Genomic DNA, 57,671 nt, shown 5'->3' with positions numbered 1-57,671 from the left:
TGGGATTAAACTGACCCAACCACAAGAAATTGAGACCCTAGGCATCAATGCGCGTTATCTAATAGAAATAGGAGTACAGTGTTCCCTCAGACAATTACTAGAACATGGATTTTTTCATGCAGATCCTCACCCTGGTAACTTATTAGCCACCTTTGATGGTAAGCTAGCCTATTTAGACTTTGGGATGATGAGTGAGGTTAAACCACCCCAGCGTTATGGTTTAATTGAGGCCATCGTTCATGTTGTTAATCGGGACTTTGACTCTTTAGCAAAAGACTATGTTAAACTGGAGTTTCTCACTCCAGATACGGATTTAACACCTATAGTTCCTGCATTTGCCAGAGTTTTTGCTAATGCTCAGGGTGCAAGCGTAGCTGAACTAAATATTAAAAGTATCACGGATGATTTATCACAGTTAATGTATGAGTATCCTTTTAGAGTACCTCCTTATTATGCTTTGATTATTCGTTCCTTAGTTACTTTAGAAGGGATTGCCATTTATATTGATCCAAACTTCAAAGTTCTGAGTGAAGCTTATCCCTATGTTTCCAAAAGACTATTAACTGACCCATCGGAAGAATTGCGAGCATCCCTACAAGATCTACTATTTAAAGATGGCAAATTTCGCTGGAATCGTTTAGAGAACTTGTTAAAAAATGCCCGTAATAATCAGGACTATGACTTGAATTTAGTCATGAATCAAACTGTGGAATTTTTATCTTCCCAGCGTGGTGGATTTATTCGCGATAAATTGGTGGATGAGGTTGTCAATGGACTAGATGCAGTGGGTAAAAATGTTCTCCATAACTTCACCTCTTTACTTAGACAAAAATTCGGTTGGACAGCAGTTAATGAAGTAGCTGGTGCAACAGTTGAACAACAACAGACACTAGAACATATTCAGCGAATTGTAGGCATTTTACAACAAACCAGAGGTTTTGATCCTAGCAAACTTGCTCCCCAATTAATGGAGATTTTGGTGAATCCCAAAGTCCATCATTTAGGTCAGCAAATTGCTGGTCGCTTTACCCAAAAAGCTATGGCCAGATTAATTCGTCAGTTATTAATGGCGGAAAAAACACCTTAAAACTGACTTGGTTAGTTTTCTATTCCTGGCGATCGCTCTTAGGAAATGCGATCGCTCGTTCTAGGGTGGAAGTTAGTGATGTCTTCACTTTCAAGAAGCTTTTTAGCTTGTAGAAGTTGTTGCTGATGTTCTTCACTAACAATTGGATATTGCAAGTCTAGTTCTTTTAGTTTATCACAGATAATCTCCGACACCACTAGCCTTGTAAACCATTTACGATCTGCCGGGATGATATACCAAGGGGAGTGTTTAGTACTAGTGTGGTTAAATACATCCTCATAGGCAATCATATAATCATGCCAAAAAGCGCGTTCTCGAACATCACTTGCAGAAAACTTCCAATGTTTAGCTGGGGATTCAATTCTTTGGAGAAAGCGTTTTTTCTGTTCCTGTGGTGAGATATGGAGAAAGAACTTGAGAATAACAATACCATTATTAACCAGGTACTTTTCAAAATTGTTGATTTCCTCAAACCGCTGTTTCCAGAGTTGATTACCCTGGGGAAAATGATGAAGTTGTTGTCTAGCGAGGGTTTCTGGATGTACTCTTACTACCAATAATTCCTCATAATAAGAACGGTTAAATATACCAATCCTACCTCGTTCTGGCAAACACCTAGTAGATCGCCATAGGTAATCATGATCCAACTCTTCATCACTAGGTGCTTTAAAACTAAACACCTGACACCCTTGGGGATTTACACCAGACATAACGTGTTTAATGGTGCTATCCTTTCCAGCAGCATCCATAGCTTGAAAGATAATGAGGAGAGCATAGGTATTTTGGGCATAGAGAACATCTTGATATCTAGCCAGTTCTTTGATACCCGCTCTTAATTTTTTAACAGCATCAACTTTTTGATGAAATTCAGCCTTGTAGCTGGGGTCATAGTCCCCCAAGGAGATTTTCTTTCCTGGAGGGACAAGAAAGACATCATGATTCATTTAAAGACAGTTCTAGAGATGTTTTCTGTAATTCTACCAAACGTGCCAAAACTTCTTGACTGTGAACATTAGGATTAACTCCCAGAAAAATTTCTCTGAGAGTACCCTGTGGGTCAATAATAAAAGTATGACGCATGGAGAAAAAACCAATCCAGGATCCGTATGCTTTACTAACTGCACCATCAGTATCAGCTAACAGAGGGAATTTTAATCCCTGGGAGTCACAAAATTTAGCATGGGAGTCCACACTGTCCGCACTCACACCAACAATCCTAGTATTTTTTTCCAGATACTTGGGCAAATCCTGTTGAAAGCGTCGTGCTTCAATAGTACAACCAGAGGTAAAATCCTTAGGGTAGAAGTATAAAACCACCCAGTGACCTCTAAAATCAGCCAAAGAAATCTTCCCATCCCCCGTATTTGTGGGTAGAGTAAAAGTAGGTGCGAGCTGATTAACAGGGGGCAATTTACCACCCAGAGCTATAGCTGTAGGAGTAATATCTGGGGGAGTGAAATTCAACCAGGTCATGAGCGAGAAAAAAGCCAGAATTAAAATTCTTGTCAAATTCCGTCGGTAAATCAATGTAATCATTTCTATCTTCCTTTTTATCTTAGTTATCTGCATCTTCCGTGTTCTTCTCTATTGAATCACAACTTGCCGTTTTAATATAATCATTATCTCATTAAAGGTTTAGTCCTAAAACCCTATTCTTCTAATACAGATCTTTTTAACTCTCAATGTATTGATACAGCACTTTCCACTGTCATGAGGTACAATAACCGCACCCCGGGCCCCATCCCGCAAGCGATGAGGGGCTATGATGTACTTCATAACGAAAGAATCTGCTGTAAATTACTAGGCTTTTAAACATCTAGTCTAAGTTAATATTCTTGAGACTTATTACTATACTAATTGTAAATTCTTTCTTTAAATCCAGCCAATCTTACAAACTTGTGCTATTTTTTATATGGATAATAGTTCCATGTAGTAAAAAAAATCATGACATTTACAGTTCCAACTCAGTACGACTTCTTGGTCAGATTTTACCGATTAAGCAGTGTCAGCATTCTTAGCAATATGATGGTTCCCTTAGCTGGTTTGGTAGATATTGCTTTTTTAGGACACCTAACAGATATTCGACATTTAGCAGGGGTAATTTTAGCAACTATTTTGTTCGATTATCTTTATCGAATATTAAAGTTTATGCGTTCTAGCGCCAATGCTATTACTGCGCAAGCTGTAGGTAAAGATGACAACAAAGAGGTAATTTTAGCCGGTTTGCGTAGTGGTTTAATAGCTTTATTATTGGGTTTAGTTATTATTTTGCTACAATATCCTTTACAAAAAATTGGCTTTTTTATTTTAAGTGGTTCTTCAGATATCAAAGCTGCTGGAGCCGATTATTTTTCTGCGCGAATTTGGGCTGCACCTGCGGTGCTACTAAATTTTGTTTTATTCGGTTGGTTTTTGGGCAGAGAAATGAATTGGGTAGTCTTATTAATGTCAATTGTGGGTAATGGTTCCAATGTATTGTTAGATTATTTAATGATTTCTCGATGGGGTTGGGCAAGTATGGGAGCGGGTCTAGCAACGGCTCTAAGCCAGTATTTAGCTCTAATCGTGGGTTTAATATGGATGGTTTGCACTATCCCTTGGAAAATTGTGCCAGTGGCGATTAAGGAATTATTTAATTGGTTAGCATTGAAAGGAGTTGTGGCTTTAAAAGGTAATATTTTGGTTCGCTATATATTATTGATTTCCGCGTATTCTGTATTTACTAATTCAAGTGCGATCATGGGAACAAATGTCTTAGCACAAAACGGTTTATTGTTACAAATTGCTCTTTTAAGTCAATTCACAATTAACGGTGTGGGACTAACAGTACAAACTATGACAGCTAATTTTAAAGCTAAAGGTAACACTCAACAAATAATACCTTTATTGATAGTTGCTGGACTAACTAGTTTGGTCATAGCATTAAGCTTTGCGGGAACATCTATTTTATTTCCCAATCAGATATTTGGACTATTAACTAATCATACAGAAGTCAATCAAGATATTAACCAATATACTATTTGGTTACTTCCCATTTGCGTAGTTACAGGTATGACTTTTGTTTTAGAAGGTTATTTTATTGGTTTAAGAGAAGGAGGTACTTTGCGTAATGTGGTATTATTGTCCTTCATAGTCAGTTTCATACCACTAGTAATTGCTGCTTGGTATTTTCATAGTAATCATTTATTATGGTCTAGCTTGTTAGCTTATATGACTAGTAATATGCTTTTATTATCTGCATCCATACCCCAAACATTGAAAGATGAAAGTTCACAAAATGTCCTAGCTTGACGCTCCCCCGATAAATCCGGGGTCGCGGTTTAAGATAAAATTGACGATTTAACTCCAAGAAACTCTCTATCTTGCATCTATCAACATGTATTGTGACTACTTAGTACAAATTCTCACAGCCAAAGTCTACGACGTAGCCCAGGAAACACCCCTAGAATATGCTCCCAACTTATCAAACCGCATTCACAATAAACTGCTGCTCAAGCGGGAAGACATGCAGTCAGTTTTTTCCTTTAAACTGCGGGGTGCTTATAATAAAATGGCCAACTTACCCCAAGACCTACTTAAACAGGGTGTTATTGCTGCTTCCGCTGGTAATCATGCTCAAGGCGTAGCTCTATCTGCTAGTCGCTTAGGAGCAAGAGCAATGATTGTTATGCCGGTTACAACCCCTCTAGTTAAAGTAAATGCTGTTAAATCCCGTGGGGGAGAAGTAATTTTATATGGAAATACCTATGATGATGCTTATGCTTATGCTCGTAAATTAGAAGCGGAAAAGGGACTAACTTTTATCCATCCTTTTGACGATCCTCATGTCATAGCTGGTCAGGGAACTATTGGTATGGAAATACTACGTCAATACCAACAACCAATAGATGCAATTTTCGTAGCTATTGGTGGGGGTGGGTTAATTTCCGGGATAGGAGCTTATGTGAAACGTCTACGTCCCGAAATCAAAATTATCGGTGTGGAACCCGTAGATGCTGATGCTATGTATCAATCCTTAAAGGCTGGACATAGGGTGCGCTTATCCCAAGTGGGTTTATTTGCTGATGGGGTAGCAGTAAAAGAAGTGGGAGAAGAAACTTTTCGTCTGTGTCAGGAATATGTGGATGAAATTATGCTAGTAGATACGGATGCCACCTGTGCAGCCATTAAAGATGTTTTTGAAGATACTCGTTCAATTTTGGAACCTGCAGGTGCATTAGCTATTGCAGCAGCTAAGTACTATGCAGAAAGGGAACAGCTTCAAGGAAAAACCTTAGTGGCGGTAGCTTGTGGTGCGAACATGAATTTTGACCGTTTACGGTTCGTTGCAGAGAGAGCTGAATTTGGAGAGCGTCGGGAAGCAATTTTCGCAGTGAATATTCCTGAAAAACCAGGGAGTCTTAAACAATTTTGTGAATGTTTAGGTGATAGAAACCTAACAGAATTTAATTATCGCATTGCAGATGATCGAGAAGCTCATATTTTTGTGGGTGTGCAGATTGAAAATCGAGCTGATGCTGCTAAAATAGTAGAGAAATTTGAACTGCATGGTTTAAAAACCATAGATTTGACCGATGATGAACTGACCAAACTACATCTACGTCACATGGTGGGGGGACACTCTTCCCTAGCTCACCACGAACTATTGTATCGGTTTGAATTTCCTGAACGTCCAGGAGCGCTGATGAAATTTGTCGGTTCCATGTCCCCCGACTGGAATATCAGTTTGTTTCATTACCGCAATAATGGAGCGGATTATGGGCGCATTCTGGTGGGAATGCAAGTACCACCGGGTGAAACGCAAGAATGGCGGGATTTTCTGGATTCCTTAGGTTACCGCTATTGGGAGGAAACTCAAAACCCCGCCTATAAGTTGTTTTTGGCATGAGCAAGCACGTCTAGCTAGGAGTTGTTAGTAATTGCTGAACTGGCCCATTCTAGCGATAATTGCTGAAAATGCTCACCCCTAACTTCAAAGTTGGCATACTGATCAAAACTAGCACAAGCTGGTGATAATAAAACCGTGGTGGCTTGGTGCTGTTTAGCCAATTGTGCAGCTCTGGGAATGGCTTTTTCCATAGTCTCCACAATTTCAAAGTTACCATACCCTACAGTTTCTAACCTTTTACTAAAAGTTTCAGCAGCACTACCAATTAATAATACCGCTGCGGTTTTCTCTTGAATTCTCTTCAACCAACCTGTGTCGTCTCCTGCTTTTGCTTCACCACCAGCTATTAAAATTGTTGGACTTTTTACCGATGTTAAACCTACTTCAGCTGCATCGTAGTTTGTCGCTTTACTATCATTGATGAATTCAATTCCTTCCCAGGTACAAACATGTTGTAAGCGGTGGGGAACCCCGGGAAATTGTTGGACTCCATGGTTGATAGCAGCAATTTCTATTCCAGCTAATCTTGCTGCTCCCACTGACATGAGTAGGTTTTGCTGATTATGTTCTCCCACCATTTTTAGATCTGTGACTGCTACTATTGGTTGAGGTTCAGAATCAGCAGATAGTTTTTCCGTTACCCAGCCATTTTCTATATAAAACCCTTTTCCCCCTATTAAATGACCTAGTCCTTTGACACTTGTCCAGTAAGCATGGGGCCAATGTTGTAAACCAACTTTACTTAAATAAGCGTCGTCACCATTAATAATTTGTAAGCGGGAGTTTCTCAGCAGTTTAGCTTTAATATCATAGTAGTTTTCTAGAGTTTTGTGACGAGCTAAATGGTCTGGTGTAAAAGTCGTCCAAATTCCTATGTGAGGAAAAAGACTCCAGGAAGATTCTATTTGGTAACTACTGAGTTCCCCTATCACCCAGTCTGGTGGTTTTGCGCCTAAAGCTACTTCTAGAGCTACTTCCGCTACAGCATAACCAATGTTACCACAAGCAGGAGCATGAAGACCAGCTGCTTGAAAAATAGCCGCTGTTAAAGCTGTAGTGGTGGTTTTACCATTAGTACCGGTAATTCCCACCCAGGGAATATTTTGTAGTTGTCTCCATGCTAGTTCCATTTCTCCCATGGTTTCTATTCCCATTTCTCGTGCTTTAACCAGCAGAGGAATATCCCATGGAACTCCTGGACTAACTACGATTAATTTTGGTAACTGGTTCTCTTTTAATTCTGGGTTATTTCCTAATTTGACAGTGATTTGTTCCTGGGCAAGTTTTTGTTGTTGTTCCAGGAGAAATGGGGAGGTATTACTGTCCCAAATTTCTACCTCCCATCCTTCCTGTTTCAACAATCTCGCCGCAGCAATACCGGACTTTCCTAATCCCATTACAATGGCTTTTGGCATAGACTGTGCAGCATCCCTGGTTAAGCTCCCCCATCTTAGCGTTAATTGGCAAAAATTACACTGGTTTTTGTTAATTTTGGCTACAAGTTTTTGACGATGGCTCCAAAATCTGCTAAAATTCGACCGTGGTTACGTAGTAGACCTAGTAAATTCAACCGATTGCGTTTAATGTGTGGGTCTGGATCCATAACTAGCACACTATCTTCTCCGTCAAAGAATTGGCTGACCGTGGGGGCAATTTTTTCCAGGGCGGCTATTAGTAACTGATAGTTGCGCGTTTGTTGTGCAAGTTGGGTCTGGGGCACTAATGCTACTAGGGCTTGATAAAGGGCAGTCTCGGATGATTTTTGAAACAATGTGGGATTAATTAATTCATCCGGGATTAACTGTTGCAAGTCTAAATCCCCCTGTGCTGCTAACCTAGTGGAACGATTGATGGTTTCATAGATTCTCTCTAGGGTGCCATTATGGCGGATTTGTTGTAGATAGGTGGCGCGATCGCGAATGTCTAGTAGATCCTGTAGTGCGCGTTCTATATATTCCGGATCCTGTTCTCCTAACACGGCGTTAACTAGATCGTAATCTATGTGTTTTTCTTCTTGGAGTAGGGTGCGAATACGTTGGATGAAAAATTCTCGCAGGATGGATATTAAAGATTGAGCATCTTTATGGAAAGTGTGAGCAAAGGAAGTTGCTGTGTACTCTAATAAATACTCCAAATTTATTGGTAGGTTAGCAACCCAGGTAATATTCACAATGGCATTGGCGGCCCGACGTAAGGCAAAGGGATCGGAGGAACCAGAGGGAATTAAACCTAAACCAAAGATGCTAATTAGGGTATCTAGTCTATCAGCTAAGCCCACGATTTTCCCTGTGAGGGTGGTGGGCAAAATGTCATCAGCATTTCTGGGTAGATAATGCTCAAAAATGGCTTTAGCTACTTCCTCATCCTCTCTACTAGCTAGGGCATATTTTTCACCCATGATACCTTGTAATTCGGGAAATTCATATACCATTTGGGTGACTAAATCCGCTTTGCACAATAGAGCAGCTCTTTGCACTCTCTCGGTTTCAGTTTCTCCTAATCCCAATTGTTGACAAATCACCTGGGCTATATTCCCGATTCTTGTGACTTTGGCTCGCACAGAACCTAGATCTTCTTGAAATGTAACTGTTTCTAATTGGGGTAAAAACTCTTCTAGAGACTTGGCTAAATCCGCTTCATAGAAAAATCTCCCATCTGCTAACCGCGCTCGAATTACTCTCTCATTACCCAGTGCAATAATATCTGATTTTGCTGGATCGCCATTGGATATGGTGACAAAGTTTGGTAGTAGTTCTCTTCCATCCCGGTTTTTAAAAACTGGGAAGTAACGCTGGTGGGTAACCATGACAGTGGTGGATACTTCTGTTGGTAATTGGAGAAATTCATCTTCAAATCTACCCACCACCGCTGTGGGATATTCTACTAAATTGGTAGTTTCTGCCAACAACTCTGGATAGATTTCTGTACAACCACCCAACTCTTCTACAGCTCTATTTACCTGCTCTACAATTATTTTCTCCCGCTCCTCTGGACAAACTATCACATAACCATTGGCCAATGTTTCCACATATTCTGTCGCATGGGAAATACTCACCCTTCCCCGATGTAAAACCCTATGTACCCAGGAAATGCGATCGCTCTTAACTATTTTTTCCCCATTTCTTAATTCTAAGGGTAAAACATCCCCATCCAATAAAGCAACTAACCAGCGAATAGGACGAGAAAACCTCCCATCCCCACTCCCCCAGCGCATTAACCGCTTTCCTTCTAAGCTCCAAACCCATTGGGGAACTAGTTCGGTCAAAATTTCTGTTATGGGTCTCCCTGGGGTCTTTTTATTGACAAAGATAAAATCCCCCTTATCTGTAGAACGAACCTCTAAAGCAGATAATTCTACCCCTTGCTTTTTAGCGAACCCTTCTGCTGCTTTGGTTGGTTTACCATCTTTAAATGCTGCTTGGGCAGGTGGTCCCTTAATTTCTTCTTCCCGATCCAGTTGCTGGGATGGTAACCCGGTGATCAGCACTGCTAATCTACGAGGGGTACCAAAAACCGCTACTTTTTCTATGGGGAGACCATGAGCTTCCAGCATTTGGGGAATGCGCGATCGCCATTGTGTAATCGCGCTACTCAAAAAGCTTGCTGGTAGTTCTTCTGTGCCAACTTCTAATAAAAACGCAGTCATGGTTTTACTAATGTTTATCAATCAATTCCACCAGTTTACCTGGAGACGAGGGAAGTTGATGGACTGTGGTTGAGCAGGTTGTGGGTGTACAAGTACTGTTCTTTGACAATTGATGGGGGAAACCTATTTAATCTACTCTCTATTACGATGGGGATTGCTCTAGGAATCTGTGCTGCGTATGGAACCCACCAGGTGCTGTCTGTAATTGGTGAATGTATATCTCTTTTGCCATCGTTATCAGATATATGAATCTCCAAAATCCTCTCTGATGGAAGTTTTAGCCACTCTAGTTTTTCTGACAAGCTCTGATTACGCCAAATATTAACATGTGCTAAATCAACTACGATTTTCATCTCAGGTAGCTCCTCACAAAATCGGGTCAATTCCCAACTGTTATCCAACAGATAGTAATTCCAACTATTAGGAGGTGTGGGATACATGGTCTCTACCCCCAGGACAATTCCCCGCTTTTCACAGATTTGTTGTAAATTTTGAACATTTTCTTTAAACTGCCCATAGGCTTTTTCTCTCTCTTGACCTCTATGAAAATCTCCTCCATGAACAGAATACGCTGTTACTTTTAAATCTCCTAACCAGTCCATCATGCGCTCAAAATAGCTCCATTCCTGGGGTTCCGCTAGGTTGAAGCTTTTGTGAGTTTCTCCCCACACAAAGGCATGATGAGCCCTATAAGTCATGCCTTTTTGCTGAAATTCTGTAATCGCTTTGACTGCATCCCGATCACAGCGTGGACCAATTGCTAGTTCTACCTCCTTGATTCCTAATTCCCAGAACATGGTCAAAACTTGACGGGTTGATGTTCCACCATAGGCAGAAGTACTAAAATATAATTCCATCTGTTTATTTCCTAATAAATTCTTTTCATTGAATTGTATTCAAATACTGACACTGTAGGTTTTAACTCAAAAAGCTTGGCCACATAAAAAACTAATATGCCCATCTCTCCCCCTAGCTGGTCTATTTCTTGTTCTGAGTAATTCATACTTCTTAATAGATCCCTAATGGGAGATAAGATGTAGTAGGCAATCTGCTTCTCCGGAGAAAACTCTTTGCATCTGTTTTCATAAACACGCCTACGCTCTACCTCCATAGTACATATTCTATTTCCTAGTTTTAGGGAAATTTTATATCCATACAAGGTATATGTGCTTGTGTCATCATAGGCATAAGGATCCTCAAATTCTTGATAATCCCTAATAATTAAAGGCAGTTGTAATTTTGCCAGTAACCAATTGGTAGGATCTTTGTCAATAGCAGGTAGATCCTCTAATTCTTCCCACTCCCACCAACACTCGGCTATTCCTAGGATCTCTACAAACTGCTTAAATTCGTCCGTCGATAACAAAATACGAGGATCAACCTGCAAAGCATCAATTATCTTCTTCAGCTCTACATTCTGTGATTCTAATATTTCTCTTTCAGTATTTTGAATCTCTTTCATGGACTCATCTACGAAATGGTATAAAGCATCAAGTTGAGGAAGAAATCGATTAGCATGGGTTTCGACTAATACTTTGTATTTTAACAGTATTTTGTCTATACTAGTCATAGTTTTACTTGTATGGATATAGTTGAAAAATGGCAACCGTAAATCTATAACTTAACAGTTATCAGATATCTTGGGAGGCGCAAACCAGGATAAGTACTTTTCCGGAATTGATGAATTATATTCAAACACTGACACGGATGGTTTTAGTGTAAACAAACTGATTGAATAGACTACCAGTATGGCAATCTCCCGACCTAACTGTTGAATTTCTTCCTCTTTTTCGGTAATACTTTCCAAGATCCTTTCAAAATCACAGTCTCCGTATTCTTGTACGATTTCTGCCAGAGAACATTCTTCGATATACTGATCACGGTCGCGACTGTAATTTAATATTAAGGGACTTTTTTCTCCGTCTATCTCTAATGACACTACATGCTCATACCCGGTATAAAATTCTTCATCATCATAGGCATTCGTACACTCTATAACCTTGTAATCCATTAAACCTATGGGCAATTTAAAATTTGCCAACATCCAATTACTTGGATCCGTTCTAATTATGTCTATATAATCCACGTCCCAACTATACTCTATGTGATCAAGTTTGCCTAGAAAATTTTTAAATCCCTCTGTAAATAATATACATCTAGCATCAGTCCGTAAAGTATCAATTATCCTATTTAACCCGACACACTGGGCTTCTAGTAAATGATCTTCCCCATCATGAATCTCCTTCATTCGCTTATCTACAATCTGGCGTATATTTACGATTTGGTATCCAATCTGCTTAGCATGTTCTTCTAATAATGCTTGATGACTAGATAATAGTGAATCAATGTTCGTCATAATTTGCCTCCTACTTAATTGATCAACACAATGAACCGGGTAACCAATCCCACCCTACAGCTGGAAGGTTCCACTACCTTATTAGTATATTTGTTCTATAAAAAATTGGCAACCACCTAATGTTAAGAATTATTAACAGCGGAAACAGTCAATTCATGGTATTGTGTAGTCAGTTGTAAATGCTTAGTGAATATGCCTTGGTTTGTCAAAATAGAAGCAGGCCTAGTGGATAAAGCCACCTTTGATCAGTATGTGCCAGCCCATAGAGAATACGTAAAAGCACTAATAGACAAAGGACATAAAGCTAAAACTGGTTACTGGGCGAGAAAAGGTGGAGGGATGATGTTATTTGAGGCAGATTCTATGGAAGAAGCCCAGGCAATTGTTAGCGCAGATCCTTTGGTAATTAACGGTTGTGTTAATTACCAACTGCACGAGTGGAAAATTGTTTTAGAATAGTTGACCATTTTAGAAATTTCGTGTTATTATAAATTCAGACCTGGATCTATGCGATCTCAACGCCTAAACCTTGTCAGGACCGGAAGGTAGCAGCAATACGGGATGCTTGTGGTAGGCGTAGTCTCCGGGTTCCCCCATTTTTAGGAGTGCTTTACGGCAATGCCCGCTTTTGGAAAACTTGTAGAAAAAGCTTTTTACCTAGGTGTAGGTCTAGCGGCTTATGCTGGCGAAAGAGGTGGTGAAACCCTCAACCAAATGCGATCGCAAATTGAAAAATTAGCGGAGGAAATGGAAGCAAAGGGACAGATGACCACGGAGGAAGCTCGCCGTTTTGTGGAGGAGATGATCCAACAGGCTCAGCAGTCTCGGGGTACAGCACCAGACTCAGATAAAACCACCCCCGCAGAACCTCGTTTGATAGAAATAGTGGATGTGGAAGAGGTGGAAGAGAAAGACAAGTGATAATAAAGATGCAATTTGGTTTAGCTATTGCATGAAAACCTATGACATGGTGGCAAGAAGAATTACTTGATATTGTTTTAACCGTATCTGGTGAAGCAGAAAGACTATTCGAGGAAATCGATGAGATAGTGGATACTCTTTTCGATTTAACCGAGGAAATTGGCGAACAGGTTGGGAGTGCAGGTACGTGTTTAAGTGAGTTGTTAGAACCGGTGGTGGGGTTCTATTGGGATCTGGAAGATCCTAACCTCCCATATGAGGTGGAAGCTGATTCACTGAAAAATCCTGCATGTGTGGGTTGTAGTAATTATCATGGAGAAGTATATGGTGGGAACCTACTGGTTTGTGCCATGCATCCCTATGGTTGGGATGGGGAAAAGTGTCCCGACTGGGGGGGATAGAAATTTTTTTGTATCATAAAACATTATGATTTATATGTGCTTTTTAGTTAGTCCCAATAATTATGAGTCATTCCGTCAGTAACATTCTACCAAGTGAAGACCCCGTTAAAGAAGTAAAATATGGTGAGCGAGAAATCGAAGAGGGCAAACTAATTACCTTTCCCAATCCTCGCGTAGGTAGGGAATACACAATTGATATTACCTTACCTGAATTTACCTGTAAATGTCCTTTTTCCGGTTATCCCGACTTTGCCACGATTCATATTGCCTACATACCAGACCAAAGAGTAGTAGAGTTAAAAGCGTTAAAGTTATATATTAACAGCTACCGGGACAAGTACATTTCCCACGAGGAAGTGACCAATCAAATATTAGATGATCTGGTTATTGCCTGTGCACCCTTAGAAATGACTGTAAAAGCTGATTTTAATCCTCGTGGTAACGTACATATGGTGGTAGAAGTAAAGCATAAAAAGGGAGCAGCATCATAATCTTCATACCAATCTTCTGCTCCATTAGGTTCCCGGACGGAGACGGAGATGTTCTGGTATGTGATTGCGATCGCCCAACATTTCTAACATAGGACCATTAACATCAAACCTAACCATGCTAAGTGATGCTACCAAAATATTAATACGATATCTGTAGCATCCTAAATCAATTCCCAGTAGACTGCAAAGTATAATCCGAATCGTAGCCTTATGGGAGACCAGCAAAACATTACCCTGATGGTGTTTTTCTTTAATTTCCCTAATTACGGGAATAGATCGGTTAGCAATTTCTACAGCTGTTTCTCCTCCTTGAGGTGCATTCCATGCGGACTCCGTCAACCATTTAATATAGTTTTCAGTATAATTTTCCTGAACAAAGGACTTGCTTTTGGTTTCCCATTCTCCATAACTACCTTCTCGGATACCAGTTCTTAACTGCATATTTAGACCAGTTGCATCACAAAAAGGTTGAGCTGTAGCAATGGTTCGTTTCATAGGACTCACATAAACAGCTTCCCAAAATAAATTTTTATAAACATCAGCAAAACTATGAGCCATCTGGTTTCCTTCCGGTGTCAATTGTGCATCCGTTTCACCACAGAAATTGCCACTTTGACTAAAATTTGTTTCGCCATGCCGTAGCAGATATAAGTTGAGTGCCATAGTGTCCAATGGATGAAGATAAAGCGGTTTGTACAAAACCAGATTATCATTGGTTACGGTAGCGAACTGCTTCAGGTGAACCAGGATCATGAATATTACAGATCTCTCAAGTCCACCCATCTTATTAGATAGCTTGCTCAACCTTCGAGAAGCAGTAGAAAGAGATGGGAAAGCTATTTTTGACCAATGGCGATCGCACATCCAGCGTTCCCAATTTCTCCCTAGCGCCCTCAACCTAGCCCAGTATTTAGCCCTGCGGAGACACGACCTGCGTCCTTTGCAAGCTGCTCTTATGCCTTGGGGTTTATCTTCTTTGGGTCGTATAGAAGCAAGGGTGATGGCTAATCTAGATGCGGTTATTGCTACTCTAGCATTAATTTGCGAAGTTCCCATTCCTGCTCCTGTTACTCGTCCTGTTCTCACATCTTTTTTTGAGGGAGAGAATAGGTTAAGAGAACAGACAGAGTGCTTATTTGGTCCAGCGTTACCCCATCGTCGGGTGAGAATTATGGTCACCCTACCCACAGAAGCTGCTAGTGAATATGAAATGGTGCGGGAGATAATTGAGCGAGGTGCAACTTGTTTAAGAATAAACTGCGCCCATGACAATCCTATTATTTGGGAAAAGATGATTCAGAACATTCGTCAAGCTGAACAAGAACTTTCATCTCAATGTACAGTGATGATGGATTTAGGTGGTCCAAAAATTCGCACCGAAATAGTTTTAGCCCCTGCAGGTAAAAATCGCGTCTTCCGAGGAGATTTAATTGTTTTGTGTCGTAGTTTATCTAACCAAGCGATCGCAGATCCTATAGATAATATTCACATTAGTTGTACAGTACCAGAAATTCTGGACTTACTAACAGTGGGCACCTTAGTTTATATTGACGATGGTAAATTACGTACTCGGGTAGTTGATCAAGATTATCCTTTACCAGATGGTAGTTCTGGGTTTTTATTGGAGGTGACCCATGCTAAACCCAAGGGAGTGAAGCTATCTCCAGAAAAGGGACTAAATTTTCCCAACATAGTATTACCCCTAATTCCGCTCACACCAAAGGATCTAACTGATTTAGACTTCCTAGCTACCCATGCGGACATTATTGGTTATTCCTTTGTCCAACAAACAACAGATATCCAACTATTACAAAGCGAACTGGCGCAAAGATGCTTGCAGGGAGAACATCCAGCGATTATTGCCAAGATTGAAACCGCTGTAGCAGTTACTAACCTACCCGAACTAATTGTTCATGCAGCGGGGAAACACCCCTTTGGAGTAATGATTGCTAGGGGGGATCTAGCGGTAGAAATTGGCTATCAAAGATTAGCAGAGATACAAGAAGAAATTCTGTGGTTGTGTGAAGCTGCGCACGTTCCAGTGATTTGGGCAACTCAGGTATTAGAGAGTTTAGTCAAGGAAGGTGCCCCATCTCGTGGAGAAATGACAGATGCAGCTATGGCCGAAAGAGCTGAATGTGTTATGTTGAATAAGGGACCATTTATTACCCAAGCTGTCACCATCTTAGATGATGTGCTTACTAGGATGGAAGCCCATCAATTAAAGAAAACCCCCCAATTGCGGGCCCTGCGTTCCTGGGAGAACTTTTCTGCTTCAGGGGACGACACCATTTAATTGATAAGAAATAGGTTTTAAGTATCTATAGGTAAATTTCTCAAAACAAGTTTTTAAAAACTCATTTTGAGAAACTTATTTTCTGCTTTCGTTCCTGGGAGCTGTTAACAACTTGAGACTTGATGATTGGATATTGGTACACTCAGTTAGTAACATATTCGTCCATAAATGAGCGTAACCATCCCTTCATAGGCTCTTAATCCAATTATTTCTAACCATTAGATAATCACTGATCATGAAGGCTTGATCCCGTTTATCTGCTCTTAATTTAACTGTTAATTCTTGGTTATTTATCGTGCATCGGAAGTAAAAAAAAACCTGATTTTATCACTCTTCAGATATAGATTAGATATCTATTGGGCATAGCTAATTCAATATACTGATAACTGATTTAATAATTGACTTTTCTCAATCAATTTATAGCTAAAAAAATTTACAAAAATATACAGATAAAATCAGCCAAAAGAGTCTTACCTGGGATATATATTAACTAGTATATATTAGGGAGAAAAAATATGACTGAGAAAGATATATTACCAGGAATTGAACAATTTCGTAGTTTACAATCAACCCTAGGGGAGCGATGGAAACCCAGTGAGATATTTGACAATAGTGAGACTGATATTTTAATCATACCTTCCTTGAGTATTGATCAGCGAGAACTAGAAAAAGTTCAAGGTTGCGAGCATTATGAAGAAAGATTACTATTTTCTCTCATTCGTTTGCGCAACCCCCGAAATAGATTAATTTATGTCACATCAATGCCCATACATCCTAGCATTATTGACTATTATTTACAATTGCTACCGGGAATTCCTTTTTCCCATGCTCGCCATCGTCTATTAATGCTTTCTACCTACGATTCTTCTTTAAAACCGCTCAGTCAAAAAATCTTAGAACGCCCCCGATTAATAGAAAGAATACGCCAAGCATTACAGGTAGATAAAGCTTTTATAAGTTGTTATAACTCCACATTTTGGGAAGCAGAGTTATCTCTAAAACTGAATATACCTCTGTATGCTGCTGCGCCAGATTTACAGATTTGGGGAACAAAAAGTGGTAGTCGAGAAATTTTTGCCCAAACTGGTGTACCTCATCCAGATGGTAGTAAGTTGGTCTGGAATGCAAAAGAGCTGGCCAGGGAAGTGGCTAAGTTGTGGGAACGTCAACCACATTTAAAAAAAATAGTTGTCAAACTAAACCAGGGTATATCTGGAAAGGGAAATGCCATCTTAAATTTGTTTCCTTTAAGAGATTTTGCTCCCGGTAAAACCAACCATGTTGAAAGAGCAGAAGCCATTGAAAAAAGCTTTGTCAATCTACGTTTTCAAGCTCAACAAGAAAATTGGATAACCTTCTCTCAACTTATTTTAGAAATGGGAGCGATCGCCGAATCATTTATAGAAGGTGAAATCAAATATTCTCCCAGTGTGCAGGGAAGAATCACCCCCGATGGGACAGTAGAAATACTTTCCACCCATGATCAAATTCTAGGTGGTCCGGATGGACAAATTTATCTAGGGTGTCGGTTTCCAGCTAATGAGAATTATAGAGTAGAATTACAAGATATTGGTTTAGCTGTAGGCAAAAAACTGGCAGAAAAAGGAGCATTGGAAAGATTTGGCGTGGATTTTGTAGTAGTGGATCAAGGTAATGGTAAATGGGATATCCAAGCTATTGAAATTAATTTACGTAAAGGCGGTACTACTCACCCCTTTATGACTTTAAAGTTATTAACCAATGGGAGCTATGATTTATCCACCGGGTTATTTTACAGTCAGCAAGGAAAACCTAAATATTATGTTGCTACGGACAATTTACAAAAAGACTCCTACCGTGGGCTATTACCCAGTGACTTAATGGATATTATTGCCCATCACCGATTACATTTTGAGAGTGGAACAGAAACAGGAACTGTATTTCATCTGATGGGTTGTATTTCTCAGTTTGGCAAACTAGGTTTAACTAGCATTGGCAATTCCCCTGAACAAGCAGAAGAAATTCATAATCGGGTTATTCATGTGCTCGACCAAGAAACCAATAATGAAATTAATCATTACTCCCTATTCTCTAACTATGCTTTTCCCATAGCTGAGGATAGTTTTGGTTATTAATTCATTTGTTAAGTCGTTTATTAACAATGGGTCTATTCTGAAATATTTAATCTCCCAGTATTCTATACCGTATGTGGAGATACAGTTATATTGGGAGAAATCAATTATAAATACAAATAAATACAGAGTATTAAATACAGAGTATTAGTGACAATTGTGCTGATATTTCATGAAACCTCGAATTATTGTTTGTGGATTAGGTCGAACTGGTTATAAGATCTTTCGTCTACTGAGACAACAGGGCGCCCTAGTTGTTGGTATTCATCGTAGACCCATTGCAGGGGAAACTACAGGAGATGTGATTATTGGAGAGCTATGTGCAGCTTCTACCCTACAAGCAGCAGGAGTTGAACAGGCACATACTCTAGTAATTGCCACAGCTGATGATGGTATAAATTTATCAGTTATGATGCAAGCTCGGGTACTAAATCCTAATATTCGCATTATTAACCGATTTTATAATACTAATTTAGGAGAACGTTTAGATCATACCCTGATAGATCATCTGAGTATGAGTGTTGTAGGTCTAGCAGCACCCGTATTTACCTTTGCTGCTTTAGGAAATAAAGCTATAGGAGAAATTAAATTATTTGATCAAACCTGGCCAATTCATGAGGAATATATTGATGACAATCATCCATGGCAAGGAAAAAAAATTAGTGACCTATGGGAAGAAAAAACACGAATGCTGATTTATTATTTACCAACCACGGGAAAAATGAATTTGGTATCCGCAGTATTATCAGAACAACGTTTAAAAATGGGCGATCGCCTGATTATTGGTATTCAACCACGGGTCAGTTACACACGCAAATCATGGGCTAGGAAAATAATTAAAATCCTCACCAGTATTAGGCATTTTCAGAAGCATGCCCAATCAGTAATTGCCATGGCAATAGTATTATTTATAATCATTTTAATTGCCACACTTACTTATGTATATGCCAAATTAAATATTTCATTTGTGGATGCCTTATATTTTGCTGTAGGGATGATTACAGGTGCGGGTGGTAATGATAAAGTTGTGGAAGCAGCACCAAACAGCATTAAAGTATTCACAATTGTTATGATGTTAGCAGGAGCAGTGGTATTTGGTCTTTGGTATGCCATGTTAACAGATTTCGTCTTAGGAAGTCGTCTGAAACAATTTTGGGATGCAGCGAGAATTCCTCAAAGACACCATTATATTGTTTGTGGTTTAAGTGGGATTGGGATTAAAATTGTGCAGCAATTAAATGCCAGTGGTAATGAAGTAGTAGTAATTGAAACTGATACTCATAATAAATATGTAAGCACAGCTAGGGGAATGGGCATTCCGGTGATATTAGCGGATGCCAGTTTTCGGACAACCTTACAAACTAGTAATATAGATACAGCAAATGCAGTTTTAGCGGTAACTAATAACGATGCAATCAATTTAGAAATTGCCTTAAAAGCTAAAGGTTTAGCCCCAAAAATTCCCGTAGTGGTGAATTATGCTGACCCTGATTTTGCGGGAATGGCCAAACAAGTATTTGGTTTTGAAGCAGTATTAAGTCCTGCAGAATTAGCAGCGCCAGCATTTGCTGCTGCTGCATTGGGGGGAAGAATTATTGGCAATGGTATTATAGGTGATAACTTATGGGTAGCCTTTGCAACATTGATTAGTCCTAATCACCCCTTTTGTGGTCAGTGGGTAAAGGACGTAGCTAGATATGCGGATTTTGTGCCTTTATATGTAGAAACCAATAATCAAACCCTACATGGTTGGGATTTGTTAGAAACTAATTTAAGTCCGGGGGACATTTTATATTTAACAATTCCAGCCAATCGGTTATATCAGTTATGGCGTGAGGAACAGGAAATGGTGGGTTAGTGCTTGATAAAAATCCCCATTTCCTCAATACCTTAGCCAAAATCCTGAAACCCAATAGAATTCTGGCTAAGTTATGTATTTAAAAATTAACTAGACCATAATAAGTGAGAATCACATAAATTGTCCCAGCTAAAATCAACAGATTTCCTAATATTCCAAAGCCTGATGATAAGACTAGATAAATTGGATGGTAAGGAGGTTGTTGCCATTTCCATAGATAGCTTAGAGGCGCTTTATTTTGGAAATAACCCAAATTCTCTAGTTGTTGACGATAATACTGATCATAACGGGGAAATTGGCTAAAAGGTAATTCTCCCATACTATGTTGGGCAATTACTCTTCGCCGATGATAGGGAACTGTATAATCACCAAAATTACTTTCATATTCCTCACTATTGAGCAGTGCATCAATGAAACCTTGTCTTCCTTTTGTTCCCAAAATTATTGACCAAGCCATGGTTTCTTGTTTACTGTAGACGTTTCTTCCCAACACTCTCTGGATACACATTTCTACGAAGCGATAATTATTGTTCGTGTCGTAGTTCCGTAAACGAAAGGTCTCTGATAACAATAGTCCTCTAATAAAATCTCTGACGCTAATGCTATTGTGTTTTAATTGGGACTCCAGGGTTAACTGACGATTACTCCTCAAAATTTGCTGCTCATTAAAAATTTGCCGATAAGCAGCCCAAATTAATTCATTAACCTCTGGGATAGAAGGACTACCTTCCATGGTGTAAACTGGCGGATTTTCATCTCCAGGAATTTCAAAACTTTTTACTCTTTGGTTTTGACTGGATGGAGAATATTGTAGTAAAGGAATGGTCATGTTTATCCTGTGGAATCATTTTGGAGTTTGTAGAGCTGTTCAGGATTTACACAATTTCTATGGATTTGTAATCTATATAATATAATTTAATAATATCTCATTTAATCAGATTCTGTATCCAGAATAGCCAATATCTAAACCCAAAGCTACCGCTCCCCACAATGGAGCATCATCTCCTAAAACCGCTCGCACAATCTCGAAATTCACCTCTGGTAAAGCAGTTTGATGGGCTGTTTTTCTCACAATGGTCCAAAAACTATCCCCTGCTTTTGTAACCCCACCCCCCAAGATAAATCTCTGGGGATTGATCAAGTTAGCCACATTGCCAATACCTACTCCTAAAGCCCAAGCTGCTGTATATAAAACCGATTTTGCTAACTCATCTCCATTTGATGCTGCTAAACTGACTATTTGCCCAGTGATTAAATCCAAATTATTACCTACTAACTTTCGTAGTATATCTCCCTGGACATTCTCACCAGAACTGGTCGATTGTTGTGCCACTTTTTCTAATAATTCTCTGGCATTTTGGGCAATGTAAGGACCCGATGCAAAACGCTCTACACACCCTCTTTTACCACATAAACATACTGGACCCCTAGGGTCTACTACTACATGACCAATTTCCCCCGCCATCCCTCCTGTACCTTGCCAAAGTTGATTATTTAAAATCCATCCTCCGCCTACTCCTGTACTTATGGTAATATAAAACAAACTGTCGTATCCCTGCCCAGAACCAAACCGATGCTCCCCTATGGCAGCCACGTTCGCATCATTGTCTATACTAACTGGAGCTTTATATTCCTCTTCTAATAGCAGTTTCAACGGAATATTTTCCCAACCAGGTACATGATGAGATAGTCTGACTATTCCCGTTTGTGCATCCACTGGTCCACCAAAACTAACTCCTATGGCATCCGCTCTACGATTGTCTAGTACAGCACTGATGAGCGATCGCATGATTTCTAGGTCATTTAATGCGTCCCCATTTTTGGGTGATAACTGACTCTCACGGCGTAACCATTCTCTTGCGTCTGCTTCTACAGTACCTGCGGCCAACTTAGTTCCCCCGAAGTCCAGGGCCAATATTAATGTCATACGTTTTTAACTCCTATGCTCACATAATAATTCAGAATAATCGGAAATTTTCAATTCCATTGACCATGTACAAGTATTGAGAAAAATTATTAAAAATATGCTATATCTCACTCTTGTCTTTTGGCAATGATTCTGTTACCATTATCACTTAATTGCTATACTTCCCACAAAAAGCTAAAATTCGCCTTGCAGTGGATGAGTTATGGACTAAAAACTGCACACAACCCCTAAGTCTCTCCCATGCCAACAATTAGGAATTTTTCTCATTTAAGGATCGCTCATAGTTATGACTAAGAACATACTAATGCGTAAAGGCAAAATATTAAAATATATTAGGTACGACTAATTGCGTATATAGAGGTTATTAAGGGAATTTAAAGTATATTTAAAGTAAATCAAAATTTATTTTAAAAAGTAAAATCAGAGGGAGTATGTCACAATAGATTATTAATAAAATATTGTTAATTCTAGTGGTTAATTTACCAAGTTTATGGAAATCGCCATGATTTGCAAAAATAGTAGTTGTCAACACAATTTTTCCAATGACTAACTTAAAAAAATAATTGCTAAAGGTAACATGAAAAATTTTTTTTGCTCGGACTACTCACGACAAATAGGAGAAGAAATAATTGGTAGTGCAACCAACTACCAAACTTATATTTTAGTAGAATGTCCACCTCCTTGGATATCAGAAGCATTTGGCTCCAAATGGGTACCTAGTAACCTGCAATTGCTACACAGGGAGTTACAAAGTAAGAAACTACCAATTAGATTCTTATTGATTGCCAAGGAAGATTCCCATAAAAATCAAGAAACCACACTGCTGATCTATCATAAACCCCAGGGTTTAACAAAAAGTTATATTAAGCGAGAATTTAGGTTGCCGGATATTGAGTTAGTAGAGGGAGAAGTGAGAAAATGGTTGGCGGGTGAAAACAGTGATTACAAAATACAAAATAAATTTACTAGGGATATTCTTATTTGTACCCATGGCAGTCATGATCAATGTTGTGCTAGGTATGGCAACCCCTTTTATTTTCACGCCCAGAAGACAATTGTGGAGTTGCAATTAGAGGAAGTGAGAATTTGGAGATCTAGTCATATTGGTGGACATCGTTTCGCCCCCACAGCCATAGATTTACCAGAAGCTAGATACTATGGATTATTGGATCAACAGTCTTTACAAGCGATTTTATTTCGTGCTGGAGACATTAAAATCCTAGATAGGGTTTATCGTGGGTGGGGCCTTTTACCACCAGCGTTACAGGTTTTAGAGAGGGAAATAATTTATATTCAGGGATGGGATTGGTTTAATAACAAGGTGTCAGGAAGAGTGTTAGAACAGAGTATGGACAATAATACAATATTAGCAGAGCTAAGTTATGAAAATTCTGCTGGTTGTTTATATACTCTTCAAGCCAAACTTATCAAAGATACGGTCAAAACCCGAATCCTAAAAACTTCTTGTCATGCAACAGAAGAGTCATTAGTTGTTAAGTATGCTATTGACAACCTCTATGCTAAGTCCACAGAGGTTGTATCTGCGATTTAGAGCTTTTCAAAAATTTGTGAAAAAGTTAGTTCTCTAATTGTAACAGCGCTTGCACACGGGACTGGGTTGATGGATGACTAGAGAATAAATTAGCCAAAAACTGTCCAGAAATGGGATTAATAATCAATAATGGTTCAAAAGCTGGATTAGCATCTAAAGGTGTTTCTCTAGCAGCTGCTTCTAGTCTTTGTAAAGCTCGAGCTAAAGCTCTGGGATTTCCTGTTATTTTAGCAGCACCAGCATCAGCGGAAAATTCTCTGGTGCGAGAAATTGCCAACTGTATAATTGTTGCTGCTAGGGGTGCCAACATAACTGTCAATAACACTCCCAAGGGATTTCCTCCCCTGTTGTTGTCCCTTGAACCACCGCCAAACCAAAGACTATAACTCAACATTTGTGCCAGGAAGGAAATTGCACCAGCAACCGTAGCAGCTACAGCTTGAGTTAGAGTATCCCTATTAACTATGTGGGTAAGCTCATGGGCAATTACTCCTTCTAATTCCTCTTCTGGTAAAATATTTAAAATCCCTTCTGTTACTGCAACTGCTGCATGCTCTGGATCTCTACCAGTAGCAAAGGCATTAGCAGTATAAGTAGGTACAATATACAACTTAGGCATAGGCATATTGGCGCGGCTTGATAATTTTGCCACCATACGATGAAGAACGGGTAACTGGGCTTCACTCACTGGCTGAGCATTATATACCGCTAAGGCAATCTTATCTGACTGATACCAGGAAAATAGGTTGGTAATTGCTGCTAAACCGATCCCTAGGACTAGTCCACCACTACCACCTATAATCCAATAACTAATAGCAATTAATAATCCACTTAGAGCTGCTAATAGAGCAAGAGTCTTGAATTGATTTCCCATAGTTTGATCTCCCAGTTGTACAATAAAATTTATATGTGTAGTAACCTCACATAACCAATAGGATAAAACCAATAACTGGCTGTAATTTAATTTTATCCCATGGCAACATAATGTACAATGATGAAAACCTCTCCTCAAAGTACGGATTTCTCAATCTCAATGAGAATGCTATGTTACAAAATCTTACTATCCGTCAATTATTAGCCATTAGTTTAGGTGCGATCGCCGGTGCTTTAATTCGTTACTATCTAACCTTTTGGTTGACGCTGAAATTGGGGACAAATTTTCCCTATGGGACATTCTTTATTAATCTTAGTGGTTGTGCAGCAATGGGGTTTTTTACCGGTTGGATGGGACAAAAAACCATAGTTCCGCAGGAAGTAAGGTTAATGATCTCCACGGGCTTTTTAGGCGCATATACAACTTTTTCTACATATAGTTTAGAGTCCCTAGCCTTAGTTCAGGGGGGAGATTTTTTCAAGGCCATTTTTTATTGGTTAGGTAGTGCAGTTTTAGGGGTTACTAGCTTATACTTGGGTATAGCATTTGCTCGTTATTTACTGTAGTATGGAATCCGAGACCTGATGGAAATAAAATAAAGAGAAAATTTCCAGGATGAACTATGGGCGTCTTTGTACTAATTTTTAATGCTGGCACAGATAATGAAGGAATTCATTCCATTTTAGTGGGTAATCGTAATACAATTATGATGTTTGAATCACAAGACGATGCAACTCGCTTCGCTTTGATGTTAGAAGCCCAGGATTTCCCCATGGCTAAAGTTGAAGAGATGGATCAACAGGAGATCGAGGAATTTTGTCAACAGTATGGCTTTGACTGGCAATTTGTACCGCAAGATAGCACTGTTTTGATTACCCCTCCAGAAAAAAATGTAGAGAAAACAGATTGGGAACAGGGTAATTCCAGTGAAAAGACCAAGGAGGAACAACAGGAAATCTCTAGTTCTGAACTAGATAGTATTCGTCGGCGATTGGAAGGGTTATTATAGACAATTTACAATTATGGCGATCGCATCTTTTTTCTCAAGACTTTAAATAATGCGATCGCCTGACCTAGGCTAGAAAAAGGGTTTGACTAGGCTCCCACAGACTCTTTGGCAGCATATAACACTTCCGCCGAGATATCTTTAAATCCTCGTTCACGGGCAAATTTTTCCGTATTCCGTTTCACCTTACCTCGGACAAAACCGGGAATCTTATTTAATTCGGCCAACCCGTCTTTTGTCCAATTTAAATCAGATTCTGCAGAAATTCCCTTAGTAATTACCTCCTTAGTATCATGACCACCGAAAATTTCTAACAGGTGATCTTCCATTCCCAGGGTGAAGGAGTTATAAATTAAATCAGTCAGTTGATTTGTCCCTTCATAACCCATAAATGGTTTGTAACCTATAGGAAAGTTTTGTACGTGAATAGGAGCTGCAATAACTCCACAGGGAATATTTAAGCGTTTACCTACATGGCGTTCCATTTGAGTGCCAAAAATTGCTGCAGGTTCCACCCGGGCGATCGCATCTCCGATGGATCCGTGGTCATCTGTAATGAGAACCTCATCACAATATTCACTAACCTGTGCTTTAAACCAGTCAGCATCGTATTTACAATAAGTGCCCGACCAGACCACATGAATACCCATTTCCCTGGAAAGAATTTTGGTCATTGCTGCTGCGTGGGTACTATCACCGAAAACCACCGCCTTTTTACCGGTTAAATTCTGACAGTCAATAGAGCGAGAAAACCAAGCAGCTTGGGATACATACAGAGTTTGTTCGTTGATGAATTCTTCATAATCAACATTGGCACCTTGTTGATTAATTATTTGTTGAATTTGACGAATACATCTAGCAGTTTCCACCACACCCATAGGAGTAATATCCACATAGGGGGTGGCAAATTCTTCCTGTAAGTAATTAGCAGTTAATAGACCCAATTCCCGATAGGGAATCAAGTTAAACCAGGCCTTTGGCAGATTCTTCAACTCATGGACTGAAGCTCCTTCAGGAATAACTGCATTTACCTCAATACCCAAATCAGCCATTAATTTTTTCAACTCGGTGCAATCATGATTATTATGAAATCCCAAAGTAGAAATACCAATAATATTCACCGACGGTCTTTCAGTTTTACCACTTGGCAATTCCTCTTTTTTCCGAGCTTTTTCTATGTAATATTTAACAATTTGATGTAAAGTTCTGTCCGCTGCTTGTAGCTCATTTACACGATAATGATTAACATCTGCTAACAACACATCCCCTTTAGCATCCATTTGAGCACGGTCTACAAAGTTTTGTAGATCCTCCTGCAAAATACTAGAAGTGCAAGTAGGAGTCAAAACTATTAAATCCGGGTGTTCTTCCGCATCCTTACGAGTGATATTTTCTACTACTTTCTCCTGAGAACCGCGAGCCAAAACATTCCGGTCTACAATGCTAGCTGTAACCGGTGTAAAATCACGTTCTCTGGATAACATAGAACGCATAACATTAAAATAATCATCACCCAAGGGAGCATGCATAATCGCATGAACATTTTTAAAAGAACTAGCTACTCTTAGGGTGCCAATGTGGGCAGGTCCTGCATACATCCAGTAAGCTAATTTCATTCAGTCTTCTCCTGTAACAAGTTAAAGAACCTAAACCAACCTATAATCCAAGCTCAATCGGGTGGTAAGTAGGTACTAGGATCGTTTATTAAATTGGTTCTATCTTCTCAAACTCAAGCTCGAGAAACAAATAAGATTTATTACGATGGAACTGGGTATCCGCTGATAAATCAGCGGAGCATCAAAAAATGTAACTAGAATGTAAAATTATTGTTAAAGAATCAAACTTGTATTGGAATCGAAGACAGGAGATCTTGCCATGTTTGGATTTATCAAAAATTTAATTGCGGGCATTTTGAGCTTTATTAGTGGAATATTTGGCAAAAAGGACGAATATTACTTAGAGCTTAAAGAAGAAAATGAACCAACCACAGTAGTACAAGTAGCACCAGTAGTTAAGGTAGAATCGGTTGTAACACCCAAGGTAGAATCGATTCCAGCACCGGTGGAAAAACCAGTAGTAGCAAAGGAAACTACCTTTGCACCCCAATACCTGCTCACCCTAACTTCCCGAGCACGTCGTCGTCCTGGTGCCAACATGAGTGGTTTTATGGACATGGCCCGTGAAGCTAAGGTTCCCAGTTAGTAAGCTGGTAGTAAGCTTGGGGTCAACAGTTGAATCTTTGCTGCTATGACCCCACTGCTTCTAATCAGAACGCCTGCACTCAATTTTTCCCATCTACTCCATCTATAGGTCTAGCTAAAAAGCTATAATACACATTGGCAACCATGAAAACTATATTTCACTTAGCATTTCCCATTGGTGATATTTCTCAAACTAAAGGCTTTTATATTGATGGATTAGGCTGCATAGCTGGTCGAGAAAACCCCCATGCTTTAATCCTTAATCTTTATGGACATCAACTAGTAGCACATATCACTAAAGAACCCTTAACACCTCAAAAGGCCATTTATCCTAGGCATTTTGGTTTAGTGTTTATCCAAGAAGAAGATTGGCAAGAACTCCTAGAACGTGCCAAAACTAAAGAGTTGAATTTTAGAGAAGAACCAAAAAATCGCTTTGTCGGTTCTCCCCTAGAACACCGAACTTTTTTCTTGGAAGACCCATTCTATAACATCATGGAGTTTAAACACTACCGCTACCCGGAAGCAATCTTCGGTAGTTCTCAATATACAGGTATAGGTGACACTTAGGCGACACTTAATGCGGAGCATTTTTAGGTGGTGGTTAACGGTTTATCCTGAAATAGGTTAAAATAGGAGCAATAACAGCAAAAAAGGGAACTTGGCATGTTAGCAGAATACCAACGACACACTCAAGAACGGGGAGAATTAGGTATACCCCCATTACCACTAAATGTGGAGCAAACATCTCAACTATGTGAATTACTTAAAAATCCCCCTGCAGGAAAAGAAGAGCTATTATTACATTTATTACGGGACCGCATTCCCCCAGGAGTAGACCAATCAGCTTATATTAAAGCTGGTTTCCTCACCGCTGTTGCTAAACAAGAAATTACCAGTCCTTTAATTTCTCCTCTCACCGCAGTAGAACTGCTGGGAACCATGGTAGGAGGTTATAACGTACAGTCATTAATTAACTTGCTCTCCTCACCAGTAGCTGAAGCTGCAACAACGGCTCTAAGTAAAATTCTACTTGTATATGACTCATTCAATGATGTATTAGAACTTTCCCAGACTAATTCCTATGCTAAACAGGTCATAGACTCCTGGTCCGCAGGAGAATGGTTCACCTCCCGTCCTACCCTAGCAGACCAAATTACGGTTACGGTTTTCAAGGTTCCAGGAGAAACCAACACTGATGATTTATCACCCGCTACCCACGCCACAACCCGTCCTGATATTCCCCTGCACGCCTTAGCAATGTTGGAAACCAGACAACCAGGAAGCTTGGAAACTATCGCCCAACTTAAACAAACAGGATATCCCATAGCATACGTCGGAGATGTGGTGGGTACAGGTTCATCACGTAAATCGGCAATCAACTCCGTATTATGGCATATAGGCAATGATATTCCCTTTGTTCCTAACAAAAGAGCAGGTGGTTATATTTTAGGCGGTGCGATCGCCCCTATCTTTTTCAACACAGCTGAGGATGCGGGTGCACTACCAATCCAGTGTGATGTTACTCAAATGGAAACGGGTGACATTATTACCATTCACCCTTACCAGGGTGAAATCACCAAAGAGGGAAAAATCATTGCCACCTTCAATTTAAAACCGGACACGATTTTAGATGAAGTTCGCGCTGGTGGAAGAATACCTCTGTTGATTGGACGCACTCTCACGGACAAGACAAGACAAGCATTAAGTTTAGCGCCCAGTGATTTATTTATTCGTCCCCAACTACCAAAAGATACGGGTAAGGGTTACACCCTAGCGCAAAAAATGGTTGGTAGAGCTTGTGGTCTCCCAGGTGTGCGACCAGGTACTTCCTGTGAACCAATTATGACCACAGTTGGTTCCCAAGATACCACAGGACCAATGACCAGGGATGAATTGAAAGAACTTGCTTGTTTAGGTTTCAGTGCGGATCTGGTAATGCAAAGTTTTTGCCACACCGCAGCATACCCTAAACCAGTAGATGTGAAAACCCATCAAGAACTACCAGACTTTTTTGCATCCCGTGGAGGTGTAGCTCTTCGTCCAGGAGATGGGATTATTCACTCCTGGTTGAACCGGATGTTATTACCAGACACGGTGGGAACCGGTGGAGACTCCCACACTCGTTTTCCTTTGGGCATATCTTTCCCCGCTGGTTCAGGACTGGTTGCATTTGCAGGTGCTTTGGGTGTAATGCCTTTAGATATGCCTGAATCAGTTTTGGTCAGATTTAAAGGAGAATTACAACCAGGAGTAACTCTGAGGGATATTGTTAATGCTATTCCCTACGTTGCTATCCAGAAGGGACTATTAACCGTGGAGAAGAAGAACAAGAAAAATATCTTCTCCGGTAGAATTATGGAAATTGAAGGACTACCAGATTTAAAAGTCGAGCAGGCTTTTGAATTGACCGACGCTTCAGCAGAACGCTCTTGTGCTGGTTGTACTATTAAACTAAGTGAAGAAACAATTGCTGAATACTTACGTTCCAATATTGCCCTGTTAAAAAATATGGTAGCCAGAGGTTATGGTGATGGGCGCACCATTATGAGACGAGTGGCAAAAATGGAAGCATGGTTGGCTAACCCCATACTTTTGACAGCAGATCCAAATGCAGAATATGCAGAAGTGATTGAAATTAATTTAAACGACATCAAGGAACCTATTGTCGCAGCCCCTAACGATCCTGACAATGTTAAGTTATTATCGGCAGTTGCTAATGATCCAGTGCAGGAAGTATTTGTGGGCTCTTGTATGACCAATATTGGACATTATCGCGCCACCGCCAAGGTCTTGGAAGGTGCAGGCCAAGTAAAAGCAAGACTGTGGATAGCACCACCAACCAGAATGGATGAGTATCAATTAAAGCAAGAAAAGGTATATGATGTTTTTGTCAATGCCCATGCCAGAACCGAAGTTCCTGGATGTAGCCTATGTATGGGAAATCAAGCAAGAGTAGAAGATAATACAACTGTATTTTCTACATCAACCCGCAATTTTAATAATCGCATGGGTAATGGTGCACAAGTATATTTGGGTTCGGCAGAGTTGGCAGCAGTTTGTGCTTTATTGGGACGTATTCCCACAGTGGAGGAATATATGTCCGTTGTGGTTGAAAAAATTAACCCCTTTGCCGATAACTTGTATCGCTACTTGAATTTCGATCAAATTACCGGTTTTGAAGATCAAGGTAGGGTCATTAGCAAGGAACAGCAGGCAACTTTGATTTGATGCGGTCACCGACGTAGAACGTCGGTGATTATTGACAAAATTATTTAAGAGTATTAGTATGTCCTTATACAACTAATCAGAAATACTGATGAATTTTTACGGCAAAAATTTGCCAGGTTTGTTATTATTCATAATAAGTCAAAAGATTCGGTGCATCCGATCAGTAAGTGTGGCCTGCTGGTTTATTCAAAATTATAGATTGTTGATCACAGAGAGTTATGGTTGTAAATTTTGCCCGGACTACTGCTGGTACAGAATACCTAAGACGAGTCTTCCAAAGACTTGATAAACAAAGTTGTCCCCAATTGTTCAACTTCCATGCGCACACGGTATTTTCTGATGGTAAATTGCACCCCCATATACTTATGGAACAGGCGATCGCCATTGGGTTAAAGGGCTTAGCCATTACAGATCATCATAGCGTTGAAGGATATGAGAAAGCAAAAAATTGGCTAGAAGAATGGCAATGCCATCATCCTTTTAGTCCCGCACCCCATCTATGGAGTGGGGTAGAAATTAATGCTGAACTATTGGATGTAGAAGTACACATTTTAAGTTATAGCTTTGAAGTGGAACACCATCGCATGAAACCCTATTTACAGCGAGAAGCAGCTATAGGAGAAGAATATAATGCATTAAATGTCATTGCGGCTGTTCACGACGCTGGAGGAATAGCTGTGCTTGCCCATCCAGCCCGCTACAAGAAATCGCACTTTGAATTAATACCCAAAGCGGCTGAGTGTGGTATTGATGGAGTAGAATCTTTTTATGCTTACAAAAATCCCACCCCCTGGGAACCGTGTCCTAAACTAACTGCTGAGGTACAAATGTTGGCAGAGGAGTATGGACTAATGAGCACCTGTGGAACAGATACCCATGGATTAAGTTTATTGCAACGTTTGTAATTTAAATTTAGGAAGAAATTGTTAAAATCTGATTTAGAAATTGCCATTGATATAAAAAATGGTACAAATGGTAGTACAAAAGAAAACCCTGATAAATTAAACACTGGGATATTCTGCAATGATTACAGCAACAGCTAATAGCAAGTTCGACTTTGAAGATGAAAAATTTAATGCCCCACCCTCCCAAGTTCTCCCTTGGTGTCAAATGATCAATCCTCGCTACGGAGAGGACGGGTTGCAAAGTTATGGTTTGGCTATTAAACAAGATAATGCCCAAGCTGTAGGTTTCAAACCGGATGATAATTGGCAAGAGATAGAATACGAATTTGGATCCGGGGATGTGGATACGGTCTACATTACTACCACTCCCAGGTTGGTGATTATCCGTAGGGGACCTTTGTCAGTGCAGGACCGAGAAACAAAAATTAGGTTAGGTACTTTCAAAGACTACAAAGATGATTTTTTAGCTAATAAACTTAAATTTAAAATCTATACTCGCCATCTGATTTTTCTAGTTGGCGAAAATAAAAAGTTTTTACACCATTCACCTTTACAATTGACCCTGAGTGGTGTGTCAGGTGCTAGTTTTGGTAAAAGTTATTCCGAATATCAACAAGGTAAACTCTCGGGAGGTTTTGCAGGAGAACTAGAAAAAGCTTATGCTGGATTTCAAAAGAAATCCTTAGTTTCTAAAGGGTCTTTGTTTCACGCCCATGGGATTTTTTGCCCCATCATTGAGTGTGAAGAAAGAGGTGTGGAACCAAATATTATTCCAGTCGCTTGTACGGTGGATTATAAACATCCTACCCCTTCTACCTTGACTGATTATATGATTGCTTCAGATTCCCCAGAATCCCAAATCATTTGTCGCACTTTTGAGGAACATAAAGAATTCGGTAAGGAAGCAATAAAACCGGAAATTTCTAAGGGAGAAGTTCCCGGTGTTACCAGCTCCTATGTTTACGCCGATGATGAGGATTTTGCCTATCCTCCCTATTAAGTTAATTCCCTTTGTTGACTTTTGGACACGGACGATCGCCAGCTTTTGTCTCTTCCTTGAGCAGTAAGTAGTATAATGTACCGTTAGTACCCGTAACTCCAGCGCGATCGCCTGCTACTTTCCCAGTTCCCATAAAGTAGTCTACTCGACCAGGTCCTTTAATCGCACTACCTGTGTCTTGGTCTAGGACAAATCTGTCCACCCGGCGGTTTTCCATTCTGTTGTTACCCACAACAAAGGGAAAAGAGGTATTAATCAACGCTAATGCGCCTGGGGGCATGAGGGACTTATCTGTAGCAATAGAACGCTCTGCAGTTACGGGAACGCTCAGACTACCTGTAGCTGGATTGCCATTGGTTTCTCTAAAAAACACAAACCTTTCCCAGCGGGGTAAGTAGTTATCCATTTCTAGGGGATTAGCACGGAAATAACTGAGTAATTGTGGCATACTACCACCAGTTAGTTTGCCATCTTTTACCAGTTCCCTACCTATACTCGTCCAAGGATAGTCCGTACCCCCCGCAAAACCTATGGAGGTTCTTGTTCCATCAGGTAGTCTAATTTGGGCAGATCCTTGAATTTGAATGATGTATGGATCCAGGCGATCGCTAAACCACAGTAGTTCCAATCCGTTTAATTTGCCCTTACCCCCTTGTAAACCATCTTTACCCTCCAAGTCAACCCTTTTAGGATGGGGTTTTGTCCATTGTTTAAAATCTGGTGGAACCCTGTATATGGGATATTGATATATAGCTGTGCGTTCCCGACTAGCTACATATTCAGGTTCGTAATAAGCAGTAAATTTTACCGTACCATTGCCATCGTTACCTATAGACTGGTAGAAGACGAACTCGCGGTTCACAGCTGCTTGTAACTCTGCTGCTGACCGGGAATTTACAACCAGTTCCCTAAAACGTAATAAACTGCGACGCACCCTGTCTAAACTAATTTCCTTAATGGGATAGTTGGCGTATGCTTGAACTGCTCTATTAGTTCTTAGATAATTTAAACTCAGATCAATAGCATTTAATAAAGCCTGGCGATCGCCATTTTTTCCCCATAGTTGTTCATCCCAACCTAGGCATTTTTGAGAATTGCAGGCGCTTTCTGATGTGATTAGTTGTAGCGGTGGGACAACCGGAGGGGGAGTATTTACCTCTGGAGTATTGATCACAGGGACCTGTATGGGTATTGGTTTTGGACTCGGTGTGTTTTGAGCCACAACTGAAACTACGGGACTTGCGAGAGTAATTCCCAGACCCAAGAAAAAGAAACCAAGAGTTTTGATGATCATTTTTGCTGTGTGTACACCAGGAACAAAGTAATTATTACCAGTACCAATATAGCACTCCTCGGAAGTTGGTATATGATTTCCACAGATGGTAAGAATTATAATTGAGTAAGGGACCTAGAAAATGGAATATTTCCCAGCTTCTTTAGATATTCCCATCCTCTTTGGGGGTAAACCTTGCGATTTAACAATTTACTCATCCAGTTTGCCACCTTTGGTCCATTCCATAAACCCCCATCTTCAGGTGGTAATTGTAAAGTTTGCTGCAAAAGCTGTAATTGTTGATTATTCAATAATCTTGCTGTCCCTTTGTTATTTCTTCTGAGATCCCCTAGAATCTCCGTCCCATAAAGGTTGTAACTACGAACCAACTCATAAATCCATGGCACACCATATCCCGTTATTGCAGACACTTCTGCGGTGGTTTTTCCTGACGCTAATAACCATATAGTTTGATAATGAGTGCTTTCAATCTTATTTTGTGATTGCTGATAACGATTTTCCAGCTCTTGAACGGTCAAGTGAGGCTCAATCACAATACACTTTGGCATATCCCCTCCTAGCAAACCCTAGCAAATTAAAGATGTGTTATTCCTGTAGTCACAAGCTACAGTTTAAAAACTGCTGGAGGAGATTTAGGGGAGATATGGTGGAGAAATCGGGGAGAATATCATGGTTTCCTGACAATTATCTCCCTTGACTTTTAGCCAAAGGAGCCCCAAGATTTTTATCTTAAACCGCGTTTCGGTCAACCAAAAAGTCTAAATCGTGAGAGTTTGCTTTCAATAGCAACAGTCAAGAATTGCTTAATCTCATCTGCATCAGCAAATTCTGCTATATGCTCCGCACTTAAATCAAAGGGAAATTGTCCCTCTAATTCTGGACGATGGACATGTACGAACATAATTTGTTCCGTTCGCTTGTGTTCAAACGCGTAACCTATTTCTATACAAACATTGGGACTGGGAATTAACTCAGAGAAATCTTTCCCCTCAATGCTAGTAATTGGTGTGGTATCAGCAATGAATAACAGACTTTTACGGATCTTCCGCATAATTGTGCGGTTTAATCTTAAAGGTTTATTTCTTGACCGGGATGATTCTATCAGTGTTAAGGGCACGCGGGACTTACTATTTAGGGTTGTTATGGTTTCCTGTAGGTTCTCCCTGAATAGGTCACTGGACCTTGCATACTCGGTTTGAAAAGAGAAAAAAATAGTTGGTTCTAACTGTGATAACAAACTTTGTTTTGTCAAGTAAATTTCATGACTAATCAAATCAACGTTAGCCACAGAATAACCACCACTACCCTCAATATAAAATTCTATGGAATCACCTTCCAAATAGTGTTTAAACCAGGTTGCTGTTCTTACCTGGTCAGCATCCTCCAAAAAATCAGCCCGCAAACCAGACTTGAGCAAACTCTTCTTACTCAGACGAATGTCTGGAGGTCGTTTTTCCAACTCTGTAATTGGTTCATAATCCCGTATATACCATGCTCTGAGCGCAATTATTGACATAAACCGCTGTTGACATTATTGAAACTCCCTGCGATCGCTAATTATATCACAAAAATAGGAGAAAATCAGTACAAAATTACCATCAGTAAAAAGTTATATCCACACAGCGCAACACCCAACATCTACCGACTTGGTGACTCCCCACTTTTGCTGATCCTATCCAGGGATGTGCCTGCTTTCACCACCTTGAGCTACTAAGGAATGAATACTGGTCACACTACCCCCTGTGTTACTAACTTGAGGGAATACAAGCACTCGCGTTGGGTGTTGTGGTGTTCAGACGAGACAGATTGTAATTCAACAGCGTTTTCAACCTCTTACTACTTTTTGACTCTAACTCTAGCTGTTCGATCTGCCAGGGAAGCCTCTTTTTTGGCTTCAACTATAGAATAACACCTTCAAATTAGAGTTACCAGAGATTTGCCATTTTTGTAACAAAACGTAATATTCTTCAATTCCTCGACCGAATTTGGTTGCGTATACCCATGAGAATTTTCCCGAGATGGTTTTCTCCTGTCTTATCAGCACCACAACCCCAGAAATAATCTACGGGTGAGTTTTCTACTAATGTTTCATCTCCCGTTCCTAACAAAACCTCCTGGATTTCCTGATGGCTGAGAAATTTCTGCCAAACTGCTGTTTTCATCACATCAATTTTAATCAAATTCCAGTCTGGACGTGATTTACGTGTTTCACATCTTCCTAAAGCAGCAGCTATTTCAGGAGTAGGAGCACTGCGAATTAGAGGTATAATGACATTGTCCTGGGTGTGAACAAACTTTTGCGACTGATAATAATGTTCAACAGTTGCCCAGTAAACACCCTCAATTTCAATCGGATGGGGGGAAAAGTTGGAGAAACAGCCATAAGGTTCACAAACTTTGTAAAAATAAATAGTCATTTGAAAATCGCTCCAAGCTGTTATTGACAAGTATTGACACGTAGCATTAATATATTACACCTAATCACACCCATAGCTACTCTCCAAAAAACTGAACTCATTCCCCACGCTTATATTTTGTCAGCTACTTGCTATACCTTCCCCATTCCTGTACAATCTTTCAAAAGTCAGTTGCAAGATGTCTATTAAAAATACGATAGTTATGGGCAATAATACTTGGGAAAAAACAACCTGGGAATGGGAATTATATTTGTTCAATCAGCGAATACAACAATGGTTAGAATACCAATATTCTCAACTTTTTAAAAACATCCCAGAAAATTCAAGATTCTCCATTAGTGAACAAATCCTGCAAATTCTACAGGTATTATTTTGGCTGATATTGGTTTTATTATTGGGTTGGGTAATTTGGCGTTTATGGCAAGAATTTTACCCGGAAATATATACCTGGTGGAAAAACCTCAGTTCCACCTTTGGTCATCCCTGGGTCCCTGATTCTCCTCCTCAGCTCTCCAGCAATTTCCTATTGGCTAAATCTCAAGAGTTTTACCACCAGGGTGACTATCAAAAAGCCTGTCAGTTCCTATATTTTTCCATGCTCCAACAATTGCACGAAAGAGCGATCGCCCTTCAACAACCAAGTCGCACCGATGGAGAATATTTACAACTACTCCTGGGCACTGTTGCTTCCATTCAACCCTATGAGACTTTAATTACTACTCATGAGCAGTTATGCTTTAGTAACCACAAGGTTTCATCTGAAAATTATCAACACTGTCTTCAGTCCTATCAAGAATTATTCAACTCCCCTTAATTATGCTCCCCCCTAAACGTCGACTTTATCTAAGTGCGATCGCCTTGGTAATGGTGATCTTGGCTATTTTCAGCTTTACTCCTAGTCAGAATATCAAAAATGGTTCTAGTTATAATCGCGGGCCAGAAGGCTATGCTGGTTGGTATGCTTTTATGCAAAATCAAGGGGTAAAGATCCAGCGATGGCAAAAGCCTTTTGTAGAAATTGAGTCAGAAACCAAACCAGTAACCTTGATTCAGGTCAATCCTGAATTAGTGCCAATCAACCTAAATTCGGTAGAAGGCAATTTTGAAGCTCAACAAATTAAATGGATAGGACAAGGTAACACATTAGTTATTCTAGGGATCAAACAACCATCAACAGCAGCAGAATTTACTACCTATCAAGAATCACCCTTGGGTAGAGTCAAGATTGACACTAGCAGAAGATATGTTGAACCCACCAAGGAAGAAGTTTTATTAGGAGATCGTTTTGGTGCTGTGGTTTGGCAGTGGAAATCTGGTAAAGGAAAAGTAATATTTGCCACTACTATCCATCTCGCTGCCAATGCTTACCAGGATGAGGGCAACTTTAGTTACTTAGCAAAATTAGTTACTGATGGTAGTGAAAAAATTCTTGTAGATGAATATATTCATGGATATAAAGATATTAATCAAGATACTAATTATCAGAGCAAACAAGGAAGTTTATTAGATTACTTCGCCAAGACTCCATTATTTCCAATGCTATTACAATTAAGTGTGGTAGTAATATTATTAATTTGGTCTGGCAATCGTCGTTTTGGTAGAGCTATCAAGTTAGATCTACCCATTACAGAAAACAGTCAGGCTTATATTCAAGCATTAGCAGCAATTTTACGCAAAGCCCAATCTAGTGATTTTGTTTTAGAAATGATTGGCAAAGAAGAGCAGTTGCAACTACAAAAGGTATTAGGAATGGGAAACACACCAGCAAACCAAGAGGATTTAATTAAAACTTGGCAACAACAAACTGGTAAAAGTCCAGCGGAGCTAGAAGAATTACTAAAACTACAGACCAGCAAACACCGTATTAGTGAAAAGAACCTGTTAAACTGGTTAGCTAAATGGCAAAGTCTACGGAAAAATCAATCCCTTATCTAAATTTACTTATAAAACAAAATTAAACACATGAGCATAACACATTCATCTGTAATTAACCTGGGAAAAGAAGTAAACAAGGTTATTGTGGGACAATCAGGTTTAATCAAGCAATGTTTAATTGCATTCCTAGCAGGTGGTCACATAATTTTAGAGGGAGTTCCCGGAACTGGAAAAACTTTGCTGGTTAAAGTTTTGGCACAACTGATTCAAGGAGAGTTCAAAAGAATTCAACTAACACCAGACGTGTTGCCATCGGATATTACGGGTACGAATATTTTTGATTTAAACACCCGCAACTTCTATTTGAGGAAAGGTCCAGTTTTTACAGAAATTTTACTTGCTGATGAAATTAACCGTACCCCTCCCAAAACCCAAGCTGCATTACTAGAAGCAATGGAAGAATTACAGGTGACCCTAGATGGTGAAAGTTTGCCATTACCCGATTTATTTTGGGTAGTTGCTACCCAAAACCCCCTAGAATTTCAAGGAACCTATCCCCTACCAGAAGCCCAATTAGATCGGTTTCTATTTAAACTGGTGGTAGATTACCCAGATCAAACAGCAGAAAAACAAATGTTGTTTAATCGTCAATCTGGTTTTACAGGAAAAAGATTAGATATTTCTCATTTAAATCCAGTTACCACTGTAGATAATATACTACAAGCTAGACAAGCTGTGAAACAGGTGAATGTAGCCGAAGCTATAGTGGACTATATTCTGGAACTAGTGAGTAAGACCCGTAAACATCCCGATTTAGCCCTGGGCGCGTCTCCCCGTGCTGCTGGAGCTTGGTTACAAACATCTCAAGCATGCGCTTGGGTTGCTGGTAGAGATTTTGTCACCCCCGATGATGTGAAAGCAGTTGCTGCTCCCCTATTGCGTCACCGTTTGATTTTAAACCCAGAAGCAATGTTAGATGGCTCAAAAATCGATTCGGTCATAACCACTGTAATTAATCAGGTTCCCGTTCCTAGATAGTATGATTCCAGCTAAAAAAGTTTATTTCTTATTGGGTTTAGGAATAGTGATTTCACCCATCTTATCAGTGATTGTGGGTATTTACCAGAGTATTACCTTTACCCTGTTATTTGATTTGGTGGTCATGGGACTGATGGTGATTGACTGCTTCAATATCAGAAGACATCGGGTGAAAATTAGTCGTCAACTACCTCTACGTTTATCTATTGGACGTGACAATTTAGTAATATTGAATGTAGAGTCTGGGAATGTCAATAGTGCTATTCAAATTCGTGATTACTATCCCACAGAATTTCCCGTATCCACATCTAACCTCACAGTTAACCTTCCCCCAAATCATACTCAGGAAGTAAAATACACCATTAGACCCAATCAACGGGGAGAATTTTGGTGGGGAAATATTCAAGTTCGACAGTTGGGAAATTGGGCTCTAGGGTGGGACAATTGGCAAATTCCCCAAAAAACTATGGTTAAGGTATATCCTGATTTGTTAGGACTCAGATCCCTCGCTATTCGTTTAACCCTACAATCTTCTGGATCTATCACTAAATTGCGTCAACAGGGAATGGGAACGGAATTTGCTGAACTCCGTAATTACTGCATGGGGGATGACCTGCGGTTAATTGATTGGAAAGCCACAGCTAGACGTGCTTATGGAAATATGAGTCCCCTAGTAAGAGTTCTGGATCCAGAACAGGAACAAACCTTGCTTATATTACTAGATCGTGGTAGATTAATGACAGCTAATGTACAAGGGTTAAAACGATATGATTGGGGTTTAAATACCACATTGTCTTTGGCATTAGCAGGATTACATAGGGGCGATCGCGTAGGGGTGGGGGTATTTGACTCCCAGGTGCACACCTGGATACCTCCCGAACGAGGACAAAATCACCTCAATCGACTTATAGACAGACTTACACCTATTGAACCAGTATTAGTGGAGTCTGATTATTTAAATGCCATTACCTACGTAGTAAAACAACAGACTCGTAGATGTCTAGTAGTGTTAATTACTGATTTAGTCGATGTTACTGCTTCCCGTGAACTACTAGTAGCGCTATGTAAACTAGTGCCTCAATATCTACCTTTTTGTGTAACACTCAGGGATCCTGGGATTGATCAAATAGCCCATACTTTTAGTCAAGACTTAACACAGGCTTATAATCGAGCTGTTTCTTTAGACTTAATATCACAAAGAGAAATTGCTTTTGCCCAGTTGAAACAACAGGGGGTTTTAGTGCTGGATGCACCAGCAAATCAAATTTCCGAGCAGTTGGTGGAAAGGTACTTACAAATCAAAGCCAAAAATCAGATATAAATCCTTTTGAATTGAAACTTCCCCTGAAAGTCTATATAGAAATCGCTAATTTAGAAATTACTAATTAGCAATTCAAACAATTCACCCCGACAATCACCTTTAGAATTAATATTCCGTCTGGCTTTCACTCGCTTAATATTGTAACCTTGATAAAGGTCATCAAAAAAAGTATTTTCATGATTAAAATTTTTAACATCTGAATTGCTCAATATAAAATAATGTCCATTGACATGTATTTGATCGCAAAAATTTTTAAGTCTAAGTTGATCTTGGTCATTGAAATTTTCCAAAGAGTAGGATGTAAATGCCGAAGTATCATTAATCGGTTTATAAGGAGGATCCAAATAAAATAGGGTCGGTTGTTGGGCATATCTTATAGTTTCTGTAAAATCCCCTTGAAAAATTTTAACATTTTGTAAATGGTAATGGACCGAAACAATATTATCTACATTACAAATTTTAGGTTCTTTATACTTGCCAAAAGGTACATTAAACTTACCTTTTTTATTAACTCGATATAAACCATTAAAACAAGTTTTATTTAAAAACAGCATTAGAGCAGTTTTATTAACTGGAGAAAATTCACTATCCTCTTGATTAAACTCATCTCTTTTGGCTAAGTAAAATTGTTGTTTATTCTCAAGTGAGGTGAGATTATAATAAGTTTTTTCAATTTCTGCCAGCACTAAAACTAATTTCCTGTAATCCTCCTTTATTAGCTTGTAGGTACTTATTAAATTTGAATTAATATCATTGATAATAATGTTATTTATTTGAGGAAAATTTGATAAAATATAAAATAATACTGCCCCCCCACCAACAAATGGTTCAATGTAAGTATAAGTATTATACTTAGATATATGATAACTAATTAGTTTATCAAGTTCATTAATTAATTGAGTCTTACCACCTACCCATTTAAGAAATGGTTTAGGATTTTGTGCAAAAGCTGGATTAAATAAAGACATAAATCTGAGGAATTCCTATAATTTTACTTCGTCCTCTCTGTGGGAAAAAAGTCTCCATCCAAAGTTTGTTCCCAGGAATAAGGACAGGATTGGGGAAAAAGGTCATAAGAAAACCCGGTTTCACGTACAGCTAGGTCTAACCCATTTTGATATGCTGCAAGAAGGACTTCTTTGGTATATGGTTTGAGACTGGGATTCTCTTCCAAAAGGACTTTTATTTCTCTTCTTTGCTCTCGAACCGTCGCTAACCAGCTATTACCTCTGAATTTTGCTTGATACTCCCATTTGAGCAGATGTCCCAGTAAAACTCCCAAGCGGTTTCTCAGCTCCTTTTTTTCCCTTCTCCCCAAAGCTTCTATCTCCTCCCACAGGTTTGGTAAATCCAAACATTCCCATTTACCCTCTTTTATAGCCTTAGCTTGATGTTGCGTCCATGCATAAAAATCCGTTTCATAAAGACTCATAGTATTCTTCACCTTCCTCAAGTTCCGGAAACCAGTTTTCCGTTAGTATGCGATCGCCATCCCAGGGGAATTGTTCAGGGAACTGGTCATAAGCAATAGAGGTTTGTTGGCTTGCAGCATCTTTTGCATCTGCCCAAGCATCTAACCACCACTCTGGGTCTTGTAAACAAGTTTTTAAGCTAGGCGTTTTCTGCAAGCGACATCTAATACGGTCCCGTTGGGTTCTAATTGTTGCTTGCCAACTGGACCCCCTGAGCAAAGGTTGATACTGCCATTTAAGGAGATGACATAACAAGACAGCCATGCGACTAGCTAGTTCCCTTTGTTCGCTCTTACCCACATCCTCTATTTCCTCCGCAATATGCTCCAGGTCAAGCAAGTGAAATTGGCGACTGCGTATAAATTTAGCCTGTTGATTTGCCCAAGCGACAATATCCTCATCATAGTTGGTAGCATTCATCCTAATTTCTCCTTTTCGCCAGCGATCGCTATTCCTCCTATCTCCTAAATTATATCGCTACAAAATTTTTCCCATTTTTCCCTTTGACCACAAAAAACTTAATTTTTTCTTATTGTTCATCTTTATATTTATATATGATACATGTATTAGAGCTGTTGGGAAATAAAAGCATATTTCCGGATGACAGAACTTCCCCCATCCCGATTGAATTTATGCTGCATCTAAATAGAAGTTCCATAGCCCTGCACTGACCAACATCAATTGATCATCAAAATCGGTCACACGATTCCTATATACAGAATGTACACAGTTATATCTCTTAATTCCAGAGTGAGCGTGCTCACACACAACTCGCTGACGACTGAGTTCTCGATTCTCCTCCTTTTGCTGCTGTGTTAACTCCTTACCTTTCGGTTTCTTGTGTGGTAAATGGACATTGACAAATTCTTTCTCCAACCCATGAAAACCCAAATCTCCCTCTATTGCTACTTCATCAGGAATGTATTGCACTATCTCTGATTCATGGAGTAACCGTTTGTCATGCACTTTACCTGCTCTGGTTTTCGTCCGAATAATCACTCGTTCTTGATTCAGGACGCGGTCTAACTTCAACATTAATGTCACCCTACTTGTCTGCTTGATTATTATCCCTTATTTTCCAACAACTCTATTATGAACCTCGTGACCTGTTCTTTTTTCGTATGCAACTAACTAAAATGTTAAGTCATATTAAATTTTCAGATATTTTTATAGCTAAAGATGTTAGTATACTGAGCGTAAACTTACCGAACACGTAAAAATGAAATTCTTTACTTCCTTAAAAAATCTGCTTGTCTACTCATTAGTATTGTTGGTTTCAATTGGCAGCTTGTTGTTTGCTCCACCTATCGCTATTGCTACTCCCGTAGACTTTGTAGGTGTACAGTCTATTATTGATACAACAGGACTAACTGCCCAGCAAACTGATGACTTAATTCTGTATTCATATTATAGTGTTGATACAAAAGGATTAACTGTCGAGCAAATTGATCAATTAATTGCATATTACAGGGGCGAGAAAAAACAGGTTTCTGAAAGCAAAATTCTGACAGTGGACACAATTAAGGAAATTTTAAAAGACCTTAACGCGGAGATTAATAATTTAATTGCAGCAAAGAAAGCTTTATTAGGAACTACTAGTTAAGTAAGTCTAAATCGTTACCTAGTCCTCATGTTTTCACCTCTCCCCGCTCTAAAGAGACGGGGATTCATTATAAATTATCTTACCATCCCATAAACATAGTTTTTTCTTATTGTTCATCTTTTATATATAAGTTAAGGGACTAACTTAATATTTTCACGTATTTGAGCGCTATTTTTATCCCTTCGACCACAGAAAAACTTATCTCAACCCCCTATAAATATAATTTTTTCTTATTGTTTATCTTTTATATACGAATTTATGGGTTAATACGATTGTACAACCATTTTAAGTTATACAACCCCAAATAATTTGGTCACGTTTGGTAAATTGCCTGTTGGGTTTTCTCCACCCAACAATAATGGAAATCTATATCCCGCTGGTGTTTCAATACTACTAATATTTGATGTTCCCCCCTTCGCGAAAGAGCGATCGCTTGTAGGTAGGCACAATTATTTGTAGGATGGTTTATCCATGCGGGCGTTGGGTTTCATCCTTCAACCCAACCTACATTGTCTTATATTTAATTCCACTCACTACTATTTGATATTCGCGAGCGATCACTACTCCTTATCTATCTCCTAGCACCGCACGATTTTTCCCATCTTTGGTAATTACCCCCGCGCCCATTTTTTTCTCCATCGGGGGGGTTGACTATTGTCTCTTGGACATGATACCCTCATAATGGAAATCTGTGCACTTTTTTCGCGAATGCTCACACTCCATTATACTCAACCCTCATAGTACCACATTTTTATCCCTTCGACCACAGAAAAACTTATCTCAACCCCCTATAAATATAATTTTTTCTTATTGTTTATCTTTTATATACGAATCTATGGGTTAATACGATTGTACAACCATTTTAAGTTATACAATCCCAAATAATTTGGTCACGTTTGGTAAATTGTCTGTTGGGTTTTCTCCACCCAATAATAATGGAAATCTATATCCCGCTAGTGTTTCAATACTACTAATATTTGATGTTTCCCCCCTTCGCGAAAGAGCGATCGCTATCTATCTCCTATTACAGCACCGCAGGATTTTCCCCATCTTTGGTAATTACACCGGAAGTCCTATTAATTTCAAGTGAGGATATCTAGGCGCCGATTTTTTCTCCATGGGGGGGTTAAAATATAGTTAGCTAAGGTTGGTTTTACTTTATAGGTTTTATGACTCCAGTTATTTTGCAAAAGCTTAATCCTATCGTTCTTGAAAAACTCAAATATCTTGCTCAAAGTCATCAACGGACTTTAGAAGAAGAAATCACATCTATTCTTGAAGATATCACGGAAAATACACCTATAATTACGCCTCAAAATAGGGGCTGGTTTCCTGGTTTTTTTGAGGAAGTTATTGGTGGATGGGAAGGAGAACCACTGGTTAGGGAGCATCAAGCAGAAGCGCAGGAGAGAGATTTTTTGTCAGGATTTTTCCCATCTTTGGTAATTACACCGCAAGTCCTATTAATTTCAAGCGAGGATATCTATTTACCCACGCGCCGATTTTTTTTCAATGGTAGGGGTTGACTATTGTCTCTTGGGGATGATACTCTGACAATGGAAATCTATGCACTTTTTTTATAAATGCTCACACTCCATTATAATCAACCTTCATAATACCACATTTTTATCCCTTCGACCACAGAAAAACTTATCTCAACCCTACTGATATTTGATATTCCCCTTCGCGAAAGAGCGATCGCCATCTATCTCCTATTACAGCACCGCAGGATTTTCCCCATCTTTGGTAATTACACCGCAAGTCCTATTAATTTCAAGTGAGGATATCTATTTCCCACGCGCCGATTTTTTTTCAATGGTAGGGGTTGACTATTGTCTCTTGGGGATGATACTCTGATAATGGAAATCTGTGCACTTTTTTTATAAATGCTTACACTCCATTATAATCAACCTTCATAATACCACATTTTTATCCCTTCGACCACAGAAAAACTTATCTCAACCCCCTATAAACATAATTTTTTCTTATTGTTTATCTTTTATATTTATATATGAATTTATGGGTTAATACGATTGTACAACCATTTTAAGTTATACAACCCCAAATAATTTGGTCACGTTTGGTAAATTGCCTGTTGGGTTTTCTCCACCCAACAATAATGGAAATCTATATCCCACTGGTGTTTCAATACTACTAATATTTGATATTCCCCTCGCGAAAGAGCGATCGCTATCTATCTCCTATTACAGCACCGCAGGATTTTCCCCATCTTTGGTAATTACACCGGAAGTCCTATTAATTTCAAGCGAGGATATCTATTTACCCACGCGCCGATTTTTTTTCAATGGTAGGGGTTGACTATTGTCTCTTGGGGATGATACTCTGACAATGGAAATCTGTGCACTTTTTTTATAAATGCTTACACTCCATTATAATCAACCTTCATAATACCACATTTTTATCCCTTCGACCACAGAAAAACTTATCTCAACCCCCTATAAACATAATTTTTTCTTATTGTTTATCTTTTATATTTATATATGAATTTATGGGTTAATACGATTGTACAACCATTTTAAGTTATACAACCCCAAATAATTTGGTCACGTTTGGTAAATTGCCTGTTGGGTTTTCTCCACCCAACAATAATGGAAATCTATATCCCACTGGTGTTTCAATACTACTAATATTTGATATTCCCCTCGCGAAAGAGCGATCGCTATCTATCTCCTATTACAGCACCGCAGGATTTTCCCCATCTTTGGTAATTACACCGGAAGTCCTATTAATTTCAAGCGAGGATATCTATTTACCCACGCGCCGATTTTTTTTCAATGGTAGGGGTTGACTATTGTCTCTTGGGGATGATACTCTGATAATCGAAATCTGTGCACTTTTTTTACAAATGCTCACACTCCATTTTCTTTATGATTTATTAACAATTTCTAGTTGTAATCTTCCCAAAATTAGATAAAACTTGAATGGGATTGGTCTTCCCAAAAAATAAAAAGCCCCTACGTGCGGACAGAGCAAAAGTCATCCCTAAGACTCATCAATCCATACGGATTGAGGTTAGGAAACATGGCTGTGACTAGATTGGTGTTCAATTAAAAGTGTTTGATTTTGAACCCTACCAGTCTGGTGAATCCCCATACCTAAAGGTAAGAGGTTGGCAGTTTGAAACAATTCAAGACCAAAGGTCTGAGTAGCTTTGGGTAGATCCTATAGAGCGGAGAGTCAATTATGGTAAAGATAGTGCCAAACCAACATAATGATGTCAATATTTTAGTAATTGGGGCAGGGGTAAGCGGTCTAACAACCGCTATCTGTCTGAGAGAAGCTGGTTTTAATGTGATTATTATTGCAGACCGTTTCGCCCCTGATTTAACCTCTGTTGTCGCAGGTGCGTTGTGGGAATGGCCACCAGCGGTTTGTGGTCGTCATGGGACTCCTAGATCCCTGGAACGCTCCAATGGTGTATGACCGCTTACAATAAATTCAAGGAAATACACGCAGAGTTTGGTTCACAAGAAACAGGCGTTTATTTAAGAGACTCCTATTTTTATTTCCGAGATATTTTGGAAAATCGACCCGCTGATTTTCGCAAGATGAATGAACTCAAGGACAAGGTTGATGGATTTGAAAGAGGATTACACATCGTTAAAGAAACCATTGATTTAACTTTCCAAGGAGGCATAAAAGATGCTTTTAAGCATATGGCTCCCATGGCAAATACTGATGTCTACATGAAGTGGTTACTGCAATACGTCAAGGATATTGGATGTGAAATCATCCAGGAAAAAATTACTGTCAATGTAGTTCAAAATGAGCACGAACTTCTCCGTCGCTTCAATGCAAAAGCAATTGTTAATTGTGCGGGACTAGGTTCTATCGCAACTACAGGAGATACTTCCATGTATCCCTTGAGAGGCGCACTTGTCAGAGTTAAAAATTTAGGTGGAGTGATCACAGATGCTCATTGCATTTCCCACGATGAAACTTCATCCTCTGAACAAGACATTATTTTCATTGTTCCTAGAGGGGATGATTTAGTAGTTTTAGGAGGATTAGCACAGCAAGACCAATGGGATACAAACTTATCTTTGGAAGTGCCAATTATTCGACAGATGTATGATGGTTGTTTGCAATTTCTCCAAGAATTAAGACCACTCCCACTTGATGAACAAGAGCCTGTAAGAACTGGTTTGCGACCATTTACAGAAGAAAATGTTTGTGTAGAAAGAGTGCCAAATACTCGGGTATTTTATAATTATGGACATGGAGGAGCAGGTGTAACTCTATCATGGGGATGTTCACAAGAAATTGTCGAGTTGGTACAAGAAATGATCCGCGAAGATGCCAATCCAGTTGCCTTTTTGAGTAATAAAATAGATACCAATAAGCAGACTATTTTCGTGCTGCATGATATGCTCCCCAGCAAAACTGATTTTAGAGAGATTCAATCAAGCAATAGAAATCTAGTTTTACTCTGTAGTAGGAGAGGAATAAGTAAGGTTATACCCTCCCAGTATCAACACTTGAACCTTGTGCAGATTGTAGAACCCTATAATTTGCAAAATCTCCTCCAAACCTATCAACAAATTAAGGCAGCTTATGGACTACTGGATGATAATTGTCGGATTGTCACCAATGATGAGTATTCCGTACTATTAGCCGCACAGTTACGTGAAACCCTAAATTTAGCTGGCGATCGCCCCACAATGATCCGCCAATTTACTGACAAGAGTTACCTCAAATCTGCCCTCAAAAATTCATCCATTCGTGTACCAAAGCATCTAATTTTTAATCAGAGCCAATACCGCCAGGAGGGAATTTCTTACTTACAGTTTGTCATCAAAGAACTGGGTAATGACATTTTTGTCAAGCCTGTCATTGGTGCGGGAAGCGAAAAAACTAGAAGAATACATACTATTGATGAATTGAAAGCTTGGTGTAACAGCAATGTAGATTCTGATGATGAATTTGAATTTAATGAATTTATCAGAGGCGAATTATACAATACAAGTGTTGTCATGAAAAATGGTCTACCTTGTTATTTTGCTGCTTGCAAACACTACCGACCTAATGATGATTTCATTTACGGTCATGCAATCGGGAATATTGTTGTTAGAGAGGAAGATCCAAAATTTGAGAAACTGCGACAATTCTCCAGTGATACGTTGCAAAGTTTAGAACACGATTATCCCAAAAATGGTGTACTCAACATTGATTTCTTCCTACAAGAAGGCAGTGAAGAACCAATTCTCATGGAAGTAGCAGCACGCACTCCTGGCGGCCTTGTATCAAAAATGTTCTACACATATCAAGGAGTACGTCTCAACGAATTACATCTCCAATTACAGATGGGAGATGATCCTGAAATCATCCTCAAAAACAGAAGTGAATGGAAGTATAGTGCTTACTCGATTCATCCAAAGCAGGAGGGTGTGGTGACAGAAATTGAGAAGCCAATTCTCGACAGTGACGTGGAAGTTTATTGGCAGATTTATCTGGGAGAGACACTCAAGGTATCAGAAAGTATGAGAGATGTTGCTATTGCCATGCTTTTGAGCAATCATGACTTTTCAACACTCGAACAGGATTATAAACTAGCTAATTCTCTCAGTTTATATAAGACTAAAAAAGATTCTTTCCAGGAATTAAAAGCTGTTTTTGTAGCCCTGACAGTATAAGCAAATATGGCGGTATACACCTGATTAAGATACGGTTACTAAATTATTAAGCATGTAGGAGCGTGGGGCTTATACTTCTAGCTTATTTTATACCATTCTAGGGATAACCGCCATATCCAGTTCAAGTTTAACTGTTATGGTTCAGTAAGCTATAATTATCTTCCTGTAGCGAGTATAATGTTTTATACAACAGACAAATAAAATATCTTTCAAAACTTATGCTTGAGCAACCAGGTTTACCACTAAATAGTACCAAAAACTATTCATTTTCATGGGCTTTTGTTTGGTTATTATTAGGAGTTTTTATTTTATCCTTTGGGGCAATTTTTACTCGACTGAGCGAAAACGAACTTGGACCAGCAGGAACTAGTTTTAATCGTTATTACATAGCTACAATTGTTTTGGCTCTGTGGGAAGGAACTCAATATGGGATGAATAATTCATCTAACCCGAATAAATCCATTCAGTTGAAAGATTGGGGAATTTTTCTTTTGTCATCAGTATTAGGAACGGCTACTATTTTTCTTTGGGCTTTGTCATTAACTCAAACCAGCGTTGCTAATTCTAATTTACTCCATAATTTCACCCCTATCTTTGCTGTATTAGGTGGATGGCTGTTCTTTGGTCAACGTTTTGATTATAAGTTTGTATTGGGAATGACGTTAGCAATCATTGGGGTAGCTATCATCAGTTTTGGAGATTTTCAAGAAGCAGTTAACTCCCTTTATGGTGATTGTTTAGCTCTTCTATCTGCTGTTTTTTATGCTCTCAATTATCTAGTTCGAGAAAATCTTCGTTCCAAATTTTCAGCCTCCACTATATTACTGCGGACTTGCTTATTGGGTGGATGCTTTACTTTCTTAATTACATTAACTACTGAAACCCAATTATTTCCAACCTCTTGGCAAACTTGGCTCACAGTTATTTCTCTAGGGGTTTTGTGTCAAATTATAGGACAGGGATTACTAATTCATAATCTTAAGCAATTTTCTTCGGGTTTTGTGACGCTTTTAATGCTCATTGAACCTTTGCTAACAGCTTTATTCGCTTGGGTAATTTTTGGAGAAAAATTGAGCCCTCTTAATTGGATAGCATTTTTTCTGATTTTAACAGGTATATATATAGCAAAATTAAGCATTGGTTCAGTAAAGCTGACTGAGGAAACCTCAGGAGACTGATCGACATTCCCCCCAGTATACTCAACATTCACAAAGAGAGACTTTTAAGATTTGGTTCACAGTTAGTTTTCGCTATGTGTGAGGAGCTTGAAACTTAGACCGAAGACGAGGATATCTATTTACCCACGCGCCGATTTTTTTTCAATGGTAGGGGTTGACTATTGTCTCTTGGACGTGATACTTTGACAATGGAAATCTATACACTTTTTTTTACAAATGCTCACACTCCATTATAATCAACCCTCATAATACCACATTTTTACCCCTTCGACCACAAAAAAACTTATTTTACCATCCCATAAATATAATTTTTTCTTATTGTTCATATTTATATATATGAGTTGAGGGATTAATACAATATGTAGTTATACAATATAACCCCACATAATTTGGTCATATCTGGTAAATTGGCTGTTGGGTTTTCTCCACCCAACAATAATGGCAACACTACTAATATTCGATTTAAATGTTAATCAAGTTCTGTAAAAAAGCTATATAGCTTGTTAATTCATTAAAGACCAGAGCTATTGCCCTTTCATAAATATTGGCTAAATAGTCCAAACGAGACCAATCATAGTTAAAATCGTAGTAATATCTTTTAAAGTGACGGAATCGTCGTAACTCATCCAATAGTTGGTAGGAGTGGTGGGACAAAAGAGCTTGACGAATTCCGGGAATCTCAATCCGCATTTTGCGCAGCAGTTCTTTATGCCATTGGGAATCATCCAGGTGGTTTTCAAATTCTCTAGAGATGCGTAGAAATATAGTTTCTAAACAAGTATAAGTATTACAAAAGATATCCGCCAGCAAAACTGCATCCCGAATATCTCGTTTGCTCTCATCGGTAAAAAATGGTTTATAGGTATTATATAATTTTTCCAAATCTGTCAATACCTTTTGACTTTCTTCAATTTCTGCAATTAGAACTGGTAAACTATCATGATGCATAAATGACCTTACCCTTAAGCAATAGGATTTGTTGAAAAGCAGGATGAATGTCTTCCCAACGAATCAAATCTAAAGAAAAGTTAGTCATAGCTTCTGCATCTGCAAACAAGCGAAGAAAAACCAAAGGTTCAATACCCAACACTGCCAAATCAATATCAGAGACAGAGGAGAAATGTTCTGGCGCTAAAACTGACCCCCACTGAATAATTTGTTTTGGCGCGTAGTCCTGAATAATCATGGCGACAATTCTTTCCGAGTCCAGTTTAGCCTTTTGCCAAAGAAGGTGACGCTCATCTTGAAGTGACCTTTGTTTATCCAGATAGAATTCCTTTGCCTTAGTATAATCAAACATTATATATATATCCTCCCTAATTTTTAATTCTCCCATTTTAGCTTCCATGATATATAATAAGGGATTGTGTCAATTATTAGCCACCATGCCTAAACTCAAGACCCGAAAAGCTGCAGCAAAAAGATTCCGCGTTACTGGTAGCGGTAAAATTGTGCGTCGCAAAGCCTTCAAAAACCATTTGTTAGAACATAAAACATCTGGCAAGAAGCGTAGTCTGTCAAAAATGGCAGTTGTTGACGAAAGGGATGAAGATAATGTGCGCTTAATGTTGCCCTATCTATAAGTCTTGTCAACTTTGGAATTAGTTAGCTATTTAGTTAATAGCTAGTCCATAGTTAAAGTTGTTGAAATTGTTGAAATCATCCAGGTAAAGTAAAAATGACTCGTGTAAAACGCGGTAATGTTGCTCGTAACCGTCGCAACAAAATCCTTAAATTAGCCAAGGGTTTTCGTGGATCCCATTCTACCCTATTTAGAACTGCTAATCAACAAGTAATGAAGGCACTCAGAAGTGCCTATAGAGATAGAAAAAAGAAAAAGCGTGATTTTCGTCGTTTGTGGATTACAAGAATTAACGCTGCTTCTAGACAACAAGGTTTAAGCTACAGTCAGTTAATTGGCAACTTGAAAAAAGCTAATGTGGAGTTGAACCGGAAAATGTTAGCACAATTGGCAGTGTTAGATCCTACTACTTTTGCTAAGGTAGCTGAATTAGCGAGTTCTGTAAAAGGTAATTAGTTAGTTAAGTGCGCGAGGAATTTCTCTTCGTGCACCAAACCATGCACCCAACCAATGAAATTTTTCCTTTTTTTGTTAAGTTTCCTCCCCCTAACCATCTTACTTTTTTCCTGCGTGCTTTTACCCTTACCTGGCATAATAAATACCAGCTTGGCAGCAACCATGCAGGAAATTCAAGAAAGGGGGTACATAACCATTGCGGTGAAGGATAACACTCCTCCCCTAGCATTTAGGGATAAACAGGGCAATTTACAGGGTCTGGAAATTGATTTGGCCAAACGTTTGGCTAGGGACTTGTTGGGTGATTCCCCAAGTTCCAGGGTTAAATTGCAAGTTAAATTCCAACCGGTAACTAATGTTGAACGTTTACCAGCAGTATTCAACCATAAGGTGGATTTAGCCATAGCAAGAGTCACTGCTACTCCATCTCGTTCCCGCATAGTTAGCTTGAGTATACCTTATTACTATGATGGCACAGCTATAGTGACAAAAAACCCTGCTATTCAAAAACTATCAGACCTCAATAAGCGTCGGATTTGCGTACTCAACTATTCCAGCACTATTCCCCATGTTAAATATGCTATTCCCCAAGGGGAGTTGGTGGGCGTGAATTCTTACCTAGAAGCCAAAAAACTATTAGATAATGGTCAAGTAGACGCTTGTGCAGCAGACTCTACTGTATTCCAAGGTTGGATAGAACCACAATATAGCCAATACAAAATACTACTGGACAGACTGTCAGTAGAGCCATTATCAATAGTGATGCCCAAAGGATTGCAGTATGATGACCTAAGAACAAGAGTGAATGACTTAATAGCTGATTACATGGCGCAAGGTTGGTTGAAGAGTCTCTATTAAACCTCTTGACAGGTATCGCTTTAGTCGGAGTCAGTTAGAGACCAGTCTTTTCAAAGACTGAATACGTCTTTTGGCAATAGAATTACTCGGGTTGAATTTAACTGCTTCTTGGTAAGTTTGTAAAGCTTGCGAGGGGAGCTTTTTCTTCTCGTAGGCGTGGGCAAGATTATTCAAAGCAGTAACATAGTCTGGTTTTAACTTGATTGCTTCTTTATATTGTCTAATAGCTAAATCATATTGGTCTTGACAGAAGTAAACATAACCTAGGGCATTATATACAGGAGCAATATCTTTTTCTTCCTCTTCTTCAGCTGCTTTAATAGCCTTTTGGTAAAGGGTAATAGCCTGACTAAAAACCTTTTTCTCGGAATAAATACTTGCTAGTTCGTAATATTCCTGGGCGGAACCCTTTTCCTTCGTCAATTTATTGTTTAAGCGTGCAAGGGAGTTTTCAGTTTTGCGGGTTTTGAGAACCTGACGAAAAACACTAATGGCCGCAAACAAAAGTAACCCAACAAATACTGAAAGATAAATGATAATTAGGTTGTTATCCATACTTGATAATTTACTTGGCAAATTCCATGGAATTAATTTATAGAATTAATTTATAACTAGCTTAACATCAAGTAAGTACTGACACCCCCCTTGGTAAGGGGGGTTGGCGTGATGAGATAGAGAATTAAATCCCCTAACTCCCCTACATATTAGTATCTGGTAGGCTTATGAACAATAAAGCTCAATACTTGACACTGTTTGATGTTATCAAAACCCACAACCCGAATGTAGCAGTTGCTGTATTGAGAACGACAAGACTGTACTTCCCCTAACACCTCACGGGTGGTTTTGGCGTTGAACAGGGGTAGCTTCCACAATGTCCAGAAAAACTCTGTAGGTTCAGAAGTCTCATTGAACTCCACCGCAGGAATATACCCTTGGCTCAAAATGTATTGCACTTGTTTCTCAATTTGCGCGTCCGACAGGGGAGGAAGATAGGATAGGGTTTCGTAACGACGCTCTTTTGGTAAGGTTTGCATAGCTAAACGCTCTGTGGCTATAGTTTACTACTGATTGTGCTGGTTTTATGGAGAATTCTTCTAACCAGCTGGGTTATCTAAATTGTTATCTGGGTGAGGTTCAAATACGCTTAGTTGGGTTATTCGCTCAAGATGTTGACGACGCTGCTCCATGTTGGCTTGCTGTATGTTAGTCCGTACCATCTCTGGCAAAAATTCTGTGATTTCTGCCGCAATGTATTCCCGCACTGTCATAATCCGCAAGGCTAAATCCGACTTCTCTCGAAACAGCTCTTCGATGTATCTCTCTCCATCTTGAACCTTTCCTGCAGAAAAGTTATGTAGCCAAACCGCCAAGGGTGGATTAGTTTCGCTCAACTGCACTAATACTATCCTCAACGCCTGGTATGTTAGGTAGCTCTGGAGAGTTTTGGCAGTCTCTTTGGCAATTTCCCGCAAATTCATATTTGAACCGTCCCCTCGATAAAAGGAATAATGCAATTTTTAGGATGAGGTTATGATTGCTTCATCCTTGCACTTTTGCACTAGATCAGACGGTATCAACTGTCTCAAATTCAAATTTGATTTCTTTCCACAGTTCGCAAGCAGCTGCTAATTCAGGTGACCACTTGGCAGCTTCCCGAATAATGTCGTTACCTTCACGGGCTAAGTTACGACCTTCGTTACGCGCTTGAACACACGCTTCTAAGGCTACACGGTTAGCTGTGGCTCCAGGTGCATTACCCCAAGGGTGACCTAATGTACCACCACCAAATTGTAGTACGGAATCATCTCCGAAGATCTCTACTAGAGCTGGCATGTGCCATACGTGAATACCACCGGAAGCTACCGCCATTACCCCAGGCATGGAAGCCCAGTCTTGGGTAAAGTAAATACCACGAGATTTGTCTTGTTCTACGTAATTCTCACGTAATAAATCTACGAAACCCATGGTGATCGCGCGATCGCCTTCTAATTTACCTACTACGGTACCGGTGTGAATATGGTCTCCACCAGACATACGCAGGGCTTTAGCTAGTACCCGGAAGTGAATCCCATGGTTCTTTTGACGGTCAATTACGGCGTGCATAGCACGGTGAATGTGTAATAACAATCCGTTATCACGACACCAACGAGCTAGGGTTGTGTTAGCTGTGAATCCTGCAGTCAAGTAGTCGTGCATGATGATGGGCATCTCTAGTTCTTTGGCGAACTCGGCACGCTTGAGCATCTCTTCACAGGTAGGAGCTGTAACGTTTAGGTAGTGACCTTTGATTTCACCTGTTTCTGCTTGAGACTTCTTAATAGCTTCCGCTACAAATAAGAAGCGATCGCGCCATCTTTGGAAAGGAGCGGAGTTGATGTTTTCATCATCTTTGGTGAAATCCAGACCACCGCGCAAGCACTCATATACTGCACGTCCGTAGTTTTTAGCGGAGAGACCCAATTTGGGTTTAATGGTACAACCTAATAAAGGACGACCATATTTATTCAACTTGTCGCGCTCAACCTGAATACCGTGGGGAGGTCCTTGGAAAGTCTTGAGGTAAGCTACGGGAATACGTAAATCTTCTAAACGCAGGGCGCGTAGGGCCTTAAATCCAAACACGTTACCTACAATAGAGGTAAACATGTTAGTTACGGAACCTTCTTCAAATAGATCCAGGGGGTACGCTACATAAGCGATATATTGATTGTCTTCACCTGCTACTGGTTCGATGTCGTAACAACGTCCTTTGTAACGATCTAGGTCAGTCAATAGATCTGTCCAAACTGTTGTCCAAGTACCTGTAGAAGATTCAGCTGCTACTGCTGCACCTGCTTCTTCGGGGGGAACTCCAGGTTGGGGTGTCATCCGGAATGCAGCCAAAAGGTCTGTATCCTTTGGTGTGTAATCGGGCGTGTAGTATGTTAGTCTGTAATCTTTAACCCCAGCTTGATACCCAGATTTGCTCTGAGTCTTCGTTTGCGCGTAAGACATATTTTTCTTCCAAGAAGTCACTCTTTCTAATATCAAATCACGTTATGTGCCACTTCCTATCACTCTCTCCTTTGATCCTTTTCTCATCAACTGTATAAGAAAAACTTATATAACAGTCAGTTTTTATGGCCACAAGGCACTGTTTGGGGACTTTACTACGTTAGTCTCCCACTACTCCCCTAAACTCGTAGAATGTGGAAATTTCAGCTGCTACTGGTTGGATCAAGAGAACCGGGGGACAAAAATTGCACAGGACGGAATTTTGGACAATCCTCAACAAGAGGAGTTTTGCTCTTTGGGGAATTTGATGAATTTTCCTCAAGTTGCGCCACGGGTACCACGAGAACCTAACCAATAACCTAACTGTTGTGGAATATTAGAGTATAATACCCTCCTAGTTGGGGTTGGCTAACCAGCACTTTTGGTAACCTGTTCCACAATATATCAACAATTGGATCACTTATTCTTTCAATCTTTGGAATTGATAGATTTAAATTTCTTATGAGAAGAAATTTTTAACTTTTCTTTCTTTTTTACCATCTACCTACTTTGAAACAATTATGCCAATTAACACCCAGCAATTAAAACAGTGGAAACAACAAGGAAGATCTATTGTTGCTTTGACCGCTTGGGACTATGCGATCGCACAACTGTTAGATGCTGCTGGGGTGGATTTAATTCTGGTGGGGGATTCTCTGTCAGTTATTCTGGGTTATGAAACCACCTTGCCTGTGACCTTAGAAGAGATTATCCATCATGCCAAAGCCGTAAAGCGCGGAATTAAACGAGCTTTGTTAGTAGTAGACCTACCCTTTTTAACCTACCAAGAAAGTATAGCCCAAGCCATGCAGTCAGCGGGGAGGGTATTGAAAGAAACAGGAGCCCAGGGAGTAAAATTAGAAGGGGGTTATCCCGCCATGATTGATATCATATCCAGATTAGTACAAGCAGGTATTCCCGTGCTAGGTCATTTGGGTTTAACCCCACAATCCATACATCAATTGGGTCTCAAACAACAAGGCAAAACCCCCCAGACCGCCGACCTAATTTTTCATCAGGCGATCGCCCTAGAACAGGCGGGTGTGTTTGCCCTGGTTTTAGAGCATATCCCCAGTCAATTAGCGGTTAAAATCACAAAAGAATTGAGTATTCCTACTATTGGAATTGGAGCGGGGCAA

Annotated in this window: 57 protein-coding genes and 1 other RNA gene (2 of these 58 only partly in view); 32 read left to right on the top strand and 26 right to left on the bottom strand. The window is 39.5% G+C overall.

Features of this window, described 5'->3' with window-relative positions:
• Window positions 1-1,087, top strand: the 3' portion of a protein-coding gene (locus tag C6N34_RS16955; RefSeq protein ID WP_115538387.1) for an ABC1 kinase family protein. Its footprint begins 800 nt before the window's first position; the window shows 1,087 of its 1,887 coding nt (coding positions 801-1,887); its start codon lies beyond the left edge, outside the window; it ends in the stop codon at window positions 1,085-1,087.
• A gap of 38 nt (window positions 1,088-1,125) precedes the next feature.
• On the opposite strand, the gene C6N34_RS16950 is transcribed toward C6N34_RS16955, so the two are convergent.
• Together C6N34_RS16950 and C6N34_RS16945 are read right to left on the bottom strand one after the other, a co-directional pair.
• The gene (locus tag C6N34_RS16950) at window positions 1,126-2,031 is read right to left on the bottom strand and encodes a polyphosphate kinase 2 family protein (RefSeq protein ID WP_115538386.1); all 906 of its coding nucleotides are present in this window, start codon (window positions 2,029-2,031) and stop codon (window positions 1,126-1,128) included.
• Window positions 2,021-2,623 (bottom strand): peroxiredoxin, encoded by a 603-nt coding sequence (locus tag C6N34_RS16945; protein WP_082604706.1) that lies wholly within the window; start codon window positions 2,621-2,623, stop codon window positions 2,021-2,023. The genes C6N34_RS16950 and C6N34_RS16945 overlap by 11 nt, the downstream gene beginning before the upstream one ends.
• Window positions 2,624-3,031: 408 nt before the next feature.
• On the opposite strand from C6N34_RS16945, the gene gntT reads away from it, so the two are divergent.
• Together gntT and ilvA are read left to right on the top strand one after the other, a co-directional pair.
• Window positions 3,032-4,378 (top strand): guanitoxin biosynthesis MATE family efflux transporter GntT, encoded by a 1,347-nt coding sequence (gene gntT / locus C6N34_RS16940; protein WP_115538385.1) that lies wholly within the window; start codon window positions 3,032-3,034, stop codon window positions 4,376-4,378.
• 85 nt (window positions 4,379-4,463) lie between these two features.
• A complete protein-coding gene (gene ilvA, locus C6N34_RS16935; protein WP_096544441.1) occupies window positions 4,464-5,975 on the top strand; it encodes a threonine ammonia-lyase, biosynthetic in 1,512 nt (503 codons plus the stop codon).
• Between the two features lie 14 nt (window positions 5,976-5,989).
• Here ilvA and murD read toward each other — a convergent pair whose 3' ends face one another.
• The 5 genes from murD to C6N34_RS16910 form a co-directional block, all read right to left on the bottom strand.
• Window positions 5,990-7,390: a UDP-N-acetylmuramoyl-L-alanine--D-glutamate ligase gene (gene murD, locus C6N34_RS16930; RefSeq protein WP_115538384.1), complete on the bottom strand. Its 1,401-nt coding sequence runs from the start codon at window positions 7,388-7,390 to the stop codon at window positions 5,990-5,992.
• An 80-nt stretch (window positions 7,391-7,470) separates the two neighbouring features.
• Window positions 7,471-9,621: a glycine--tRNA ligase subunit beta gene (gene glyS / locus C6N34_RS16925; protein ID WP_115538383.1), complete on the bottom strand. Its 2,151-nt coding sequence runs from the start codon at window positions 9,619-9,621 to the stop codon at window positions 7,471-7,473.
• A 35-nt stretch (window positions 9,622-9,656) separates the two neighbouring features.
• Window positions 9,657-10,478 (bottom strand): sugar phosphate isomerase/epimerase family protein, encoded by an 822-nt coding sequence (locus C6N34_RS16920; protein ID WP_057178886.1) that lies wholly within the window; start codon window positions 10,476-10,478, stop codon window positions 9,657-9,659.
• Between the two features lie 11 nt (window positions 10,479-10,489).
• Complete coding sequence (locus tag C6N34_RS16915; protein ID WP_115538382.1) at window positions 10,490-11,191, bottom strand: hypothetical protein; 702 nt, start codon at window positions 11,189-11,191, stop codon at window positions 10,490-10,492.
• Between the two features lie 51 nt (window positions 11,192-11,242).
• On the bottom strand, window positions 11,243-11,977 hold the full coding sequence (locus C6N34_RS16910) for a hypothetical protein (RefSeq protein ID WP_057178888.1): 735 nt from the start codon (window positions 11,975-11,977) through the stop codon (window positions 11,243-11,245).
• Between the two features lie 192 nt (window positions 11,978-12,169).
• On the opposite strand from C6N34_RS16910, the gene C6N34_RS16905 reads away from it, so the two are divergent.
• From C6N34_RS16905 to queF, 5 genes are all read left to right on the top strand, one after another.
• Window positions 12,170-12,436 (top strand): YciI family protein, encoded by a 267-nt coding sequence (locus C6N34_RS16905; protein ID WP_096544447.1) that lies wholly within the window; start codon window positions 12,170-12,172, stop codon window positions 12,434-12,436.
• Between the two features lie 37 nt (window positions 12,437-12,473).
• Window positions 12,474-12,570: signal recognition particle sRNA small type (gene ffs / locus C6N34_RS16900), an RNA gene on the top strand.
• A gap of 25 nt (window positions 12,571-12,595) precedes the next feature.
• On the top strand, window positions 12,596-12,898 hold the full coding sequence (locus C6N34_RS16895; protein WP_057178890.1) for a hypothetical protein: 303 nt from the start codon (window positions 12,596-12,598) through the stop codon (window positions 12,896-12,898).
• Between the two features lie 41 nt (window positions 12,899-12,939).
• Window positions 12,940-13,299 (top strand): hypothetical protein, encoded by a 360-nt coding sequence (locus C6N34_RS16890; protein WP_115538381.1) that lies wholly within the window; start codon window positions 12,940-12,942, stop codon window positions 13,297-13,299.
• A gap of 62 nt (window positions 13,300-13,361) precedes the next feature.
• Entirely contained in the window at window positions 13,362-13,790 is a 429-nt protein-coding gene (gene queF, locus C6N34_RS16885; RefSeq protein ID WP_115538380.1) for a preQ(1) synthase, read from the top strand.
• Between the two features lie 24 nt (window positions 13,791-13,814).
• On the opposite strand, the gene C6N34_RS16880 is transcribed toward queF, so the two are convergent.
• Window positions 13,815-14,453, bottom strand: coding sequence for a histidine phosphatase family protein (locus tag C6N34_RS16880; protein WP_115538394.1), 639 nt, complete (start codon window positions 14,451-14,453; stop codon window positions 13,815-13,817).
• An 88-nt stretch (window positions 14,454-14,541) separates the two neighbouring features.
• Between C6N34_RS16880 and C6N34_RS16875 the strand changes: the two genes are divergently transcribed.
• From C6N34_RS16875 to C6N34_RS16865, 3 genes are all read left to right on the top strand, one after another.
• Window positions 14,542-16,086, top strand: coding sequence for a pyruvate kinase (locus C6N34_RS16875; RefSeq protein WP_115538379.1), 1,545 nt, complete (start codon window positions 14,542-14,544; stop codon window positions 16,084-16,086).
• Between the two features lie 515 nt (window positions 16,087-16,601).
• Window positions 16,602-18,200 (top strand): peptide ligase PGM1-related protein, encoded by a 1,599-nt coding sequence (locus C6N34_RS16870; RefSeq protein WP_115538378.1) that lies wholly within the window; start codon window positions 16,602-16,604, stop codon window positions 18,198-18,200.
• Window positions 18,201-18,369: 169 nt separating this feature from the next.
• The gene (locus tag C6N34_RS16865) at window positions 18,370-20,055 is read left to right on the top strand and encodes a potassium channel family protein (RefSeq protein WP_057178895.1); all 1,686 of its coding nucleotides are present in this window, start codon (window positions 18,370-18,372) and stop codon (window positions 20,053-20,055) included.
• Between the two features lie 79 nt (window positions 20,056-20,134).
• Here C6N34_RS16865 and C6N34_RS16860 read toward each other — a convergent pair whose 3' ends face one another.
• Window positions 20,135-20,884 carry a phycobilisome rod-core linker polypeptide gene (locus tag C6N34_RS16860; protein ID WP_115538377.1) on the bottom strand — a complete coding sequence of 250 codons (750 nt, stop codon included), beginning with the start codon at window positions 20,882-20,884 and terminating at the stop codon, window positions 20,135-20,137.
• 105 nt (window positions 20,885-20,989) lie between these two features.
• Window positions 20,990-21,982, bottom strand: coding sequence for an ROK family protein (locus C6N34_RS16855; protein WP_057178897.1), 993 nt, complete (start codon window positions 21,980-21,982; stop codon window positions 20,990-20,992).
• Between the two features lie 577 nt (window positions 21,983-22,559).
• On the opposite strand from C6N34_RS16855, the gene C6N34_RS16850 reads away from it, so the two are divergent.
• The gene (locus tag C6N34_RS16850) at window positions 22,560-23,534 is read left to right on the top strand and encodes a sucrase ferredoxin (RefSeq protein ID WP_057178898.1); all 975 of its coding nucleotides are present in this window, start codon (window positions 22,560-22,562) and stop codon (window positions 23,532-23,534) included.
• Window positions 23,535-23,559: 25 nt separating this feature from the next.
• On the opposite strand, the gene C6N34_RS16845 is transcribed toward C6N34_RS16850, so the two are convergent.
• Window positions 23,560-24,408 carry a zinc metalloprotease HtpX gene (locus tag C6N34_RS16845; RefSeq protein WP_057178899.1) on the bottom strand — a complete coding sequence of 283 codons (849 nt, stop codon included), beginning with the start codon at window positions 24,406-24,408 and terminating at the stop codon, window positions 23,560-23,562.
• A gap of 170 nt (window positions 24,409-24,578) precedes the next feature.
• Here C6N34_RS16845 and crcB point away from each other — a divergent pair, with 170 nt between their 5' ends.
• Complete coding sequence (gene crcB, locus C6N34_RS16840) at window positions 24,579-24,974, top strand: fluoride efflux transporter CrcB (RefSeq protein WP_057178900.1); 396 nt, start codon at window positions 24,579-24,581, stop codon at window positions 24,972-24,974.
• A 56-nt stretch (window positions 24,975-25,030) separates the two neighbouring features.
• Window positions 25,031-25,417, top strand: coding sequence for a DUF3110 domain-containing protein (locus C6N34_RS16835; protein WP_057178901.1), 387 nt, complete (start codon window positions 25,031-25,033; stop codon window positions 25,415-25,417).
• Between the two features lie 86 nt (window positions 25,418-25,503).
• Here C6N34_RS16835 and bchB read toward each other — a convergent pair whose 3' ends face one another.
• On the bottom strand, window positions 25,504-27,030 hold the full coding sequence (gene bchB / locus C6N34_RS16830; protein WP_006277951.1) for a ferredoxin:protochlorophyllide reductase (ATP-dependent) subunit B: 1,527 nt from the start codon (window positions 27,028-27,030) through the stop codon (window positions 25,504-25,506).
• 259 nt (window positions 27,031-27,289) lie between these two features.
• Here bchB and C6N34_RS16825 point away from each other — a divergent pair, with 259 nt between their 5' ends.
• The 5 genes from C6N34_RS16825 (at window position 27,290) to C6N34_RS16805 (ending at window position 32,751) form a co-directional block, all read left to right on the top strand.
• A complete protein-coding gene (locus C6N34_RS16825; protein WP_057178902.1) occupies window positions 27,290-27,616 on the top strand; it encodes a hypothetical protein in 327 nt (108 codons plus the stop codon).
• Window positions 27,617-27,759: 143 nt separating this feature from the next.
• Window positions 27,760-28,185: a VOC family protein gene (locus C6N34_RS16820; protein WP_057178903.1), complete on the top strand. Its 426-nt coding sequence runs from the start codon at window positions 27,760-27,762 to the stop codon at window positions 28,183-28,185.
• A gap of 96 nt (window positions 28,186-28,281) precedes the next feature.
• Entirely contained in the window at window positions 28,282-30,846 is a 2,565-nt protein-coding gene (gene acnB, locus C6N34_RS16815; protein WP_057178904.1) for a bifunctional aconitate hydratase 2/2-methylisocitrate dehydratase, read from the top strand.
• A 218-nt stretch (window positions 30,847-31,064) separates the two neighbouring features.
• Window positions 31,065-31,751 (top strand): PHP domain-containing protein, encoded by a 687-nt coding sequence (locus C6N34_RS16810; RefSeq protein ID WP_057178905.1) that lies wholly within the window; start codon window positions 31,065-31,067, stop codon window positions 31,749-31,751.
• 118 nt (window positions 31,752-31,869) lie between these two features.
• On the top strand, window positions 31,870-32,751 hold the full coding sequence (locus tag C6N34_RS16805; RefSeq protein WP_006277956.1) for a DUF5895 domain-containing protein: 882 nt from the start codon (window positions 31,870-31,872) through the stop codon (window positions 32,749-32,751).
• Window position 32,752: 1 nt separating this feature from the next.
• Here the strand turns inward: C6N34_RS16805 and mltA are convergent, their stop codons facing one another.
• From mltA to C6N34_RS16785, 4 genes are all read right to left on the bottom strand, one after another.
• A complete protein-coding gene (mltA, locus tag C6N34_RS16800; protein WP_115538376.1) occupies window positions 32,753-34,045 on the bottom strand; it encodes a murein transglycosylase A in 1,293 nt (430 codons plus the stop codon).
• Between the two features lie 95 nt (window positions 34,046-34,140).
• Window positions 34,141-34,593, bottom strand: a complete 453-nt coding sequence (locus C6N34_RS16795; RefSeq protein ID WP_115538375.1) for a COG3415 family protein — start codon at window positions 34,591-34,593, stop codon at window positions 34,141-34,143.
• A gap of 197 nt (window positions 34,594-34,790) precedes the next feature.
• Complete coding sequence (locus C6N34_RS16790) at window positions 34,791-35,561, bottom strand: hypothetical protein (protein ID WP_057178907.1); 771 nt, start codon at window positions 35,559-35,561, stop codon at window positions 34,791-34,793.
• Window positions 35,562-36,012: 451 nt separating this feature from the next.
• A complete protein-coding gene (locus C6N34_RS16785; RefSeq protein ID WP_057178908.1) occupies window positions 36,013-36,462 on the bottom strand; it encodes an NADAR family protein in 450 nt (149 codons plus the stop codon).
• A gap of 178 nt (window positions 36,463-36,640) precedes the next feature.
• On the opposite strand from C6N34_RS16785, the gene C6N34_RS16780 reads away from it, so the two are divergent.
• The 4 genes from C6N34_RS16780 to C6N34_RS16765 are packed head-to-tail and all read left to right on the top strand — an operon-like array spanning window position 36,641 to window position 40,696.
• Complete coding sequence (locus C6N34_RS16780; RefSeq protein WP_057178909.1) at window positions 36,641-37,276, top strand: DUF4129 domain-containing protein; 636 nt, start codon at window positions 36,641-36,643, stop codon at window positions 37,274-37,276.
• Between the two features lie 2 nt (window positions 37,277-37,278).
• Complete coding sequence (locus C6N34_RS16775; RefSeq protein ID WP_115538374.1) at window positions 37,279-38,397, top strand: DUF4350 domain-containing protein; 1,119 nt, start codon at window positions 37,279-37,281, stop codon at window positions 38,395-38,397.
• Between the two features lie 27 nt (window positions 38,398-38,424).
• On the top strand, window positions 38,425-39,375 hold the full coding sequence (locus C6N34_RS16770) for an AAA family ATPase (protein ID WP_057178911.1): 951 nt from the start codon (window positions 38,425-38,427) through the stop codon (window positions 39,373-39,375).
• A gap of 1 nt (window position 39,376) precedes the next feature.
• Complete coding sequence (locus tag C6N34_RS16765) at window positions 39,377-40,696, top strand: DUF58 domain-containing protein (RefSeq protein ID WP_115538373.1); 1,320 nt, start codon at window positions 39,377-39,379, stop codon at window positions 40,694-40,696.
• A gap of 50 nt (window positions 40,697-40,746) precedes the next feature.
• Here the strand turns inward: C6N34_RS16765 and C6N34_RS16760 are convergent, their stop codons facing one another.
• From C6N34_RS16760 to C6N34_RS16745, 4 genes are all read right to left on the bottom strand, one after another.
• Complete coding sequence (locus C6N34_RS16760; protein WP_096547325.1) at window positions 40,747-41,664, bottom strand: DNA adenine methylase; 918 nt, start codon at window positions 41,662-41,664, stop codon at window positions 40,747-40,749.
• A gap of 23 nt (window positions 41,665-41,687) precedes the next feature.
• Window positions 41,688-42,128 (bottom strand): DUF29 domain-containing protein, encoded by a 441-nt coding sequence (locus C6N34_RS16755; RefSeq protein WP_006277966.1) that lies wholly within the window; start codon window positions 42,126-42,128, stop codon window positions 41,688-41,690.
• The gene (locus C6N34_RS16750; protein WP_236107267.1) at window positions 42,115-42,588 is read right to left on the bottom strand and encodes a DUF29 domain-containing protein; all 474 of its coding nucleotides are present in this window, start codon (window positions 42,586-42,588) and stop codon (window positions 42,115-42,117) included. The genes C6N34_RS16755 and C6N34_RS16750 overlap by 14 nt, the downstream gene beginning before the upstream one ends.
• A gap of 210 nt (window positions 42,589-42,798) precedes the next feature.
• Window positions 42,799-43,203: a transposase family protein gene (locus C6N34_RS16745; RefSeq protein WP_115538085.1), complete on the bottom strand. Its 405-nt coding sequence runs from the start codon at window positions 43,201-43,203 to the stop codon at window positions 42,799-42,801.
• 184 nt (window positions 43,204-43,387) lie between these two features.
• On the opposite strand from C6N34_RS16745, the gene C6N34_RS16740 reads away from it, so the two are divergent.
• The 5 genes from C6N34_RS16740 to C6N34_RS16720 all read left to right on the top strand — a co-directional run bounded on the left by C6N34_RS16740 (window position 43,388) and on the right by C6N34_RS16720 (window position 50,603).
• Window positions 43,388-43,771, top strand: a complete 384-nt coding sequence (locus C6N34_RS16740; RefSeq protein WP_115538084.1) for a hypothetical protein — start codon at window positions 43,388-43,390, stop codon at window positions 43,769-43,771.
• 1,169 nt (window positions 43,772-44,940) lie between these two features.
• Complete coding sequence (locus C6N34_RS16735; protein ID WP_065180066.1) at window positions 44,941-45,297, top strand: hypothetical protein; 357 nt, start codon at window positions 44,941-44,943, stop codon at window positions 45,295-45,297.
• A gap of 1,678 nt (window positions 45,298-46,975) precedes the next feature.
• Window positions 46,976-47,215 (top strand): FAD-dependent oxidoreductase, encoded by a 240-nt coding sequence (locus tag C6N34_RS16730; RefSeq protein WP_236107265.1) that lies wholly within the window; start codon window positions 46,976-46,978, stop codon window positions 47,213-47,215.
• Entirely contained in the window at window positions 47,212-49,425 is a 2,214-nt protein-coding gene (locus C6N34_RS16725) for an FAD-dependent oxidoreductase (protein ID WP_236107262.1), read from the top strand. Before C6N34_RS16730 ends, C6N34_RS16725 begins: the two co-directional genes overlap by 4 nt.
• 218 nt (window positions 49,426-49,643) lie before the next feature.
• The gene (locus tag C6N34_RS16720) at window positions 49,644-50,603 is read left to right on the top strand and encodes a DMT family transporter (protein ID WP_057177379.1); all 960 of its coding nucleotides are present in this window, start codon (window positions 49,644-49,646) and stop codon (window positions 50,601-50,603) included.
• Between the two features lie 462 nt (window positions 50,604-51,065).
• Here the strand turns inward: C6N34_RS16720 and C6N34_RS16715 are convergent, their stop codons facing one another.
• A complete protein-coding gene (locus C6N34_RS16715; protein WP_006278190.1) occupies window positions 51,066-51,551 on the bottom strand; it encodes a ribonuclease toxin HepT-like protein in 486 nt (161 codons plus the stop codon).
• Window positions 51,541-51,951 carry a nucleotidyltransferase family protein gene (locus tag C6N34_RS16710; RefSeq protein WP_082604648.1) on the bottom strand — a complete coding sequence of 137 codons (411 nt, stop codon included), beginning with the start codon at window positions 51,949-51,951 and terminating at the stop codon, window positions 51,541-51,543. The genes C6N34_RS16715 and C6N34_RS16710 overlap by 11 nt, the downstream gene beginning before the upstream one ends.
• Window positions 51,952-51,988: 37 nt before the next feature.
• On the opposite strand from C6N34_RS16710, the gene rpmI reads away from it, so the two are divergent.
• The 3 genes from rpmI (at window position 51,989) to C6N34_RS16695 (ending at window position 53,499) form a co-directional block, all read left to right on the top strand.
• A complete protein-coding gene (gene rpmI / locus C6N34_RS16705) occupies window positions 51,989-52,186 on the top strand; it encodes a 50S ribosomal protein L35 (protein ID WP_009342994.1) in 198 nt (65 codons plus the stop codon).
• A gap of 95 nt (window positions 52,187-52,281) precedes the next feature.
• Window positions 52,282-52,641: a 50S ribosomal protein L20 gene (rplT, locus tag C6N34_RS16700; RefSeq protein WP_006278193.1), complete on the top strand. Its 360-nt coding sequence runs from the start codon at window positions 52,282-52,284 to the stop codon at window positions 52,639-52,641.
• A 54-nt stretch (window positions 52,642-52,695) separates the two neighbouring features.
• The gene (locus C6N34_RS16695) at window positions 52,696-53,499 is read left to right on the top strand and encodes a transporter substrate-binding domain-containing protein (RefSeq protein WP_057177378.1); all 804 of its coding nucleotides are present in this window, start codon (window positions 52,696-52,698) and stop codon (window positions 53,497-53,499) included.
• A gap of 30 nt (window positions 53,500-53,529) precedes the next feature.
• Here the strand turns inward: C6N34_RS16695 and C6N34_RS16690 are convergent, their stop codons facing one another.
• From C6N34_RS16690 to C6N34_RS16675, 4 genes are all read right to left on the bottom strand, one after another.
• Window positions 53,530-54,054 (bottom strand): tetratricopeptide repeat protein, encoded by a 525-nt coding sequence (locus C6N34_RS16690; RefSeq protein ID WP_057177377.1) that lies wholly within the window; start codon window positions 54,052-54,054, stop codon window positions 53,530-53,532.
• Window positions 54,055-54,203: 149 nt separating this feature from the next.
• The gene (locus C6N34_RS16685) at window positions 54,204-54,533 is read right to left on the bottom strand and encodes a ribulose bisphosphate carboxylase small subunit (RefSeq protein WP_006278197.1); all 330 of its coding nucleotides are present in this window, start codon (window positions 54,531-54,533) and stop codon (window positions 54,204-54,206) included.
• A 60-nt stretch (window positions 54,534-54,593) separates the two neighbouring features.
• Window positions 54,594-54,977: a RuBisCO chaperone RbcX gene (rcbX, locus tag C6N34_RS16680; RefSeq protein WP_006278198.1), complete on the bottom strand. Its 384-nt coding sequence runs from the start codon at window positions 54,975-54,977 to the stop codon at window positions 54,594-54,596.
• Window positions 54,978-55,062: 85 nt separating this feature from the next.
• A complete protein-coding gene (locus C6N34_RS16675; RefSeq protein WP_040009685.1) occupies window positions 55,063-56,493 on the bottom strand; it encodes a form I ribulose bisphosphate carboxylase large subunit in 1,431 nt (476 codons plus the stop codon).
• A gap of 560 nt (window positions 56,494-57,053) precedes the next feature.
• Here C6N34_RS16675 and panB point away from each other — a divergent pair.
• Window positions 57,054-57,671, top strand: partial view of a 3-methyl-2-oxobutanoate hydroxymethyltransferase gene (panB, locus tag C6N34_RS16670; protein WP_057177376.1) — the 5' portion only. 150 nt of this gene lie beyond the right edge of the window; only the first 618 of its 768 coding nucleotides appear in the window; its start codon is at window positions 57,054-57,056; the stop codon falls past the right edge of the window.

This window comes from Cylindrospermopsis raciborskii Cr2010 (assembly GCF_003367075.2).
Lineage (GTDB): Bacteria > Cyanobacteriota > Cyanobacteriia > Cyanobacteriales > Nostocaceae > Raphidiopsis > Raphidiopsis raciborskii.
This window is presented reverse-complemented; position numbering and strand designations above follow the sequence as displayed.

What these genes read in the sequence shown, in the direction of transcription:
- C6N34_RS16945 (WP_082604706.1), bottom strand. Translation starts at nt 2,623, where the DNA reads ATGATTACATTGATTTACCGACGGAATTTGACAAGAATTTTAATTCTG.
- C6N34_RS16725 (WP_236107262.1), top strand. Translation starts at nt 47,212, where the DNA reads ATGACCGCTTACAATAAATTCAAGGAAATACACGCAGAGTTTGGTTCA.
- ilvA (WP_096544441.1), top strand. Translation starts at nt 4,464, where the DNA reads ATGTATTGTGACTACTTAGTACAAATTCTCACAGCCAAAGTCTACGAC.
- C6N34_RS16805 (WP_006277956.1), top strand. Translation starts at nt 31,870, where the DNA reads ATGATTACAGCAACAGCTAATAGCAAGTTCGACTTTGAAGATGAAAAA.
- C6N34_RS16890 (WP_115538381.1), top strand. Translation starts at nt 12,940, where the DNA reads ATGACATGGTGGCAAGAAGAATTACTTGATATTGTTTTAACCGTATCT.
- C6N34_RS16675 (WP_040009685.1), bottom strand. Translation starts at nt 56,493, where the DNA reads ATGTCTTACGCGCAAACGAAGACTCAGAGCAAATCTGGGTATCAAGCT.
- C6N34_RS16745 (WP_115538085.1), bottom strand. Translation starts at nt 43,203, where the DNA reads ATGTTGAAGTTAGACCGCGTCCTGAATCAAGAACGAGTGATTATTCGG.
- glyS (WP_115538383.1), bottom strand. Translation starts at nt 9,621, where the DNA reads ATGACTGCGTTTTTATTAGAAGTTGGCACAGAAGAACTACCAGCAAGC.
- C6N34_RS16695 (WP_057177378.1), top strand. Translation starts at nt 52,696, where the DNA reads ATGAAATTTTTCCTTTTTTTGTTAAGTTTCCTCCCCCTAACCATCTTA.
- mltA (WP_115538376.1), bottom strand. Translation starts at nt 34,045, where the DNA reads ATGATCATCAAAACTCTTGGTTTCTTTTTCTTGGGTCTGGGAATTACT.
- C6N34_RS16780 (WP_057178909.1), top strand. Translation starts at nt 36,641, where the DNA reads ATGTCTATTAAAAATACGATAGTTATGGGCAATAATACTTGGGAAAAA.
- C6N34_RS16845 (WP_057178899.1), bottom strand. Translation starts at nt 24,408, where the DNA reads ATGGGAAATCAATTCAAGACTCTTGCTCTATTAGCAGCTCTAAGTGGA.
- C6N34_RS16775 (WP_115538374.1), top strand. Translation starts at nt 37,279, where the DNA reads ATGCTCCCCCCTAAACGTCGACTTTATCTAAGTGCGATCGCCTTGGTA.
- rpmI (WP_009342994.1), top strand. Translation starts at nt 51,989, where the DNA reads ATGCCTAAACTCAAGACCCGAAAAGCTGCAGCAAAAAGATTCCGCGTT.
- crcB (WP_057178900.1), top strand. Translation starts at nt 24,579, where the DNA reads ATGTTACAAAATCTTACTATCCGTCAATTATTAGCCATTAGTTTAGGT.
- C6N34_RS16875 (WP_115538379.1), top strand. Translation starts at nt 14,542, where the DNA reads ATGAATATTACAGATCTCTCAAGTCCACCCATCTTATTAGATAGCTTG.
- rplT (WP_006278193.1), top strand. Translation starts at nt 52,282, where the DNA reads ATGACTCGTGTAAAACGCGGTAATGTTGCTCGTAACCGTCGCAACAAA.
- queF (WP_115538380.1), top strand. Translation starts at nt 13,362, where the DNA reads ATGAGTCATTCCGTCAGTAACATTCTACCAAGTGAAGACCCCGTTAAA.
- C6N34_RS16855 (WP_057178897.1), bottom strand. Translation starts at nt 21,982, where the DNA reads ATGACATTAATATTGGCCCTGGACTTCGGGGGAACTAAGTTGGCCGCA.
- C6N34_RS16910 (WP_057178888.1), bottom strand. Translation starts at nt 11,977, where the DNA reads ATGACGAACATTGATTCACTATTATCTAGTCATCAAGCATTATTAGAA.
- bchB (WP_006277951.1), bottom strand. Translation starts at nt 27,030, where the DNA reads ATGAAATTAGCTTACTGGATGTATGCAGGACCTGCCCACATTGGCACC.
- C6N34_RS16785 (WP_057178908.1), bottom strand. Translation starts at nt 36,462, where the DNA reads ATGACTATTTATTTTTACAAAGTTTGTGAACCTTATGGCTGTTTCTCC.
- C6N34_RS16850 (WP_057178898.1), top strand. Translation starts at nt 22,560, where the DNA reads ATGAAAAATTTTTTTTGCTCGGACTACTCACGACAAATAGGAGAAGAA.
- C6N34_RS16735 (WP_065180066.1), top strand. Translation starts at nt 44,941, where the DNA reads ATGACTCCAGTTATTTTGCAAAAGCTTAATCCTATCGTTCTTGAAAAA.
- acnB (WP_057178904.1), top strand. Translation starts at nt 28,282, where the DNA reads ATGTTAGCAGAATACCAACGACACACTCAAGAACGGGGAGAATTAGGT.
- C6N34_RS16870 (WP_115538378.1), top strand. Translation starts at nt 16,602, where the DNA reads ATGACTGAGAAAGATATATTACCAGGAATTGAACAATTTCGTAGTTTA.
- C6N34_RS16710 (WP_082604648.1), bottom strand. Translation starts at nt 51,951, where the DNA reads ATGGAAGCTAAAATGGGAGAATTAAAAATTAGGGAGGATATATATATA.
- C6N34_RS16820 (WP_057178903.1), top strand. Translation starts at nt 27,760, where the DNA reads ATGAAAACTATATTTCACTTAGCATTTCCCATTGGTGATATTTCTCAA.
- C6N34_RS16760 (WP_096547325.1), bottom strand. Translation starts at nt 41,664, where the DNA reads ATGTCTTTATTTAATCCAGCTTTTGCACAAAATCCTAAACCATTTCTT.
- C6N34_RS16920 (WP_057178886.1), bottom strand. Translation starts at nt 10,478, where the DNA reads ATGGAATTATATTTTAGTACTTCTGCCTATGGTGGAACATCAACCCGT.
- C6N34_RS16790 (WP_057178907.1), bottom strand. Translation starts at nt 35,561, where the DNA reads ATGTCAATAATTGCGCTCAGAGCATGGTATATACGGGATTATGAACCA.
- murD (WP_115538384.1), bottom strand. Translation starts at nt 7,390, where the DNA reads ATGCCAAAAGCCATTGTAATGGGATTAGGAAAGTCCGGTATTGCTGCG.
- gntT (WP_115538385.1), top strand. Translation starts at nt 3,032, where the DNA reads ATGACATTTACAGTTCCAACTCAGTACGACTTCTTGGTCAGATTTTAC.
- C6N34_RS16765 (WP_115538373.1), top strand. Translation starts at nt 39,377, where the DNA reads ATGATTCCAGCTAAAAAAGTTTATTTCTTATTGGGTTTAGGAATAGTG.
- C6N34_RS16865 (WP_057178895.1), top strand. Translation starts at nt 18,370, where the DNA reads ATGAAACCTCGAATTATTGTTTGTGGATTAGGTCGAACTGGTTATAAG.
- C6N34_RS16950 (WP_115538386.1), bottom strand. Translation starts at nt 2,031, where the DNA reads ATGAATCATGATGTCTTTCTTGTCCCTCCAGGAAAGAAAATCTCCTTG.
- C6N34_RS16810 (WP_057178905.1), top strand. Translation starts at nt 31,065, where the DNA reads ATGGTTGTAAATTTTGCCCGGACTACTGCTGGTACAGAATACCTAAGA.
- C6N34_RS16835 (WP_057178901.1), top strand. Translation starts at nt 25,031, where the DNA reads ATGGGCGTCTTTGTACTAATTTTTAATGCTGGCACAGATAATGAAGGA.
- C6N34_RS16795 (WP_115538375.1), bottom strand. Translation starts at nt 34,593, where the DNA reads ATGCCAAAGTGTATTGTGATTGAGCCTCACTTGACCGTTCAAGAGCTG.
- C6N34_RS16685 (WP_006278197.1), bottom strand. Translation starts at nt 54,533, where the DNA reads ATGCAAACCTTACCAAAAGAGCGTCGTTACGAAACCCTATCCTATCTT.
- C6N34_RS16895 (WP_057178890.1), top strand. Translation starts at nt 12,596, where the DNA reads ATGCCCGCTTTTGGAAAACTTGTAGAAAAAGCTTTTTACCTAGGTGTA.
- C6N34_RS16750 (WP_236107267.1), bottom strand. Translation starts at nt 42,588, where the DNA reads ATGAATGCTACCAACTATGATGAGGATATTGTCGCTTGGGCAAATCAA.
- C6N34_RS16880 (WP_115538394.1), bottom strand. Translation starts at nt 14,453, where the DNA reads ATGGCACTCAACTTATATCTGCTACGGCATGGCGAAACAAATTTTAGT.
- C6N34_RS16740 (WP_115538084.1), top strand. Translation starts at nt 43,388, where the DNA reads ATGAAATTCTTTACTTCCTTAAAAAATCTGCTTGTCTACTCATTAGTA.
- C6N34_RS16915 (WP_115538382.1), bottom strand. Translation starts at nt 11,191, where the DNA reads ATGACTAGTATAGACAAAATACTGTTAAAATACAAAGTATTAGTCGAA.
- C6N34_RS16690 (WP_057177377.1), bottom strand. Translation starts at nt 54,054, where the DNA reads ATGGATAACAACCTAATTATCATTTATCTTTCAGTATTTGTTGGGTTA.
- C6N34_RS16905 (WP_096544447.1), top strand. Translation starts at nt 12,170, where the DNA reads ATGCCTTGGTTTGTCAAAATAGAAGCAGGCCTAGTGGATAAAGCCACC.
- rcbX (WP_006278198.1), bottom strand. Translation starts at nt 54,977, where the DNA reads ATGAATTTGCGGGAAATTGCCAAAGAGACTGCCAAAACTCTCCAGAGC.
- C6N34_RS16860 (WP_115538377.1), bottom strand. Translation starts at nt 20,884, where the DNA reads ATGACCATTCCTTTACTACAATATTCTCCATCCAGTCAAAACCAAAGA.
- C6N34_RS16715 (WP_006278190.1), bottom strand. Translation starts at nt 51,551, where the DNA reads ATGCATCATGATAGTTTACCAGTTCTAATTGCAGAAATTGAAGAAAGT.
- C6N34_RS16720 (WP_057177379.1), top strand. Translation starts at nt 49,644, where the DNA reads ATGCTTGAGCAACCAGGTTTACCACTAAATAGTACCAAAAACTATTCA.
- C6N34_RS16755 (WP_006277966.1), bottom strand. Translation starts at nt 42,128, where the DNA reads ATGAGTCTTTATGAAACGGATTTTTATGCATGGACGCAACATCAAGCT.
- C6N34_RS16825 (WP_057178902.1), top strand. Translation starts at nt 27,290, where the DNA reads ATGTTTGGATTTATCAAAAATTTAATTGCGGGCATTTTGAGCTTTATT.
- C6N34_RS16770 (WP_057178911.1), top strand. Translation starts at nt 38,425, where the DNA reads ATGAGCATAACACATTCATCTGTAATTAACCTGGGAAAAGAAGTAAAC.
- C6N34_RS16730 (WP_236107265.1), top strand. Translation starts at nt 46,976, where the DNA reads ATGGTAAAGATAGTGCCAAACCAACATAATGATGTCAATATTTTAGTA.